Below are 41,773 nucleotides of genomic sequence, written 5' to 3'. Positions count from 1 at the left end.
CAGCCGGCTGGCTTATCCCGAGGGCTGCCGCTGCTCGCCTTGTCGAACCGGCCCGTAACACAGACTGAGGGGTCGAGGAGACAATCGAATGGCCAGGCACGCTGACTTTGGCCGACTTCAACGTCCCAGAAGGTTCTTCTCGACGGTCCTGAGATGAACCAGCATCGCTGTCTTGGCGCCATCGGGATCGCGACGGAGCAATGCATCTAGAAGCGCCTGATGTTCCTCGCAATACACTTGGCGGCGCTCTTCGGAGAATGACCGCTTTTTCATCTCGAACCAGGGCGACTGGTTTCGGATCGCACGCATGAGATTGTGGATTTCCTTCAAAAAATCATTGCGGCAGCATGCGAACAAACGGTGATGGAATTCCGCGTCCCAATGCTCGAAGGTGGGCATGTCTTGCGACTCGCAAGCGGTCTTGTGAGCTTCGCGAACAGCGTTGAGGTCTGCCGCACTTGCATTGGTTGCGGCAAAAGCCGCGGCAGTTGGTTCCAGCAATTGCCTGATTTCCATCATATCAGCCGGGCTGGTGCCCTCCATCCGCGCCACCGTCGATGCAATCGACAAGGGATTTGTCGCGGTTAGAAATGTCCCACGACCGACGTGGCGAACAACCGTTCCATCACCTTCCAGGAAACCGACGGCGCGCCGCACTGTGTTGCGCGCCACCCCAAACTCGACCGCCAGATCACGCTCAGGAGGCATCCGCCCGTCCTCAAGCCATTCGCCGGATGAAATCCGCTTCTTGAGCATCAAGGCAATATCGTTCGCAACGAGCTTCGGCATATCAAAACTTCTATCTGATCCAATCGTGGACCAATACTATCAGTCATTGGGTGTCCGGTCTAGTAGTTCGAGCCCTTAGATAGGCGTTTTCATCAGATATGCAAAGATTCTTGCACTCAGCCCATTGCCAAGCCCAACCAATCGTGGCTATCGTGTCTTCAAAGGCCACATATTGGCTCATAAAAGGTTCAGGGAGAGAGGCATGAAAATTGCGACATTCGCGATCGCCGGAGAGCGTCGCGTCGGCATCGTCGATCTCGAGAAGCAGACCGTTTCGCCTTTCGATCTACCTGTCGAACAGGCACAGACCGGTCTTCTGGCGCTGATCCGCCGCAACGGTGCCGGGATGCCGCGCACGCTTTCGCCGATCCCGCTTGCACAGGTCGAGATCGAAGCGCCAATCCCGCTGCCGGCTCGCAACATTTTCTGCGTCGGCAAGAATTATCACGAGCACGCGCACGAATTTTCCCGCAGCGGATTTGATTCAAGCGCGGCCGCAGGGACCATCCCCAAGCACCCGATTATCTTCACCAAGGTTCCAGAGTCGGTGATACCGACCAACACCAATGTGTTGATCGACTCCTCTGTATCGACTTCCATCGACTATGAGGCAGAGCTTGCCGTCATCATCGGCAAGGGTGGGCGTGGAATTTCAAAGGAACACGCTTACGATCACGTTTGGGGCTACACGATCGTCAACGACGTCACCGCCCGCGATTTGCAGGGCAAATACAGTCAGTGGCTGATAGGCAAGTCCCAGGACACTTTTTGCCCCATGGGGCCTTGGGCCATAACCAAGGATGAACTCGACCTCGATAGTGCTTCGGTCCGCTGTTTCGTCAATGACGACCTGCGCCAGAACTCGAAGATTTCGCTGCTCATTTTCGATATCCCGACGATCATCTCGACGCTCTCGCAAGGCATCACACTGAACCCGGGCGATATCATTGCGACGGGCACACCAGCGGGAGTCGGTATCGGGTTTGACCCGCCGAGATACCTGAAGGCCGGCGACGTTGTGCGCGTCGAGATCGACGGCATTGGGTCTCTGGAGAACCGCTTCGCGGAGCGTGCGCAATGACGACCGTGACGATCGGACCGATCGTTGCCGAGGTCACCGGCGAAGGGATGCCGGTGGTGATGATCCATGGCCTCGGCGGAACGTCAAATATGTTCCAGCCTCAGATGGCCGCACTTTCTGGATATCGTGTGGTCCGGCTCGATTTGCCTGGCTCGGGGCGCTCGCCAAGGCCGTTCGAGCCTCTGACGATGGAAATTATGAGCGAGGCCGTTGTCCGTGCTATGGACGGCATGGGCGTGACGCGGGCACATTTCATCGGCCATTCGATGGGCACCATCGTCTGTCAGCAGATCGCTGCCAAACATCCTGCGCTGGTCGCTTCGCTGGCATTGTTCGGCGCCTTGGCCGAACCTGCCGAAGCGACACGGCTGGGCCTCGCCAAGCGAGCCCAACTGGCCAGGTCCGGCGGCATTGCCGACATTGCCGATCAGATCGTCGCCAATGCGCTGTCGGCGCATACAAGGGAGACGTCGCTTGCGGCAATCGCCTTCGTGCGCGAGTCGATAACACGTCAGGATCCGGAGTCCTATGCGCGCACTTGCGAGGCACTGGCGAAGGCGGTGGCGGTCGACCCCAGGCGCATTGCGGCCCCTACCCTGTTGGTTACCGGCGACGCCGACACGGTCAATCCGATGAGCGTCGGTCAGGCGCTTGCCGATGGGATCAAGGGAGCCGTAATCTCGTCGCTCGATCGGTGCGGACACTGGGCTACCATTGAGTGCCCCCGCGAAAGCAGCCAGAAGCTCGCCGATTTTTTGCGACGCGTTGATAGGTGAGGACCTGAACAGCGCGTAAAACTGCGCGTTCGAAAGTTGTGGGAGGATAAGATGGCAGAAGACAGCTGGAACGGAAACAGTTCGGGCGGCACGCTCTTCACCAATGTGCGCGTGCTCGACGCGACGGGTGAGTATCCCTACACCGGGGAAGTGCTGGTGCAGGGCAACCGCATCAAGCAGATCACCAAGGGTTCGTCACGTTTTGGCTCATCATCGTCACCGTCATATGGTGGCGGTGCGACGGTCATCGACGGCATGGGCGCGACGCTGATGCCCGGCATGATCGATGCCCATTTGCACCTGTCCTGGAACAATGCGCCCGGCATCGACCCGATCCAGATGATGGAAATCGAAGAGCATATGCTGGTCACCATGGAAATGGCCAAGCTCGTGCTGGACGCGGGCTTTACAGCCGGCCGAGGTGCTGCGGCAGCCAAGCCCAGGCTGGATGTCGTGTGCAAGAAGTTCATCAATCAGGGACGGTTTCCTGGCCCGCGCTACCTTGCAGCTGGACCCGAGATCACCACGGTGGGAGGCCTCGGAGATTCGTCGCCATCCCATATCCCGCATGAAGGTCTCAACCTCGGCATCGTCGTCTCGGGGCCGGAAGAAATCCGGCGCACCGTGCGCCAGCTGATCAAATACGGCGTCGACTCGATCAAGCTCAACCTGTCCGGTGAAAGCATCACCGGCATGGGCGCCGAAGAGACACCGATGTCCGAAGAGGAGGTCGCCATGGCAGCCTCGGAGGCACGCTGCCGCAACAAGGTGTTGTCGGCACACGCGCGCTCATCCGGATCGGTCAAGCAGTGCATCAGGCACGGCATCCAGAACATCTACCATGCCTCTTTCGCCGACGAAGAGGCACTCGACATGCTTGAAGCAGCCAAGGACAAGCACTTCGTTGCGCCCGGCATTGCCTGGCTCATAAACACTGCTCGCCATGCCGAGCAATGGGGCATCAAGCCGGGCTCGCCACTTTCGCTCGAATATGAGCGCGAGCTCGAAATGTGCATCGACACCATGAAGAAGATGCACCGGCGCGGCATCCGCGTCTGCATCGGCGGCGACTATGGTTTTGCGTGGACACCCCAAGGCACCAACGCCCAGGATATTCAGACATTTGTCGAGATGCTTGGCTTCTCGCCGATGGAGGCGATCCAGGCCGGAACCAAATATGGCGGCCAGATTATGTGTATGGGCGACGAGCTCGGCATGATCAAGGAAGGCTATCTCGCCGACCTCCTGCTGATCGACGGCGATCCGATATCAGACGTCCGAATTCTCCAGGACAAGAACCGCATCCTTGCCATCATGAAGGACGGTAAATTCCACAAGGCACCGCGCATCAACGAACAGCGCCGGCGACTGACGGCATGAGCATCCTGGACCGGCCATCTTCGTCCGGGATTTCGGGCGGCGGCGTGTCGCGCCGGCAGGCGTGGGGCCTTTTCTGGCTCCTGGTCGCCGCGCTCGTCGCATGGCTGGTTTTCGCCGTCTGGCCGGATTGGCTCAACGCGATCCTGATATCGAAGAAAGCCTTCGTCAGCGCCGTGCTCAACGGCATCACCCTGGCAGGCCTCTACTTTCTGGTTGCCAGCGGTTTCACTTTGATCTTCGGCCTCATGCGCAACGTCAACCTGGCGCATGGCTCGCTCTATCTGCTCGGCGCCTACATCGGTTACGAAGTGGCGGACCGCACCGGCTACTGGTTGCTGGGGGTCGCCGCCGGCTTCATCGTGCTGGCGGTGATCGGTGTCGTCATGCAGGTCGTCGTCTTCCGTCGCCTGGAGGGTGACGATCTCAGACAAACCCTGGTCAGCATCGGCATCTCCATTGTCGCTGCCGACCTGATGCTTGCCGTCTGGGCCGGCGGCACTTACCAGATCGCTGTGCCGGAATGGCTGGACGGTGCAGTGACCTTGCCGGTCATAACGGCAGTCCGATCCAACGGCGCATCGGTCTTTCTTACTTACCCATTCTATCGGATCGCCGTGCTGGCCGCCGCCATCGTCATTGGCATCGGCCTGTGGCTGATGCTGAACAAGACCCGCATCGGCATGATGATCCGCGCCGGCGTCGACGACCGCGCGATGCTCTCGGCGTCCGGCGTCAACGTGCATGCGGTCTTTGCCATCGTCTTTGCGGTCGGCGCCGGACTTGCCGGCTTTGCCGGCGTCGTTGGCGGATCGGCGCTGTCCGTCGCGCCGGGCGAAGACATTCGTTACCTGCTGGCCTCGCTCGTGGTTGTCATCGTTGGCGGGATGGGCTCGATATCAGGCGCAGCCATAGGCGCGCTTCTCATTGGTCTGGCCGAGCAACTCGGCCTCGTCTACTTCCCGACCTATGGCGTCGTGCTGACCTTCATCATCATGGTCGTGACACTTGCGATCCGGCCGCAAGGCATCATGGGCAAATCACGATGACCATAAGCCTCCAATCCACGCCCGTCGCAACCCAGCCAAACTGGCTGGACAAAATTGGCGCGGGCCACATTCTCCTCGGCATCGCGCTGGTTCTGTATCCGTTGGTGGCGTCGGATTTCTTCCTGACGCAGATCGGCGGCTACTCCTTGATCTTTGGCATGCTTGGGCTGTCGTTGATGATGCTCGCCGGCTACGGCGGCATGGTCAGCCTGGCTCAGATCACCGTTGCCGGCATCGCTGCCTATTGCATCGCGATCTTCGGCGACAACAACAGCCATCTTCTTGGCTTTGGCTGGCCGTGGTGGATTGCAGCCCCGGTTGCGATCCTGATCGCGGCGATCGCCTCGTCCCTGATCGGATGGATATCGGTCCGCACCGAAGGCATCTACACTATCATGATCACGCTGGCGATTGCCACCGCCACCTTCTACTTCGCGCAGCAGAACTACGCGATCTTCAATGGTCATTCGGGCTATGCCGGCATACGCGCCCCAGCTTTCTGGGGCGTGAACTGGCGCGATCCGAAGGCGTTCTATTACCTGTGCCTTGGGTTCTCGGTGCTCGCCTATGCCGCGATCCTCTACGGCTCCAGGTCAACGTTCGGGCTGACCCTGCAGGCGATCCGTGACAATCCGCGCCGGATGCGCGCTCTGGGCTTCAACGTCACCGCGCACAAGGTGTTCGCCTGGTTCCTAGCCGGCATCATAGGTGGCTTGGCCGGTGTGCTCCTGGTCTGGTTCAACGGCCGCGTCTCGCCCGGCACCATAGGTGTGGACGCTGCAATCGATGTTCTGATCATCGCTGTCATTGGCGGCCTGCGGCATCCGATCGGGCCGTTCCTTGGCGCCCTCGTCGTCGTCCTGATGCAGACGTTCGCGATCGATCTCGTCGGGGCCGAGCGTTTCAACACGCTGATCGGCCTGGTCTTCCTGGTGATCGTTTTCATTTCACCAGACGGAATTCTTGGGTTGTGGGCAAAGTTCAAGCCCAACTTTTCTCAGGAGTCCTTGCGCCCCGGCCTGTGACGGCCGGGCGGAATGAACTGCATAACTCTGTCAATCAAGGGAGGAAATAATGAAGATGCACAGACGCACATTACTGGCTTTGGCATTGGCGAGCGGACTGACCGCTCCGTCCTTGGCTCTCGCTGCTGACGACACCATCAAGATTGGTCTGCTTGCGACCTTCGAAGGGCCCTTCACGGTGCTTGGCGAAGATAGCGAGCGCGGCGCAATGACTGCCGTGGAAGAGGTCGCCGGCACCGTGGCCGGCAAAAAAATCGAGATCGTCAAGGGATCGTCCGATGCGTCGCCCGACAGTGCGGTGCGCGCAGCCCGCAAGCTGGTCGAACAGGATGGCGTCAAGGTCCTGATCGGTCCGCTTTCCGGCGACGAAGGTCTGGCCGTCAAGGACTACGCCAAGACCCAACCGACGGTCACGTTCCTGAATGGCGCCTCTGCTGCCCAGGACACGACTTTCCGGGATCCCGCGCCGAACTTCTTCCGTTTTGGAACCGATGGCGCGCAATGGATGGCAGGCCTCGGCACCTACGCCTACAAGGACAAAGGCTACAAGAACGTTGCGACCGTGGCGGAGGACTACTCCTTCCCCTACACGCAGGTGTTCGGCTTCATGGCCGAGTTCTGCAAGGCAGGCGGGCACGTGCCATCGAAGTCCTGGGTGCCGATCGGCAACAAGGATTTCTCATCGGTCATCGCTGCCATCCCCGACAATGTCGACGCAATCTATGTGGCACTCGGCGGTGCAGATGCCGTCAACTTCCTCACTCAATACCAACAGTCCGGCGGTGCAGCCCCGCTAGTCGGAGGCTCGATCACGGTCGATCAGACGGTGCTCACGGCCAAGGGCAAGCTGCGGGACGTGCTCGTTGGAACGCCTTCGGCCGGTCCGACGGCCGATACAAATGACACCCCTTCCTGGACCAAGTTTGTCGAGGCTTACAAAAAGCAGCCAGGTGCATTCCCGTCGCCGTCGCTGTTTGCCCATGCCTACTACATCAACATGAAAGCCGCGCTGCTTGGCCTCGACAAGGTCGGTGGCGATGTGTCGGATGGCGGTGCGAAGCTCCGCGAAACCCTTTCGTCGCTGTCTTTCGAGACGCCGACGGGCAAGGTTTCGCTCGACAAGAACCGCAATGCGATTGCCGACATCTTCCTGACGGAGGTGACTGAAAACGAAGACGGGACGCTGTTGAACAAGCTGATCAAAGTGGTTCCGCAGGTAAACCAGACACTCGGCATCGCTGAAGCGGACTTCACGGCGCTGGGCGCGGTGAGCCGCGACAATCCGAGCTGCCCATAATCGGTCGAACGCAGGAGCGCGCGCCAGTGGCCGAGAATGACATGGCTTCCCGTCTGCAAGGAACCGGTGCTTACGCACTGGAACTGGACGGCGTCGCGCGTCACTTCGGTGCTCTGGTGGCGCTCTCCGGCATCAATATGAAGATCGCGGCCGGTGAACGGCGCGCGGTCCTCGGCTCCAACGGCGCGGGCAAGACGACGCTTTTCAACGCGGTGACCGGCGACTTCTTGCCAACCGCCGGGCGCATCCGTTTCTTCGGCGAAGACATAACCGATCTGCCCCCACATGAACGCATCAGGCGTGGCTTGCGGCGGACCTACCAGATTTCGCAGCTGTTCAAGGGGCTGTCGGTTCTGGATTCGATCTTCCTGGCGTGCCGTGGAGTGTCGCGCCGCCGGTTCTCATTGCTTCGGCCGCGGTTGAATGACGTCAACAGGGTTCAGGCCGAGTCGATCCTCCACGCCGTGCATCTGGACGGCGACCGCGACGCGTTGGTGGCGACGCTAAGCCATGGTCAGCAAAGACAGCTGGAGATCGCTCTGGCGCTCGCCGGCGCACCGCGTTTCATACTGTTCGACGAACCCGCAGCCGGTCTGTCGCCGACAGAGCGCCGTGATCTGGTTGCGATCCTGAACGGCCTTCCCAAGCACATCGGCTATGTCATCATCGAGCATGATCTCGACGTGGCGCTTCGTGTCTCCGAATATGTCTCGATGATGCACAATGGCCGACTGTTCAAGGAAGGCACGCCCCAGGAGATCGAGGCCGATCCTGAGGTCCAGGAAATCTACCTTGGAGGCAAGCATGGCTGAGCGCGCCGCTTCCTCAGGCAAGGCAGTTCTCAAGATCGAGGACCTTCAGGTCTACTATGGCCAAAGTCATGCGCTGCAGGGCGTCTCGCTGACTTTGGAAACCGGCGTGTTGTCGGTCGTCGGCCGCAATGGCATGGGCAAGACGACACTGTGCAACACCATCACTGGCCTGAAGCGCGCACAATCCGGTTCCATTCGAGTCAACGGTCGAGAGATATCATCGCTCGAACCGCACGAGATCCACCGCCTCGGCGTCGGCTACGTCCCGCAAGGCAGGCGAGTCTGGCCAAGCCTGTCCGTGGATGAGCATTTGCGGATGTCGTCGAAACGCGACGCCAACTGGACGGTCGAGCGTGTCTACGAGACCTTTCCGCGCCTGGCGGAACGCAAGAGCAATGGCGGCTCTCAACTGTCGGGTGGCGAGCAGCAGATGCTGGCCATTTCGCGTGCGCTGCTGAGCGACCCTAAACTGCTGGTCATGGATGAGCCGACCGAGGGGCTGGCGCCGGTCATTGTCGAACAGGTCGAGCGCATGCTCGTCAGCCTGGCGGAAGAAGGCGAGATGGCGATCCTCGTCATCGAACAGAATATCGGTGTTGCAACGGCGGTGTCGGACCGCGTCGCGATCATGGTCAACGGGCGCATCAACCGGGTCATGGAAGCCTCGGCTCTTGCTGCCGATCGCGACTTGCAGCAACGCCTGCTCGGCGTTGGCCGCCACTCCGATGAACCTGCTGTTTCTCCAGCCGCGATTGCCGAAGCGCAAGAGCAACTGGCGGAGGTCTACCGCATTGATCGGGCAGGCACACGCACAGAGCCGGTGGTTCAGAATGGGGTCTTTCGTCCGGTCACTGAGCTGCCAAACCGGTGGAACGTGCCGGTTGCAGCCATGCGCCAAGCGGCAGTCGAAAAACACAATCCTCGAGACGAACTGAAAAAGGTCTTCGCCATCCCCTTCGCCGAGCGGATCGGCCGCACCGTTCTTGTCGCCGGAACGTTCGACACGAAGGCGAAGGAACTGCGGTTCGTGGCCGATCGTCTGAAATCGCTGGGGATCCCCGTTCGCACAGTCGACCTCTCCACCTCGGGAAGACCGTCGAGCGCGGACGTTCCCGCTATGCAGGTCGCAGGCATGCATGCGCGAGGATCGGCGGCGGTGTTTTCGAATGACCGCGGTAGCTCGGTCGCGGCAATGGCCGAGGCCTTTGCCCGCTGGATCGAACGCGAGCCACGCCTCGGCGGTGTGATTTCAGCCGGCGGCTCAGGTGGAACGACTATGGCCACCGCCGGTATGCGCGCCCTGCCGGTAGGCATCCCCAAACTGATGGTGTCCACTGTCGCAGCCGGCGACGTCGGCAAATATGTCGGTGGCGCCGATATCATGATGTTCCACTCGGTCGCAGATGTTCAGGGCCTCAACTCGATCACCGAGGCCGTCCTGGGCAACGCTGCGCACGCTATGGCGGGTATGGTCGCACAGTTGCCTTCCGGCGAAGCCTGGGAGGCCAAACGAAAGCTGGCACGTCCGGCTGTCGGCATCACCATGTTTGGCGTCACCACGCCCGCAGTGCAAGCCGTGACCAAACGGTTGGAAGCGGATTATGACTGCCTGGTTTTCCACGCGACAGGCATTGGTGGCCGGGCCATGGAGAACCTCGCCGATTCCCGAATGCTGTCGGCCTTCATCGACCTGACCACGACGGAAATAGCCGATATGGTGGTCGGCGGCGTGTTCCCGGCAAGCGATGATCGCTTCGGTGCGGCGATACGCACGGGCTTGCCCTATGTCGGATCCACCGGCGCGCTGGACATGGTCAATTTCGGTCCGCGGGACGGTGTTCCGGAGAAATTCAAAAGCCGGAAGTTCGTCGTCCACAATCCCAACGTCACCCTGATGCGTACCACCAGGGACGAAAACAGGCAGTTCGGCGAATGGATCGGCGCGCGGCTGAATTCCATGAACGGGCCTGTGCGCTTTCTCCTGCCCGAAGGCGGCGTCTCGATGCTCGACGCACCCGGCCAGCCATTCCACGATCCGGAAGCCGACAATGCGCTGTTCGAGGCGATCCAGAAAACCGTGCGCCAGACCTCACTGCGTGTGGTTCAGCGGGTCCGATCCAACATCAACGATGCGCCATTCATCGATGCGGTGATCACTGCATTCCATGCAATCGGACCGAAACTGCAGAGGCGCGCATGACCCGATCTGCAGTTCGACAGCTTCAAGAAAATCAAGCCGGTCGGCTTCGGTCGATCGCATCCTGTTTGGGAGGGTAGAAAAATGGCCGCGCAGACTTTTGGCACGTTCCTTTTGTGGTTGATCGTCGCAGCGATCATCGTTGTGATTGCTGTCTATATCCTGCGATGGCTGTATCGCCGCTCCACCAAGGAAACTGCGTTCGTGCGAACCGGTTTCATGGGCGAGAAAGTGGTCGTCAATGGCGGCGCTTTCGTCATACCTGTCCTGCACGAAATAACGCCCGTCAACATGAACGTGCTGCGCATCGAGGTGCGTCGCGAAGACGCTCATGCGTTGATCACCAAGAACCGGATGCGGGTCGACCTGATCGCGGAATTCTTCGTGCGCGTCGGAGCAAGTCGCGAATTGGTCGCCACTGCCGCGCAGACACTTGGTCGGCGCACATTGCAGCCGGAAAGCCTGCGCGAATTGTTTGAGGGAAAATTCGCCGGCGCCATGCGCACGATCGCTGCGCAGATGAGCCTGGAGGAAATGCACGAGTTGCGCGGCGACTATGCGGCCAAGGTGCGCACGCTTGCCTCCGAATCGCTAGCCGCAAACGGCCTCGAACTTGAGAGTGTCGCTATCGTCGACCTCGACCAGACCAGCCTTGAGTATTTCGATCCGTCCAACGCTTTCGATGCCGAGGGTCTGACGCAACTGACGGAATCCATCGAAACTCGCCGCCGGATGCGCAACGAGATTGAACAGCGCACCCTCGTCGATATCCGCAACCAGAACCTCGATACGCAGCGCAAGGTGCTCGAGATCGACCGTGACACCGAATATGCGCGGCTTGAACAGGAACGGGAGGTCGAAATCCGCCGTGCCTCGCAGCGTTCTGAGTTGGCCATCGAGCGCGCGCTCCGCGACCAGGAATCCGAACAGGCGCAGCTGTCATCGCGCGAAGCCGTCGAGAAATCGCGCCTCAATCAGGAACGAAACATCACCGAGGAGCGCATCAAGAGCGAAGAGGACACGCAGCGCCGTGAAATCGCCCGCCGGCGGTCCCTCGACGAGACCGAGATGAAAATGCGCGAACTGACAGAGCGTGAACAGATCGCCCTGGAATTGGCCCTGGAAAAGGCTCGCATCGAGCGCGAAGGTGCGCAGAGCGGACTGGAGATCGAGCGCAAGAAGGTGCTCGAGATCGCGGAGCTTGAGCGCCAGATCGCGTTGGCGGAGAAGGCGCTGGAGGTCACGAAGGCAGAGGCTGAAAAGCGCCGCGCGGAGATCGTCGAAAACCAGGCGACGGAAACCGCGCGCATCGCGCAGGAGCGCGCCATTGACGAGGTGAGGATTGCCCGCGAGCGTCACCTCGAAGCACTGCAAATTGCAAAGCGCCAAGCGTTCGAGGAAGCCGAGATTTCTGCCGGCGAAGAGGTGGAACGCGCCCGCATCACCACCGAGCGCGGCATTGAGGAGGCCCGCTTGATCAAGGATCGCGACATGCGCCAGCTCGGTGTCGATCGCGACCAGAAGATCGAGATCTCCGAGATCCAGAAGGCTATCGACATCGCCAAGAAAACACAGGAGCGTTCGTCCGCGATCGCCGCATCGGAAGCCGTTCGTGCAAAGGCCATTCAGGCAGAGGAACAGGCCTTCACCGCCCGTGAGCGCGAGATTGCCGAGCGCCGCAAGCTGACCGATCTCATCGGCGCCGCCCGGGAAGCCGAGCGCGATGCCCTGCGCATCACCTCGGCCGCCGACGCCGAGATGAAGGCGGCCAAGAGCCTGGCGGAAGCGCAGAAGATCGCTGCTGTCGCTTCGGCGGAAGCGCAGAAGATTCATGCGCTGGCCGCAGCCCAGCGCTACGAGGTCGATGCCGCAGGTCACAGGCAGCTCAACGAGGCCGAGAATCTGCTTTCCGATGAAGCCCGCGCCGGGCGCCTGCGCGGCAAGTTGCTGGACCATATGGAAGGCATCATCCGCGAGAGCGTCAAGCCGATGGAGAAGATCGAAGGCATCAAGATCCTGCATGTCGAGGGCATCAACGGTGGCCAGGGCGGCAGCCGCAACGTCACCGACGAGGTCATCGATTCAGCGCTGCGTTACAGGGTGCAGGCGCCGATGATCGACAATCTGATGAAGGAGATCGGCATCGAGGGCGGATCGCTCGGCCGCATGACGGACGTTTTGCGAGACGCCAAGGACATAGCCAGCCTCAGCCGCGACAAGAAAGGCAAAGCAAAGAGCGGCAAGGAAACCGACGATGACGATCGCGACCAGTGAAGCCGTAGGGTCACCCAATGCCGAAGATCTATGTGTCGTCGACGATCAATGCGCCAGCTGTGGAAGTCTGGAAACTTGTCCGAAGCTTCAATGGCTTGCCAAGCTGGACGCCGTTCGTAGCGGAGAGCCGCATCGAACAGAACGCGCATCCGGACCAGATCGGCTGCATTCGCAATTTCACGCTGAAGGACGGCGGCCGGATTCGGGAGAAACTGCTGGCTCTGTCTGACTACGACCTCTCCTGCAGCTATGCGATGCTGGAGAGCCCGATGGAAGTCGAGAACTACATAGCCACACTCTCCCTGACCCCTGTCACCGACGGCAACATGACGTTCGCCGAGTGGCAGGCCGAGTTCGACTGTGCCCCCGACCGGGAAAGCGCATTGGTGCAGCAGATCGGCACGGGCGTATTCCAGAGCGCCTTCACAGCGCTCAAACAGCGCTTCGCGCGCTGACATCGACGAATGGTCAAGGTTTGCCAGAGTACGATCATCAACGCGCCTGTCGAGGACGTCTGGTCTGTTCTGCGCGATTTCAACGGTCATGAACGCTGGCATCCGGCAATCTCCTTCAGCGAGATCGAGGGCGGTGATGCGGCCGATGCGATCAGCGCGGTGCGTCATTTCAGGCTTATGGATGGCAGCGAGCTGCGCGAACAACTCCTGGCCTTGTCCGACAAGGACCGGCGGCTGAGCTATTGTCTGCTGGAAGCGCCGTTGCCGTTGATGGGGTATGTCGCGTCGATCCGGCTGAAGCCGGTGACTGACGGCAACGCCACCTTCTGGGAATGGTCCTCGGAGTTCCATCCGCCGGCGCATCGCCGTGATGAACTGGTCAAGCTGGTCACCGAAGACATCTACCAAGCCGGTTTTGAATCCGTTCGCCGGCTCTTGAACGGAAGGCCGGTTGCCGGACCAACCAGGACCACGTCAGAGCAACCAGTGGCGCGGTTGATCCCCGAGATGCGCCAGCTGGAGCCGCCTGGAGCCAGCGCCCAGGGCACACGGACCAAGGCAATCCTCGTCGAGCGACACGGAGGACCGGAGGTTCTGCGGCTTGCGGAGATCGGCTTGGCGCCGCCATCGCGTGGCGAGGTCCAGATCCGTCACACATTCATTGGGGTCAACTTCATCGACGTCTATTGCAGGACCGGCTATTTCGATCTCCTGCAGCCGCCAGGCGTTCCAGGCATGGAGGCCGCAGGCGTCATTGCAGCGGTCGGCCCCGAAGTTTCGGGCTTTTCAGTCGGCGACCGGATTGCTTACGCATGCCCGCCGGTCGGCTCATACTGCGAACGACGCAACATGGCACCGGACCTTTTGGTTCACTTGTCGGACGATATTGCCGATGAAACTGCCGCGGCAGGTCTGTTGAAAGGCATTACCGCGAGCTTGCTGCTCCACGACGTCTATCCCGTGAAGCCCGGGTCCTTCGTGCTCATCCATGCGGCAGCTGGCGGGGTCGGCCAGTTGCTGATGCAATGGGCACGCCATCTCGGCGCGACGGTGATCGCCACCGTCTCGAGCGACGACAAGGCCCGGATCGTGGAACGCCTCGGCGCCCATCACGTGATCGTCTACTCCAGAGAGAATTTCGCCGAGGCCGTCATGCGTTTGACCGAAGGCAAGGGCGCAGATGTCGCCTATGACGCCGTCGGCAATGACACGTTCGGTGGATCGTTGGCCGCATTGGGTATCCGTGGCCATCTCGTCAGTTTCGGTCAGGCCTCGGGACCTGTGGGAAATTGGGACATCGGTAGGTTCTCTTCGAAGTCGATCACCATTTCCCGTCCGAACTACGCCCATTACACGGACAGCCCCGAAAAGCTTGGTCCTCACATCAACCGGTTTTTCGCAGCTTTGCGCCAAGGTGTGATCAAGATCGGCGCGCCCAGGCAATATGATCTGGCACGGGCTGCCGACGCTCATCGCGACCTCGAGGCTAGGAGGACAACCGGGGCACTTGTGCTGAGGGTGTGATAGTACTGCCCCCCGGTGCCTTCTGCAGGCGCTCTCAAGGTCCGCTTCTGACGAACGTCGAGTTGGGCTTTGACGACCTTTATTAGGCGCAAGGCCGCCGTTCACCTCTCCTTCTAGTCAGCGCTCCGGCCAGCAAAAAAGCGTCGAGGCCCCAACAGAGTGAAAATCGGTATTTCACATTGACGCGCAACCAGGTGATGAAGGTATGCCGCAGCTCATCATCGGCGACCGCAACAGCACCGGCCGCAGCGCCCAGCAGGAATGCAACGAGAGTTTCCTGAGCGCTCGTGCTGGGCCGTCCCGAGCGCCCAGCCAGGTGCTTGGACTTGCGGTTCGATAGCGCGCGAAGTGTGAGAAGCCGCGCGAGAAGAGCCCGGACCGCCGCGAGAATCCGGGACGCTGGCGGAAATTTCGCCGAACCGCGCCCGAAACAGACATCCGTTGCCACATTGTCGTCGTAACTTTCCGGTGGTGAGCATGAACGCCAAAGCGCGACCTCCTCCTAGGGCAAGCCCCCTCAGCTCCCTGCCGGTGGGGCTTTTCACATATTGAGACCTATATTTGTTGGCTCAAAGCATTGGTCATTGATGTGGTGGCAGCGCGCCTGGGCAGAGGAACTTGTCTTGAAGGCGAGTGAGACGCGTGCGATTAGCGAAACCCTTACGAGATGGTCACGCCGGAGATGTCGCCCAAGCACTCTTCAAGGCTGCTCGAAAGAGCATCCCAAAACGGCCAACAAGGATATCGCCAGAGCGGCGTTCTACTCGATTATTGCCAATGCGGATCAGGAAACCGTCAAGGTCAGGAACCTGCAGGCATTCGCTCTCGCTGAGCGCCCCGGCCGGAGAATTAAACTAGGACAGTCAGCGAATTCTGTAGGCTTGATCGTCTGCGGGAATTGGAGTGGCGCAAGCATTGGTCAACGGGGTTCCCTGCCGCGATCGCACCATAACGGCACGCCCACGAATCGGCCATTTAGGATAGGCGGCGGGCCTGAGCGTCCGCTTGGCCGGCGTCGAGACCCATAACTCCCAACCCTTGGCGCCGGCCGCCCTCTATGAACACTGCCTTGCGAACGCGTTTGCATTGCGTAATGTTCAGCCGGGGCAATGGATTTCACAGGGGTTGGGCACGTGGCGAACGCCGATATTACACAGATCGACGCGGCAGGTCTGAACCGGGTCCGGGATCTGGCTCTGATCATCTGGCCAGCGCACTATGCGCCGTTGATCGGCGCCGACCTGATCCCACCAATGGTAGCGGACATGTATTCGCTTAACACGCTTGGCGCGGACATGCGCGAGCGAGGCCACCTGTACTGGATCGCCTCGGTTGACGGGAAAGATATTGGCTATGCGTCGGCCTACTTGAAAGACGGGCGGCTGTGGATCAAAAAGCTTTACCTGCTGCCGTCCGTTCGGGGCATGGGGCTGGGAAAGCAGCTTATCGCGACGATCAGAGACCATTACGGGAGGCAGCACCCGCAGGCCCTCTACGTAAGCGATCGCAATGAGACAGCCATCGCGTTCTACAAGTCGCAAGGCTTCACCGTCGAGAGCTTGGAGCCTGTGCAGATGGGCCCTTATCATTTCGAGGATTATGTGATGGTACGCCCTGGAGAGATTGCCTTGCCCCAGTCTCGTCAGGACGTGCCGACCTACTGAATGGCGCAGTAGCCAACCCCCTTTTGACCCCGTTACCAGCTATCCGAACAAAAGGGCTACAGGTGCACTTCGCGGAGCCCGTTCGTTTTGCCGCTACTCGTGTCCGTTTCGTGCGTCGTGATGACGATCAGGTAGGCGGGCCGGTCAGCGGGCGTTTGGGGCTGATCGGCAGAAAGTCGGACCGGCGCCCTGGTGGCCGCCTGGCGTCAGATTGACCGATGGGCCAAAAAATCGTTCCACGGCCGGTCGACCGGTTCTTCCACAAGCGATCCCATAATTCCGGAGTGGTAAACCCGTGAAATGGCCAGATAATTCCAGACGTACCAGTCTGCATGTTATGCTACTTTTGTTTTTAGCAGCTATTTAGTAATGTGGATCAGCGCCCTTCCGGACTTTCCAGTATAGTCTTCAGCGAAACCTTGGCCGAGCCCGGCTTCAGCGGTTTTTGCTGCGAAGCGTCGGGCGATCAACGCCTCAATCCACCTACGCGGGGCTAAGTCGCAGACGAACCGTGCAGATCGACCCGCGCCACGGCGTAGGCGTCCAGAATTAATTGCTCATCCAACTGTCGTCCGAACCCTCCCATGAAGTTCGGATCGGCGGCCGCCCGCTCGAAATGGTCGGCAGAAAGAAGACAAATGCGCGCGCCGACCGGCATACCCGAAAGCCGCACGGATTGCCTCTTGGCAGTAAGGTTAGAAAGCCAAAGCGTCGTGCTCCCGTCTTTTTCGGCGGCGATCGCCGCGATGCTGTCAATTCCGGAAGTTCCCACCGACAGCAGACTGGCGCCACCGAGCTTTGATAGGCCTGCCATGATATGGAAAGCGGGATACACCATTGGGCCATCCTGTTGGTCGAACCACGGCTGCGCGAAATTGCCTCTCCTGTAGACGAAACCAAATGGGCCGGTGAAGTCACCGAAGGCGACGGCTTCGATGCCCTCGCGAGCGCAGGCCGCGAAATAGCCGACGATCCAGGCCGCATTGAACAGCCCGCGCTGGCGAGGATCGATGCGGGTGAGGCAGACGCGACCGTTCGCTTCGTTCTGCGCCGTGGAGGCTCCGTAAGGGTTCTCGCGGCAGCCGAGTTGACTGGGGCCCACACGCAGCGGCAAGCGTTCGCCCATGAAGGCACGGGCAGAGCGGATCAGATGGGGAATGACTTCAAGCGTCTCCATCACCGACACATCGTCTGCAGCGTGCACGCTTGGACAGGTGGTGAAGGTCGCGTAGTCGAGCGCCTCTCCTGGCGGGCGCTTGCGATTGAGCTCGGTGAAGTACGCGGCCATGCCGCCGCCCAGCGTTACACCCGGGAAAGCCCGGCGCGCCGCGGAGTAGTTTTCGTGGAAGCTTGGCATCGCCGGCCATGTTGCTCCCGGCTGTACCGATTTCATGTCCTGCGCCGGAAAGACGCAGACAGCCTCTGGAGCGAGGCCGAGGCGACGGACAGCGTCCGCGACCGGCTTCAACTCGCCGAACGGATCCAGCGTTCCCCTGGTTATGATCTCCAGTACGACGCTTGCCCCGATCAACCGGGTCAGCGCTGCGTAGCGTTCAAGTTCATCGTGACCGTGGCCGAGACGGAGATCGACCTGGCAGACCATCCACTGCGGAGCCAATTGCCGAATTAGATCGGAGGTTTCAAGGGCGTGCCTGGCTTCCCCGGCGGCGACGCCGACGCCAATGCGAGGCACTCGGCCGGCCGGTCCGCCAATTGTCACGTTGATCGGTGGGTTGGGGTTTTCAGACGTCCCCCTACAAAGCGTCCCCGACACATGAAGCCGGACGGCCTGCGTGAATTTCTCACCCTTGGGCAGTCTGTATGGCCACGGGCGACGCAGGGGACGAACATAGGTCTTATAGGAGGCATCAGACCAGTTGCGTTGGTCCTCCATCTCAAAGGCATCACCATCCATGGTGCAGGTGGCCCAGATCCCAGGCGCGATCTCATGCGACAACGCGCGCACGTCAGTGAACGGACATTCAGGATCAATAACGTCTGGAAAAAGCGAAAGCCTTTCGAGACCATCCTGATGCAGCACCCTCACCGGCTTGCCGGCCAAAGCCGCGATCGGATGCAGCACGACGAAGCCGGTCCGGTTGGTCAAAAGGTCGGTCTCGGGCTCTGCTTCTGCCACAAACGACAGTGCGCCATCGCTACTGCCCGAGATCCGGGCCCGGTAAACCAGGCGGCCCGATGTTGCGGCACATGTTCCACGGTATTCAATGGCGAACGCATCCGGCCTCTCGTCGATCCGCAGATCATCGAGAACGGGGGTACATGTTCCCCAGTTTTCGTCCCGTACAAGGAACGAGATTCCGCGCAAAACCTCGATCGTCCCAATGCGGATGTAACGCAACGCCCCATTGTCGAACGCGAGCGACAGGGAGCCGGCGCGCAGTGTGCGCAGCGGTTCCTCGAGCTGTTCGGTGCCACACAAGCGGACTGCCAGAGAAGCTGTCGAGGTCAAAGTGCCCGCTCCGTCGTGGCGTCGAAGATCGATGCCCGTTTCATGTTGATGTCGATCGCCAGCTTTTCCCCAGGACGGCTGACGTCGTGCGCCTGCAACTCCGCCATCACCGGCGCACCCGCAAGTCGGAATGTCGCGTAGCTGCGCGAGCCGGTCGGCTGCAGCAGGTCGATTGTTGCCTCATAGCGAAACGTGCCCTGCGCCGGCGTGGCAGCGTGCGCACGAGTGAGGTGCTCCGGTCTCAACCCGAGCAGCACCTTCTGTCCGTCTGCGACGCCCTGCAGCCCCCTGCCGGGCGCTAAAGGCAGCAGTGCGTCCGCGAGCCGGATGGCGGCGGTGCTTCCCTCCAAGGCAAGGGTCCCTGGCAGGAAGCTCATCCGCGGCGAACCCAGGAACCCAGCGACGAAGGTCGAGGCCGGGCGCTCGAACAACTCGAGTGGCGCGCCCTGCTGCTCTATCAGCCCGTCGCGCATCAGCACGATGCGATCAGCCAACGTCATTGCTTCGATCTGGTCATGGGTGACGTAGATCATCGTTGTGGCAATGTCCTGGTGAAGGCGTTTGATCTCGCCGCGCATTTCGTCGCGAAGCTGTGCGTCGAGATTGGACAGCGGCTCGTCGAACAAAAAGATGCGGGGGTTGCGGACTATGGCGCGGCCGATGGCGACGCGCTGGCGCTGGCCACCGGACAGTTGGCGCGGAAAACGCCCCAGCAAGGGAGTGATGCCAAGCATGCGCGCCGCCTCGGCAACGCGCATCTCCACCTCTGGCTTCGGCATCTTGCGAGCCTTGAGGCCGAAGCCAATGTTCTTGGCCACGCTCATATGCGGATAGAGCGCATAATCTTGGAACACCATTGCCACGTCGCGGTCGCGCGGCCTGAAATCATTGACCACCTCGCCGCCGATCTCGATCGTGCCTTGTGAACTCTCCTCCAGTCCGGCGATGGTCCTCAACAGGGTGCTCTTGCCGCAGCCGGACGGACCAACCAGAACGGTGAACTCGCCGTCGCGGATGTGGAGGTCAATACCGCGCACCGCATGGAAGGCGCCGTAGCGCTTGTGCAAGCCGGTGATTCTGACTTCGGCCATGCCTAACTTTCCCTATCCGCGAACGGCGCCGAGCGTCAGCCCGCGCACGAGATGTCGTTGAGCAAGCACTCCAAGGGCGATCGACGGCACGAGGGAGACGATGGCAAGGGCCGCGGCTTCACCATATTGTGCGCCCTGGAAGCCGATGAAGGCGCGGAAGACCGTTGGCAGCGTGAAGGCAGTTCGGCTTGTCAAAATCAGCGCGAAGAAGAACTCGGTCCAGCAGGCAATAAAGGCGAAGACAGCCGCCGCGACGATGCCGGGCGCGGCCAGCGGCACGGCAACGCGCCAGAAAGCCTCCCATCGCGTGCAGCCATCGACGAGGGCCGCCTCCTCCATCGACCTCGGCATGCCGCGGAAATAGGCGAACATCATCCAAACGGACACCGGCAGCGTGAAGACCGTGTAGGCTATGATCAGCCCGATATGGGTGTCGTATAGCCCGACGCCGCGGTAGATCAGGAATACCGGTAGGACGATGCCGATAGGTGGCAGGAAGCGCTGCGACAGCACCCAGAAGGACAGATGCCGGCCACCCGTGTTGTAGCGCGCCAGACTATAGGCCATCAGCGTGCCGAACAGTGCCGAAAGCACCGTGGCCGAAAGCGAAATAATCAGGCTGTTGATAAGCCCGTCGAGACCGCGATAGGTGAACAGCGCGGCTTCGTAGTGGACAAGCGTCGGCTCCGCGGGGAACCAGACAGGCGGTACGGTGAGGTAGTCGTCGCTGGGCTTGATTGAGGTGTTGAACATCCAGTAGAGCGGCCACAGCACGAACACCAGGAAGAACCCCAAAAGCAGGATTCGCCCGATCGGCAACGACCGGCGTTTCCTGCGGCGGGCGGGCGCTACGGCGGCCATCAGACCGGATCGACCTTCAAGAGCCGGCGTACCAGCAACGCCACGATGAGCGCCGTAAAAATCAGGAACAGCCAACTTCCGGCCGTTGCCTGCGACAGATGAAACTGCGTGAAGCCGACGGTATAGAGATAATAGGAGGCCGTGTACGTTTGTGTTCCTGGGCCGCCGCCTGTCATGATGAATATGGTATCGAACATACGGATGGCGTCGAGCAGACGGAAAGTCAGCGCCAGCAGCATCATCGGCCCCAGATGGGGGAGCGTGATCGCCCAGAAGACCTGCCAGGCGTTGACACCGTCGAGTTCTGCCGCCTCATAGAGATTGGGAGGAATTGCGGTCAGGCCAGCGAGCAGGATGACGAACATGAATGGCGTCCACTGCCAGACATCGGCGATGATGAGCGAGACATAGAGCCATGGGCGCTCGGTCATCCAGCCGATCGTAACCTCCTGCCCCAGCAATTGCGTCAGGATATAGTTGGTCGGTCCGAAAGGCCGCTGCAAAAGCAGCGTCCAGGCCTGGCCGACGATGACTGGGCTGATGAACAGCGGCACGATCAGGATCGACATGATCACGCCGCGGCCCGGAAAGCTGCGCACCATTGTCAGCGCCACCAGGAGACCGAGCACGAATTCGATAGCGACGCTGATGCCCGACAGCCATGCCGTCAGCAACAGTGACCAACGTGCCACGGGATCGAACACGACCCGCTCGAAGTTCTTCAATCCGACAAATGCGTGGCCCGGCACCTGGAAGTCGTAGTTGATGAAGGATACGACCAGCGAGAACAGGAGCGGATAGATCGACAGCGCCAATATCAGCAGCACCGCGGGCGCGACCAGCAGCCACTTGAAATGGCGGTCGGCCCATTGGGCGAACGCAGATAGCCGGGGCGGTGCGCCGGCGGCCTTCAAGCGGTGAATCGTAGCGGTGGGCTGCATCGGTGTATCCAAAAGGCTGCTTAGCGGTTCGGCGAGGGGTTGCGAGCCAAGCGCCCGCAACACCAATTGCTCCAGGCTCTGCCTCCCCTCAGAGGGTGACCGCCATGCCAAGTTTTTCCACCGTGTTGTCGGCGGTGGCGCCAGGCAGTTTCAGGAACTCGGTGTAGAAACCTTTCTGCGAATCTACACCCAGTCGGTCGGTCGTCTCGTTCCACTCGGCCGCCGCCGTTTCCAGCGACGCCTTCGGATCCGCACCAGCCCACACCGCCGTGCACATACGGTCGATGCTCAAGAAGTAGTCCTGCGCGCCTGGCATGATCGGGTCGAGCAGACCAACATTTGCCGAGTTGTTGAGATTGGCAAGGTACTCCTTGGCACTTGGGAAGAGCGCGCCGTAGAGTTCGGACTTGAAGTGCGAGATGCGGTACGGGTCTCGTAGCGCATAGGGCAGCATGCAACGCGCCAGCGAGACCGGTGGCGAGCATATCCATTGCATGAACAGATACGCCGCCTCGGGGTTGGGCGAGTCCGCCGACAGCGCCTTGTTGTAGCCGGTGGCATGTTCCGGATTGCCCGGAACGACGGCATAGCCGACCTTGCCAGCGATCTGGGACTGGGGGATGAAGTTGATCGCCGTGGCGGACTGCGAGTAATTCGCCGCCATGCGGCCGCTGGGAGGCCAGGAATAGATCATCGCGACTTTGCCGGTCAGGAAGGCCGCCCACAGGGAGACGGCGTCGAGCTCGTTGTTGCCGGGGATCGAGGCCTTGTTCGCCGCGAGCATGTTGGTCAGCGTCTTGACGCCGGCGTCCGAAACTAGGCCCGCCTTCATGTCGTCGCCGAACAGTTTGCCGCCATTGGCGCGGTACTGCTGCAGGAAGTCGAACTGGTTGCCGGGGCTGCCCGCCTTGCGGAAGTGTCCCGCGCCATAGACCTTTGGCGCCATCTGGTCGGTGATGAACTGGGCAATCTGGGCATATTCCTCCCAGGTCTTCGGCGGTCCAAGCTTGGCGTTGAACTTTGCTTGGTAGGCCTCCATCATCTTCGGATCCTCGAAAATGTCCTTGCGGTAGTAGAGAGCGAACATGTCGCCGTCGTCGAAGAACCCCCAGATCTTGCCCTTATAGGTTGGCAGCGCCTTGTACAGAGGGTGATAGTCCTCGAGGTCTGCCGGGTTCATGTATTTGGCGATGTAGTCGTCGAGAGGTGCGATGACGCCGCCATCGGCAAGCGATGGTGTCCAGGCCGGCGAGACGTCGAGGACGTCATAGGCACCTGAGCCGGCGATGTGCTCGGCGACCGCCTTGGAGTACTGGTCCGGGTTCGACAGTTCGACGACATTCGACTTCATCCCCGTAAGCTGCTCCCACATCGGCCCACTGAAATTGCGCGGATCGAGTGCCTGCAGGCCAGCCTCGTAGGTCATGTTGAGGGTGACGCCCGAATGCGCCTTGGCGGCCTCCACCGCGCGAAAGGCGGAACCGTCCGCCGGGCCTTCCTTCGATGCTTTCAGGGCTGCAGCCTGCGCTTGGCCGAGCGGCGAGGTGGCGTCCGCCAGTTCCAGCGTCTGCTGCGCCACCGCCCAATCGGTCATCATCCCCAGCATCGGGCCAGACGCAGCCAACATGCCGGTCATCTGACCGAAGCGGGTTATGAAAGTTCGGCGGGTAGTTTCGCCGCGCATGAAGGCGTCGACCTCTGCTTCGAGACCTGCCTGAAAGTCACGTTTGTCACGATCGTTCATAGTGCTTGGTCCTCCCGTTTCCATTTGCCTCACTCGTCCGCGGGCGCGGCGGTCGAGCATTCCTCCCGTAAAGTCGCCGCAAGGGGGCCGCGGCGGCGCACCAAAAATCAGCGTCCTCCTAGGTTCCGAAGCGGGCCGCGAGCCCCGACAGCCTGGTCTTCCACAGCTCGCTCGAAAGCACCTCGCGATTGACCACGCCGCGCGGCTCGCGACCGTGCTGCACCTGAATCACCGCCTTGACGTCGGCGGCACCGTTGCCGGCAAAGCACTGGTCGGTCCAGCAAAGCGCGTGCGGCGCCAGGATGACATTGTCGAGTTTAAGGATCGCATCGCCTGCATCGGGAGGCTCCTGCTCGAGCACGTCGAGACCGGCACCGGCGATGCGGCGCTCCTGCAGCGCTTGCGTCAGCGCTTTCTGGTCGACGATCGGGCCGCGCGCCGTGTTGATCAGGTAAGCTGTCGGCTTCATCAGGGCGATCCGCTCAGCATTGACGATGTGGTGGGTCTGCGGCGACAGCGGGCAACTCACCGACAGCACGTCGGCGCGGCGAAACAGGTCCTCCAGCCCGACCAGTTCGACGCCCAGGTCGGCAGCAACCCTCTTGTCAGCGAACGGGTCATGGGCAATGAATTGCATGTCAAAGGGCCTCGCCAAGCGGAAGACCTCGGCGCCGATGTTGCCGATGCCCAGCGACCCAAGCGTACGCCCGACGAGCCCGACGCCCATATGTTCCGAGCGCTCCTGGAAGCCATGAGGTCCCTTGCGGGTGAGCGCGTCCTTTGTCAGCAATTTGCCGGTCAGTGCCAGCATGAAGGTGATGACGGATACGGCGACGGGCCGTCGCACGCCATCGGGCGTGATGACCAAGGCAATGCCGGCGGCGGTGCAGGCCTCAACATCGACAGTGTCGTAGCCGACCCCGAAGCGGGCAACGACGGCCAGGCGGCCGCTCCTAGGCACACTCGTGGAATCGAAGCGATGGGCGAGAAGGATCAGCGCATCGAAATCCTCAAGTTGGTCGGCGCGAAGCGGACTGTTCGATTCCAGGAACACCATCTCGACGCCCGCCGCATTGCGCAGCGGCTCCAGATCGAAATCTGGATAGGTCGGCGAGCCGTCCGGCTTACGGAAATCACCCGAAAGGGCCACCCTGAATTTCACGCTGTCCATCGTCTCCTCCGCTCTATTGGCACCCGGCCCGGATTTTGGAAACCGCGTCAGCCATCGCGTCGTGCAAGACCCAAACGTCGCCCGAATAACAAATGAAATCGAAGCCTTGTGCGTAGAAGTCGTGTCCCTGCGCGACGTTGGGCACCAGGCGTCCAAGCGATTTGTTGTGCTTCTTGGCGGCTGCAACGATTTTGGCCATTGCAGCGGTGAAAGTGGGGTGGGCGAAGTCGCCCGGAATGCCGAGCGAGACGGACAGATCGAAATGTCCGACCCACAGACAATCGACCCCGTCCAGTCCCGCGATGCCGTCGATGTTCTTGACGCCGTCCGCGGTCTCGATCAGGCAGATGAACGTCGAGCGCTTGTTGGCGGCCTCGAATTTGTTAGCGACCGAACCCGGACGGTAGCGGTCGTGAGCGATCTGCAGCGCCACGCCGCGGGCGCCGGCAGGATGGTATTTCATGGATTTGATGATGTGTTGCGCCTGTTCGACCGAACTCACCATCGGTGCGATCAGCCCTTCAGCACCCATGTCCATCGCGCGGGCAAGGAAATGGTAGTCCTGCGACGGCACGCGCACCATAACCGGCAGATCGGCTGCCTCGAAATAGCGGATCGCGCTCTTCAGCGTTTCCAAGCTGAATCCCGAATGCTCCATGTCGAAAAAGACGAAATCGCAACCAGCGGACTTCAGGATGTGACCAATTCCCGGCGTGGCGAATTCGGCGACAAGCGTCCCGAGCTTGACCCGCCTGTGAGAGGCTAACGCCTTGAGACTTGGCTCTGACATGCACTACCCTCCCCTTCGCCCACAAGGGGCGCATTGCCCTTACGCGTTCTTCAAGACGAAGCTTCGAGAACAAGGTCGCAGATGGTCACCAGCTTGGTGTCGACGAGCGGCGCGCTCTGCGAATTGAATTCGTCGAAATGAACCGTACGGCAGTGGTGCTCGAATGCCGCTTCGCTGTCGTAAATCTCGTAGAGCAGGACCCGGTCAGGCTCGTCGCGCGCCTGCGTCACATCAAAGCGACGGCAACCGGTTTCGCTGCGAATCGACGCGGTCGCATTGGCGTCGACAAGCTCGCGGAATCTGCCCCGGGCACCCGGCTTGAGGCGGAAATCGACCCAGACCACGAAGCCCCTCATCACTTGGCACCTGCAATTTCCAGATAGCGCCTGGACACATATTCCAGATGCCTGCGCATAGCCGCTTCGGAGGCGTCTGGATCGCGCGCTGCGACGGCGTCAAAGATTTCGCGATGAGCCTCATAGGCCTTGCGGTCTTCACCTTTGGCCAAAGTCGTGCGCCGCTGTTCGAGCAGCCATTCGGCCAACGCCGCGTGGATAGCTGTGAAGATTCGATTGCGGGTGATCACCGCCAGCACGTAGTGGAAGTCGACGTCGGTGCGCTCGAAGCGCGTCAGGTCCCCGATCGACTGCCGGTTGATTTCGAGCGCCTCCTCGAGGCTTTCGATATCCTCTGGCGTGGCATTGATGGCGGCGTTGCGGGCAAGCCCGACTTCGAAAAACAAACGCGCGCTCTGGAAGTCATGAATCCCGCCCGGCGCCGAAATCATGTGCCGCGCCGGCCCCGAGAGGGCGTCGATCACGAATTGGGGAGTTGGCCGAGTGACGCGGGCGCGCTCGCCGGATTTCACCTCGACAAGGCCCATCTTGCTCAGATGCAGCAGGGCCTCGCGGATTGAAGGGCGCCCAACCCCGAACTGCCGCATCAGTTCCCGTTCGGATGGGAGCCGGTCGGCTTCGGCCAGCTCTCCCTTGCGGATCAGCCTCTCTAGATGCGCGGCAACCTCGTCCGAGAGCTTCCGCTGTTTGATCAGAACTCCGATCATGTGGCATACCTGTTATACCAGTCAGATACGCTATGGCCCCAGAGCGCCTCTGTCAACGAGGCTTCTGCGCGGAGAACGGCACGCGTCTCGAAATCGAGTGCTACCACATCGGCAATTTCTACACTCGCCATCCGTCGAGCGGGCCTGGTCAACGCACCGTTCTTCGTACAGAGCGTGTTCGGCACACAGTGGCATCGGCACTCATCCCGAGGACGTGGCGCATATGAAGCGCACCGCCGACCCGCCGGTTCGAACAGGATTGCCATTGGTCGGGGCTGGGCGCCGGTCGCAGCCGCTGCGATCGCCACCCCAGGCGATCGCGCCGGGCGGCAATGTGCGCGTTGGGCTGGAGGACTGGCTGAGGATCGGCAAGGGCCAATTGGCGAAATCCACCGCCGAGTGGCTGATCTTGAGGCTGAAGGGCAGCGACAAGACCGCATCAGGTTTCGAGAAAGCCTATGGCACGGTCCGAGTTATTCATGGCGTGTCGGTCGACATTGGATCAGGTGAATTCGTCATCCTGGTCGCCCGGCTGCGGCGAGTCGACTTTGTACAGATGATTGCCGGACTTGAAGATATCAGCGCCGGCGAGATCGCGCTCGAAGGCAGGGGCATTAACGACGCTGCGGCGAAGTCGCGCGATCTCGCCATGCTGTTCCAGAACTATGTCGCTCTGCCCGCACATGACGCCCGAGAACGTGGGCCTTCGCGCTGAGGTTGAAGAACACTGACAAAAGCAAGATCGGCGAAGTGGTGCTTGGCCACATTTGAGTGGCTTTGACACAATGCTCATCTGGGTGGCGACGTTCTACTGATGCTTCGCTCACGGACATCCAAATTTCCGAAGTGGGGCGGAGCCCGAGCTTCCCCTGGATTTGGCAGCCCTCGCTACTTCGCACCGTCTCCGCAAAAGGTGTCTTTCATCGCGCGCAGGATGATGACGGCCGAGGCCGCTCCCGGGTCCATGTGCCCTAGGGATCGCTCCCCCAGCCGGGCCGCCCGTCCGCGCGCAGCGACCATGGATCGTGTCGAATTTGCACCGGCTTCCGCAGCCTGCAAGATGCTGTTCCACATCTCCCGGCTTCCGGCAGCGCGGGCACATGCATTGACGGCTGCTTCTGTTGCGGGAATCCAGGCATCCAGCATGGTCTTGTCGCCGCGCTGCCCTTTGCCGCGCTCTTTGATGCCGGTCGTGATGGCTTCGATGATGGCGGCCTGGCCGGCGGCTGAAAGCCGTTCATCCTGTTTCAGGGCCTGTGCCGCTCTTCGAAACGCCGTCGCATAAAGCGGCCCCGTGGAGGCGCCGACGGCATCGAGAAAGGCCGATGCGGCAGCGGAGAAGATTTCCGACGCAAGCATGTGGTCGAGGTCGAGCTTGGCCAGCTCCGCGTTGACCGCCAGGAAGCCGAGTGACATGGTGATGCCATGGTCTGCGTCGCCGATTGCGCCATCCAGATCCGAGAGGTGATCCTTCCCCGCCTCGATCGCAATGGAGATGCGATAGAACATCCTGCTCAGGCGTCGCGCCGCATTGTCCGCCATCGTGTTCCTCCCAGTTCAAGCAGGATGCGGCCCATCGTATCGGCGCATGCTTCTAAGAATCTCAGCCGACCCGCAGGACAGCCGTATCGCAAGGATGATGCAACATTTCCGTCAACTCGTTGTCGAGGTGCAAGATCGTTATCGACGCACCGACCATGTCGAGCGATGTGCAATAATGCCCGACCCAGTTCGCCTCTATGGTGATGTCCTTGGCGCTCAATCGCTGCGCGACACGCCTGAATAGGATATAAAGTTCCATCAGCGGCGTGGCACCGAATGAATTGATCAGCACGGCGACACGGTCGCCCGCTGCCGGCCTCATTTCCGAAAAGATGCGGTCCATGATCCGGTCCGTGATCGCGTCGGCGCTCATCATCCTATCGCGGATGACACCAGGCTCGCCGTGGATGCCCATGCCGATCTCGATGTCGTCGGGACCGATCTCGAAATTGTGGCGACGGGTCTGCGGCATGGAGCAAGGCTCCAGCGCGACGCCCATGGTGAATGTTCGTGCATTGGCCTTGCGCGTCACGGCCTCGCATTTATCGAGCGACAAGCCACGGTCGCAGGCGGCACCGGCGATCTTGAAGATGAAGAAGTTGCCGGCAACGCCACGGCGGCCCTCCCTGTCCTCGATCGGGGACGAGGCGATGTCGTCTGTCGTCACCACCGTGCGAACCTCGATGTTTTTTTCCGCCGCTATCTCGGCCGCCATTTCGAAATTCATCACGTCGCCGGCATAGTTGCCGTAGACGAAGAGCACGCCTTGCCCGCCCGACGCGGCACTGGCGCACTGGAAGATCGTGCCGGGAGGCGGTGACGAAAAGATGTTGCCGACGGCCACGGCATCGGCGAGCCCCTTTCCGACATAGCCGAGAAAGCAGGGCTCATGCCCCGTGCCGCCGCCGATCACCAGCCCCACCTTCCCAGGCCTCGGCCCCGCACGGGCAACGAGAGCACGATGCGAACCCTTTATCGGCTCGATGTAAGCGGCGTGGGCCTTCACCACGCCGTCAAGCATTTCCTCAACGACATCGTCGGGATCGTTGAGGAACTTCTTGACATGGGTGCGGAAGTTGCTGGGCAAAGCCACGGCGTTGTCGAGCCTTGGACGTTGCGAGAGCTTCTGGTCGAGCTCCGTCACGCCGTCGGCATTCAGAATGCCGCGGCCCGTGGCAGCGTCGGTGATGAGCACGTTGACGTAGCCGCCGCGCAGCGCGGCAAGGATCGCCGGCACCTTGTCGAAACCGCCGGCGACCGCGATGCGCAAACCAATGGCCTTCAGCCTGTCGAGCGATATACCGATCGTGCGGTCGTCGAGCGGGCCGGCCACCGGATTGCCCTGTCCGTCGATGAAGCGGCCGGCAACGACCCCCACGGCATCCTTGGCGAGGTACTGTTGAAGTGAAACCGATTCAAAGAAGCCGCTGGTGTGGATCGTCGAATTGGGGCGCAGGGAAGAGATGCCGAAAAGCGCCTTGTTGGCTTTGGCAAGCGCCTCGAACTGGCTTTCGATCAGCGTCTCGCGCAACAGCATGTCGCGGACCTCGGACGTCGAAACAACTGCTGGTGCGGTGATGTTGATCAGCTTCCCGCCCACGGCGCCGGCGATGGCGGCCGCGCAGAGTTCCGGCGTGTAGGCAAAACTCGCACGCGTGCCCCCCGTTGCCTGGACGATGGTGACGTCCTGGAGGCCGGGCACAGAGGCCTGCTCCCCGATTGTCAATACGGTCCTCCCCCAGGCAACGGCAAGCGTGTCCCCGGATTTCAAAAGCTTGGCAAGGGCCTGCGCCGCGGCCCCGCCGAGCCGATCGATCAGCGGACGGGTATTGTCGTCGCTTGGCACGACCAGACAATCGTGCAACCCGAAATGGCGCTTGAGTTCCTGGGCGATGGAGAGCGAGCTCAGCCGTGACGGCTCGAGGGAAATGTTGACGATCCCGCGGGCGCGGGCATCGGCCAGATAACTGTTCACCGTCGCCCGCGAAATGCCCATGATCTCGGCGATATCGCCCTGCGTCATACGATCTTCGTAGTAGAGCCAACAGGCCCAGACATAGGGATCGTCACCATAGCGTAGCGGGATGGGCTCAGTGCCTGCCTCGGCTCCCGCCCGCGCCGTCCCGTTCTTGCGCGCCAATGGTGCCTTGACGGTCATGCTGCCTGGTATCCCCGAATCCGAAATCGATCGCCAAGATGAGCGCAAACGGGCGAACTCTCAATATTGCTCCGATCGGCCATTGGAGCCTGTTCCATCTCGTATGAAATTTGGGATCCTGCTCTAGCTGAGCTCCCGGCTGGAAGATCAGCCGGGAGCCATTGCTCGGGAGGAGCATACCCGTAATTCAGTGGCTCGCTGCGGCAGACAGCTGCAGTTTCTGCTTGGCACCGAGCGCCAGGGCTTTCAGGATCAGCGCGCAGGATGTGGCGCCGGCATCAACGACGCCGAGCGAGCGTGCACCCAGGCGGCTGGCCCGTCCGATCCTTGCCACAAGGTCCTTCGTGCCATCGCGGCCCTTTTCGGCCGCGACAACCAGGGCATCCAGCGCTTCCGGGAATGGCTTTCCATCGGCGTTGGCGTTGTCGAAGGCGTCTATCGCCGGGACGAGCGTATCGAGAAGCGTCTTGTCGCCAACCTTGGCCGACCCGATGGCCTGGATGCCGCCGAGACCATTGGTGAGCATGGTGCTGAAAGTCTTCGCATCGATCGACGATGACTTTTCGATGGTTTCGGCGAATTGCGTGAACATGACGCCATAGAGCGGACCCATGGAACCACCGATTTCGGTCATAAGCACGGTTCCCAGCGTATCGAAGGCCGTGGACAGCGACATGTCGGTGCCCCTGATCCTCTCCGCGGCCATGCCGAAGCCCTTAGCCATGTTGACGCCGTGGTCGCCGTCACCGATCTTGCCGTCAATCTCGCTCAGATAGGCTCGGTTTTCGATGATCCGGTCGGCCAGCGAAAGAACGATATCGCCAGCGGAAGCGTTGTCAAAGTGCTGCATTCGTCCGTCTCCTAGAACCCTGCGGGACAATCGACATCCACATCCAGCAGCCTTTTCAATTCGGGGTCGAGCGCCATGACCGTGAGTGTGGCGCCGACCATCTCCAGCGAGGTGAAATAGTTGCCGATATAGGTCTGGCGGATGCTCAGCCCGCGTCCGGTGATCTCCTGTTCGATGGTGTCGTTGAGGATGTAGAGCTCGTTGACCGGCGTTGCGCCGAGGCCGGACACGAGGACCGCGACTTCCGTTCCGGCTGCGAGATCATGATCGTCGAGGACGATCTTGACCATCTCCCGCGCGATCTCGGCCGCGGGCTGCAGCGGTTCGACCCGCACACCCGGTTCACCGTGATGACCGATGCCGACCTCCATGGTGCCCGGCTCGATCGAGAAGTTGGGGTGCCCCACGGCGGGCAGCGTACAAGGGCCAAGGCCAACACCAATCGAGCGGCAGTTGTCGATCGCCCTTTGCGCCACTGCCTGCACGTCCGCGAGATCGGCACCTTCCGCGGCCTTGGCGCCGGCGCACTTCCACATGAAGATCTCGCCGGCAACGCCTCGGCGCTTGTCGCGCTCGTCCGGTCCCGCCGAACACACATCGTCGTTGGCAACGACGGTTGCGATCTCGATGCCTTCCTTGGCGGCGAGCTTAATGGCCATCTTCACATTCATGTTGTCGCCGGCATAGTTGCCATAGAGACAGACGACACCCTTGCCGCCATCCGCCTCCCGCGCGGCGTCGAAGAAGCTCTTTGCAGTCGGTGACGAAAACAGCTCGCCGACCGCGACCGCATCCAGCATGTTGCGTCCTGTGTAGCCGATGAAGGCGGGCTCGTGGCCGGAGCCGCCGCCGGTGATCACACCGACCTTGCCGCTGACTGGCGCATGACGGGCGACGATGACACGAGGATTGACGCCAAGCCTGACGATATCGGCATGTGCCTTGACGAAGCCCTTAACCGTATCCTCGACGACCTCGTCTGGATTGTTGATAAACCGCTGCATTGTTGCTCCAATCTTGCGCCGCTCAGATTATGGTGTAGCCGCCGTCGACCAGAAGGTCGGCGCCGTTGATCATGTCCGCGCCGTTCGATGCCAGGAACACCGCCGCCGCGGCGATTTCCTCCGGGAAGGCAAAGCGGCCGGTCGGAATGCGCTGCTTCAGCGCCTCGCCGCGCGGCCCGTCCCAGGCCTTTCTGCCAAGGTCTGTCAGCACCACTGTCGGCGAAATCGTATTGACCGTGATGCCGTGCTTGCCCCATTCGGCGGCAAGCGTCTTGGACAGGCCGATGACACCGAATTTGGAAGCGCAGTAGGCGACGTGCTGGTCGATCGCGACGGTGCCGGCCTGCGACGCCATGTTGATGATCTTGCCGCCTTTGCCGGCCTTGATCAGGACGCGTCCTGCGGCCTGGGACACAAGGAACGTTCCCTTGAGATTGATGGCGATGGTCTTGTCCCAGGCATCGAGGCTGAGCTCTTCGGCGGGAGCAAGCATGGCGATGCCGGCGCTGTTGACGACGATGTCTATGTGACCGAAAGCGGCTTGCGCCGCAGCAAAAACAGCCTCCACGGATTGCGGATCGGACACATCGCAGACGAAGGACTTCGCGCCGTTGCCGAGTTCGTCGGCCTTCGATCTCGCAACAGATTCATTGATATCGATCACGCCGACGGCAGCGCCCTTCACGGCAAATGCCGATGCAATGGCACTTCCGATGCCGGAGGCGCCGCCGGTGATCAGAGCGACTTTGCCACCAAGTGAAAAATTGAGATCAACCTGTATTGAATCGGTCATGGTTCTCTTCCCGGCCTGTTGGAAAGTGGGGTGTGCCAGAGGCACACCCCACGGCTGAATCACTTGCGCGTCGCAAGCAGCTTGTCGACGTTTTCGGCCGTTACCGGCGTCCACGGCACATTGTAGATCTTCTCCTTGCCGTCCTTCCACGGCATGTCCTTGTAGGTTTCCCAAATGTCGGACTGGGGCTTGTAGTCACCCTTCTTTGCATTGAAAATGGCAAGATCGAGCGCCCCTTGTGCCTGGGCACGCGCGTCCTGAAGGATCGACGTCATCTCGCCGTTCTTGACGGCGTGGAGCGCGTCGGTGATGCCGTCAATGCCGGCAATGGAGAAGCTCTTCACGTCAAGGCCGGCAGCCTTGATCGCCTCGATGGCGCCGAGAGCCATTTCGTCATTCTGGCCAATCACGCCATTGATCTGCTTGGGGTGAGCGGTGAGCCAGTTTTCCATCAGCGTCTGGGCTTCAGCGCGCGACCAGTTCGCCGTTTGATCTTCGAGGATCTTGACGTCCGGGCACTCGGCAAGCGCCTTCTTGTTGCCCTCGAGACGAGAAATCTGTGCGGACTGACCGACCGGCCCCTCGAGAATGACGACGTTGCCCTTGCAGCCGATCTTGTCGAGCACGGTCTTGGCTTCCATGTAGCCCGAGATCGTATCGTCGGAGCCGACATAGGAGGCCAAGAGATCGGAATTGACGCGGGTGTTGGAGCCGATGACCGGGATGCCTGCGTCGGCGGCCGTCTGTACGGCGGCCGCGCCCGCATCGACGTCAATCGGCGCGAAGATGATCGCATCGTATTTCTGTGTGACCATCGTCTTGAACTGGTCTTGCTGGACCAGGGCATCATATTTGCCGTCGAAGACTGTTAGTTCGACTTCACCGCTCTTGACGGCAGGGTGTTCCTGAAGCGCCGCCGCCCAGATCTGCATGAACTCCGCATTCAACCCGTAAGGTGCTGCGCCGATCTTGATCTTCTCCTGCGCTATGGCCGACGAGGCCAGCAGCGCGGTCGCGGATGCGAGCGCTATCATCAATAATTTCATTTCGTACCTCCACTTTAAGTGAGCGACCGACATGGTTCGCCTATCAACGGACACGCGGTGTGCAGGTCCGATCCCGGAAGGGCCTTCTCGTCTGAGCTTAAGACCCAAAACCGGGTCCCAATTTCGGCCCGAAACGCTAAGCCCCGTAGTTTCTCTTCTGATCGAGCATCACGGCGCCCACGATCAGGGCGCCCTTGAGAACTTGCTGGTAGTAGGATTGGATACCCATCAGATCGAGGCCGTTGTTCATGACGCCGATGATCAGCGCGCCAATCAGCGTGCCGGTCACCCGGCCCACTCCTCCTGAAAGACTGGTTCCCCCGATCACCACCGCAGCGATAGCATCCAGTTCATAGGCGATGCCGGCCTGGGGCAGCGCGGAGCCGGTGCGGGCGCTGAGCAGCATCCCGGCGAGACCGGCAAGACCGCCGGAGACGACGTAGACGACGAACTGTATGCGGGTCACGTTGATGCCCGAGGTCCTGGCGGCATGAGGGTTGCCGCCGACGGCATAGATGTAACGGCCGAAACGGGTCCGGTTGAGGATCCACCAGGAAACGGCAAATACCACAGCCAGAATGACGACCGGGGCCGGAATGCCAAGGATGCTGCCTGTGCCGATCCAGCGAAACGCCGGCGTCAGCGCGGGAACGGGTCGACCTCCGCCATAGATCAGGGTCAGTCCGCGCGCCGCTGACAGCATCCCCAGCGTCGCCACGAAGGCCGGCACCGAAAACCGCGACACGATCACACCCGAAACGGCCCCGCAGGCAACACCCACCAAAAGGCCGATGCCGAGGCCGAACACGACTGGATAGGGCGAACCGGAAATCCCGGCGGTCGCGGATGTGGTCACGAAACTCGCGCTGATGAGACCGGCAAGCGCAACGACGGAGCCGACCGAGAGGTCGATGCCGCGGGTCAGGATGACGAAAGTCATGCCGATCGCCAGCACACCATTGATCGAGGTCTGCAGCAGCACGTTCGAGATGTTGCCCGCCGTTAAAAAGAACTCGTTGGAGACCGACAGAACCGCAGCCAGGATCAGGAAGGCAAGGAAGATGCCGTATTCCTGAATCAGCAGCTGGCGCTGCTCCGAACCAAGCCAGCTTCTAGCGTTCTTGTTGTTTCCAGCCGACATCCCTGACTCCTCTGCTGCCGGACGGACACCCTGTCCCTGTTCACGTCGATAGGTGGACGAGTGATTGGGCATTCGTTTCCTCCCGGCTATAGATCCCGGCGCTCCTGCCGGCCCGCATCACCATGATCCGGTCCGACATGCCGAGAACTTCGTCGATCTCCGACGAGATCATCACGACCGTGCCGCCGGAGGCGGCGAAGTCACTGATGATCCGATAGATTTCACGCTTGGCTCCAACATCAACACCGCGAGTCGGCTCGTCCAAAAGCAGAACCTTCGGGTTGCGAAGGAACCATTTTGCCAGCACCACCTTCTGCTGGTTGCCGCCCGAAAGGCCCGAAACTGGCATCGTGTCGCGCGCAGCCTTGATCTGGAATTTTCCCCGCATGGCGCGGCTCGCTTGCGCCTCACGCGCCCGATTCATAGCGAAGGCGGGACTCATTTCCGGCAGGCTTGCCATGCAGATGTTGGCGCGCACGGAATCGGAGAGATTGAGGCCGGTCAGCTTGCGGTCCTCCGTGACCAGGGCAAGCCCATGCGCCATGGCATCCGCCGGCTTGGAAATGGTGACCTCGGTGCCGTCGAGCCTGATGCTTCCCGCCGAGGGCTTGTCGAGCCCGAAAAGGCAATTGAGGATCTCCGTCCGTCCGGCCCCCATCAGACCATAAATGCCGAAGATCTCGCCTTTTCGTACGGAGAAGGAAATATCGGCGACCTTGTTCGGGCAGGTGAGCGCGATCACCTCGAGGACGGTCTCCAAAGTGGGCGTGTTGGTCTTGATGTATTCCTCGGACAGTTCGCGGCCGACGATCATGCGGATCAGGTTGTGCCGGTCAGTGTCCGCAAGCGCCCCGCCGCCGACATAGGCGCCATCCCGAAAGACAGTGTAGGAGTCGGCGATCTGAAAGATCTCCGATAGCCGGTGAGAAACGTAGACGATGCCGCGGCCCTGTGCCTTCAGACGGCGGATCGCGGCAAAGAGGTGCTGCGCCTCGCGTTCGCCGATCGCTGATGTCGGCTCATCCATGAAGATGACCTCGGCGTCGTGACTGAGCGCCTTGGCGATCTCGACGAGCTGCATCTGCGCGACGGAGAGGTTCATCATGTATTGCGTGGCTCGGATATCGAATTCGAGATCGTCCAGCAACTTTTGCGCGGACCGGTTCATCGCGCGGAAATCGATGCCTCCGAACCGCGCGGAAGGCTCGCGGCCAAGATAGATGTTCTCCGCAACCGTCATGTGAGGGACAGGGCTGAGTTCCTGTTCGATGATGGCAATGCCCGAGGCCAATGCGTCGGACGGGCTTGCGAATTCCACGTCCTTGCCGCGGCGGCGGATTGTGCCGGCATCACGCTTGTAGATGCCCATCAGTATCTTGAGAAAGGTCGACTTGCCCGCGCCGTTGCCGCCGCAGAGTGCGTGAACTGTGCCAGCGCGAAGTTGAAAGCGGCCATCGCGCAAGGCTGCGACGCCACCAAAGGACTTCCTCAGCCCTTCCACTTCGAGCAGAAATTCCAATTTCTTTCTCCTCCCACGGATGCTCGACCCCTCCCTGGCGCGAGCCGATCGACAGAAGAATTGCTACTCCCTGTCGATTTTTACAATAGTCGATTAGCGTTCGACAAATGTCAATTTGGAGGTGAATTTATCTTAGTTGCTCGGGCGTGGACCGTGGTTCGAATTCCCAATGAATGCCTAGCCCAGAAAGCCAAGCCCCGTCTCGCACCGGCGCCATGGCGCGGAGGGACACCAAACGAGGGAGGGAGCCTATGAAAATTACTACCCGCGCCGACAGGGCGGGAAAGCCGCTTCTGGACGTGATTGCAGCGCATCTGGCCGCAAGACCGCATCACGCGGACGGATCTCATTGAGCCAGTTTTGCCGAGGTGTTGCAGAGGGCCGCGCAATGGCGTTGATAGCGATTGACTATCAGAGAGGGGCAAGGGGAAGGCTTCAGAAGGGCAAACACACTGGCGTCTATAGAGGCGTTAGCCTGCTTGGAGAACGCCAGAGCATCGAAGGCCGAACTAAGCCTAAGAATAGCCCTCGCCTGCCCCGCCTATTCTCGCAAGCCGCTCTCGCCGCATCGGCGAATACCGGTCGGAATACCAATGAACGACAGGATTGGGGCCAAGACCGGACGGTCCGCTCCCCGATCGGAACTGCGGTAAGCTGCCGAGCAATGGATTTCAAACTGACCCACTACCCGTAGCCCATTCGCCTTGCGGTTTGAGTCGAGACCTGAAAGGATCGAAGCGAGCCAGATGCGAGAGCACACCTTTGGCTGTGGGAGCACACCAGCGTGGTGACCACTCGACCGGAGCGGCGCTTGGCGGCCATTATGGCCGCCGACATCGTCGGTTACTCGCGCCTCATGGAGGCCGACGAGGCGGCGACGCTCGGAGCGATCAAGGCGCTCCGGGCGGAGGTGATCGATCCACTACTCAACGAGCATAAGGGACGCGTCGTCAAGCTCATGGGCGATGGCGCCCTGGTTGAGTTCCACTCCGTCGTCGATGCCGTTGCTTGCGCCGTGGCCATTCAGACCAGCGTCGCCGCGCATCAGATCGAGGCACCTGCCGAGCGTCGCGTAGTATTTCGTATCGGCATCAATCTCGGCGACGTGGTGGTCGAAGGCGATGATCTCTTCGGCGACGGCGTGAACGTGGCGGCGCGCCTTGAGCAGCTTTGCCCGCCGGGCGGCGTTCTCATCTCGGGCACCGCCTACGATCACATGAAGGGCAAGCTCAGCCTGCCAATCGACTTTGCCGGCGCTCAAAAGGTCAAGAATATCGCCGAGCCGGTTCGCACCTACAGCGTCAGAATGCAAGGGGCAATGCGTGGGTGGAGACTGCACACTCGCCTCATCCGGCGCTTTCTGCCAATGGCGGCTGCATCCCTTGCTTTGATTGCGTTTGCGGCTGCTGGAGCTTGGTGGTGGCTCCGGCCGGTTGATACTGCCATCGGCAAGCCGTCCATTGCGGTTCTGCCTTTCAGCAATTATGGCGGCGACGAGGCCACGGGGCGCCTCGCCGACGGACTCACCGAGGACATCATCACCGACCTCGCGCGTTTCCCCGAGTTCGAGGTCGTCGCCCGCAATTCCACCGAAGCTTACAAAGGTAAGCCGGTGGACGTCCGCCAGATAGCCGCAGCGCTATACGTCGGATATGTGCTCGAAGGCTCTATCCAGCGCCAGGGTAGCCGCGTGCGGATCAATGCGCAGCTGATCGAGGCGGCCTCAGGCAAGCATCTGTGGTCGGAGCGCTGGGACCGGCCGGATGAAGACGTGTTCGCCATCCAAACCGAGATTTCCGAGCAGGTCACCAACCGGCTCGGCGGCGGCGAAGGGCTGATCCAGGGCGCAGGGCGGGCCGCAGCCAAACGCAAGCGGCCGGAAAACCTGAACGCCTACGAATTCTATCTGCTCGGCACCGAGAAGCTTGCGCAGATTAATAAGGCCGATATCGAGGAGGCCATTCGCTTGCTCACCCGCGCCGTCGAACTGGACCCCGGCCTCGCCCGCGCCTGGGTCGAGCTTTATCATTCGCATAGTCTTTTGGCGAGCTTCGGCGTCAGCCCTGAGAGCGAGCGGAACGCAGCTGTCGAAGCGGCCGAGCGCGCCGTCAGACTTGATCCGAGCGACGCCGAGGCGCACGCCGCGCTCGGCATGAGTTTTGGCGAAAGGGGCGACCTGGCTCGCGCGAAGGTCGAGTTGGACACCGCCTTGCGTATGGCTCCGAGTTCAGCTGAAATCCTGACCTTCTATATCGGCTGGGCGCCAACCTTCGGGGAATCCCAACGCGGCGTGGAACTGGTCGACCAGGTGATCCGACTCGATCCGAACTACCCATTGTGGGCCACAAACTTCTTCTCCTATGCCTATTTCATGGCCGGCCGCTATGAAGATGCGCTGAAGATGCAGGCGCGCATGACACCGGAAACCTACAACCTCTCCAAGTGGTCGATCCGGTGCGGTTCATTGGCCGCACTTGGCCGAACGGAAGACGCGCAAGCCTGTGTCGCAGAGGCGCTCAAACGCTTCCCCGACCTGACCATCGAAGCCATGGCCAACGAGCCAGGCTTCAGCGAAGCCGAGCACCTGCGCTTCATCGAGACCATGCACAAGGCCGGCTTCCCGGCCTGTGCGAGCCCCGAGGCGTTGGCGAAATTCGCCAAGCCTCAGCGATTGCCGGAATGCAGGAAAGGGACCGCAAACTAGTTTGGGTCGCAGGGTCGGCATGCCGCAGCATAGGGTCTGTCATATGGTTGCGGATAAGCTTTTCGGCCCGGAGCCAGTGCGCTCGTCGAGCCTCGCTGCACACGGGCTGCCTGCGTCCGCCCCGCAGACTGTGGCGCGAGCGCAGCCGGGGATCGGGACGTGTGGCGCGGCGCTGCAACGTCTCGACCGGGGGCGACGTCGGCTGCAATTTCTGCTTAGGAACCCAGGCATGATTCGTTGGAATACCGCCATGTGGCGCAAAGCTGTCCGGCAGATTTGGGACGGCTAGCGGAATGGTAGCGCTCAGGCCCGCAAGAAACAGGTGGGCTTCCCTCCTGTGCTTCAGCAAGGAGGGCCGTATTTCCTGGCGGAGACTACGATCTAGCCCCCGGACGGGAACATGCCATAGGTCACGGCGAACTTACATGCCAGGCGCCCGGCGGCCCCTAACCAGCACCCCTTTCCAGCTTGCTGCCAACGCGCTATTCCCGCAAACCCGCCAGACGCCAGCCATCAACTAACGGCTGCGCATCACTCGGGCTCTTGAAGGGTGAGTTCGCCACCAAATCACCGACCTTCCAATTTGGATTGCCCGCCAGAAATAGGCGGGCTTCCTCCTGTGCCTCAGGAACGCGACCGGCGAGGGCAAGCGCGGGAATCAGGTGCTCCCTCGAACCCGTCCCGTACGTTTCCTCCCGGCTCAAGGATGCAACTGCTTCTTCGTAGTGACCGGCGGAAATCTGCGCCATGCCCATGATCCAGAAATACCAACCGGGTGGACGAGGATTTATACGGAGCGCCGCTCCACAAGCTGTCAGCGCTGCTTGCGGATCGCCTAAGTAGATTTGCAGTTCACCCATCCATGCAACCGCATCTGCATTGTTGGGATTAAGCCGAACGGCAGCATCGAATTGGGATTTTGCTTCATCCCAGTTGCGCTCATAAAGCTGAACGCAGCCTAGGATTCTGCGAGCATGGGAATCGTCGGGATCGATTTCCACAGCCCGTTTCGCGTGCACCAGAGCCTTTGCGCGGCTGGGTTCCCGTGGCTCGCCCCAGATAATCCAGCCAAATAGCAGTGAGATGGCAAGATTGCTATGCCCCTCGCAGTAGTTTGGATCGATCTGAACGGCACGTTCCAGGTCGGCACACGCCTCACGATTGTCTGATCTGGAATTGTTGCACTTGCCTCGCGACCTAACACAAAGATCATATGCTTCGAGATTTGACGGTCGGGAACGGACAACAAGTTTCTTTCCACCAAGCTTGCCAGAAATCGCTTCAACAACACGTCGCGTGACCTCGTCCTGAAGGTCGAAGATGTCGGCGATTTCGCGGTCGAAGCGCTCGGCCCAAACGTGATTGCCGCCTTCTTCCGCATTGATAAGCTGCACATTGACGCGCACCCGCCTGTTGGATCGCCGGGCGCTGCCCTCGAGAACATATTTCACCCCAAGATCGCGAGCTATCTGACGGACGTCGGCGGGCTTGCCTTTATAGGCAAAGGTGGAGTTGCGGGCGATCACGAAGAAGCCGGACACATTCGACAAATCGGTGATGATGTCCTCCGTTAGCCCATCGGTGAAAAATTCCTGTTCGGAATCGCCACTCATGTTGATGAAGGGCAGCACAGCAATTGAAGGCCTGTCGGGCGGTGCGAGCGGCTGCGACAGCTTCTCTAGAACAAGGGGCGCAGTTGGAGCCGCAGGCTTTGCCTTAGTTGGGATGCCGATCTGCAGCGAATAAACCCGGATCGGGTGGGCAATGTTCTTGAGTTGCACCTGACCGCGATCGTTGATCGCGATATCGAACCTCGACTTAACCTGCCAATAGGCTTGTTCGGAAAGACAGATATTGCCAGGTTCGCAGATTCCTTCCAGGCGGGCGGCGATATTAACCCCATCGCCCATAAGGTCGCCATCGCGTTCTTGCACGACGTCGCCCAGGTGAATGCCTATCCGGAACTCGATGCGACGATCATCCGGCACCCCCGCATTGCGCTCGACCATGGCATTCTGCACTTCGATCGCGCAGCGCACTGCTTCTACCACGCTGCTGAACTCGACGAGGCTCCCGTCGCCTGTGCGCTTGACGACGCGACCACGATGAACAGCAATGGTGGGGTCTATGAGATCGCTGCGCAGAGCCCGCAGCCGTGCCAGGATGCGATCCTCGTCCGCGCCCGCTAGCCGACTATAGCCGACTACATCCGAGACCAGGATCGCTGCTATTTTGCGGGTCTCACTCATGTCGTGCTCCCTCCGTCCAGTCTGGCACTACTGCCGAGCCAAAGGAAGATAGCTCCGAGCCATTGGTCGGATGGTCCGTGTAGGATCGACACCAGTCGTTTGAGATGGATGTCGGGCGCACAACTTGCCTGTGGCCTGCAAATAGCGATGTCCGCTTTTGATGGATGGACGGCGTCGTTGGAATGACTGGCATTGGGCGCAAAGCAGTCATGCCGCCCTCGCGTAGGAGACTCTGATAGGTGACAAGCAAAACAGCTGCCCCCTACGACTCGTCCCTCTCATCGCGCAAATTAGACACAACGCGGCGGTTCTGCGA

The 41,773-nt window shown here is 60.9% G+C and carries 33 protein-coding genes and 2 pseudogenes; 15 read left to right on the top strand and 20 right to left on the bottom strand.

What is annotated here, in order from left to right; all coding sequences use genetic code 11:
* Nucleotides 1–117: 117 nt before the first annotated feature.
* On the bottom strand, nucleotides 118–789 hold the full coding sequence (locus EOB59_RS19025; protein ID WP_127807849.1) for an FCD domain-containing protein: 672 nt from the start codon (nucleotides 787–789) through the stop codon (nucleotides 118–120).
* A gap of 202 nt (nucleotides 790–991) precedes the next feature.
* Between EOB59_RS19025 and EOB59_RS19020 the strand changes: the two genes are divergently transcribed.
* From EOB59_RS19020 to EOB59_RS18960, 12 genes are all read left to right on the top strand, one after another.
* Nucleotides 992–1,870 carry a fumarylacetoacetate hydrolase family protein gene (locus EOB59_RS19020; RefSeq protein ID WP_127811255.1) on the top strand — a complete coding sequence of 293 codons (879 nt, stop codon included), beginning with the start codon at nucleotides 992–994 and terminating at the stop codon, nucleotides 1,868–1,870.
* Complete coding sequence (locus EOB59_RS19015; protein ID WP_128288991.1) at nucleotides 1,867–2,646, top strand: alpha/beta fold hydrolase; 780 nt, start codon at nucleotides 1,867–1,869, stop codon at nucleotides 2,644–2,646. The genes EOB59_RS19020 and EOB59_RS19015 overlap by 4 nt, the downstream gene beginning before the upstream one ends.
* A gap of 51 nt (nucleotides 2,647–2,697) precedes the next feature.
* The gene (locus tag EOB59_RS19010; protein ID WP_128288990.1) at nucleotides 2,698–4,026 is read left to right on the top strand and encodes an amidohydrolase family protein; all 1,329 of its coding nucleotides are present in this window, start codon (nucleotides 2,698–2,700) and stop codon (nucleotides 4,024–4,026) included.
* Nucleotides 4,023–5,072 (top strand): branched-chain amino acid ABC transporter permease, encoded by a 1,050-nt coding sequence (locus EOB59_RS19005; RefSeq protein WP_128288989.1) that lies wholly within the window; start codon nucleotides 4,023–4,025, stop codon nucleotides 5,070–5,072. The genes EOB59_RS19010 and EOB59_RS19005 overlap by 4 nt, the downstream gene beginning before the upstream one ends.
* Nucleotides 5,069–6,097, top strand: a complete 1,029-nt coding sequence (locus EOB59_RS19000; RefSeq protein ID WP_127395525.1) for a branched-chain amino acid ABC transporter permease — start codon at nucleotides 5,069–5,071, stop codon at nucleotides 6,095–6,097. Before EOB59_RS19005 ends, EOB59_RS19000 begins: the two co-directional genes overlap by 4 nt.
* Before the next feature lie 49 nt (nucleotides 6,098–6,146).
* Nucleotides 6,147–7,394 (top strand): ABC transporter substrate-binding protein, encoded by a 1,248-nt coding sequence (locus EOB59_RS18995; protein WP_128288988.1) that lies wholly within the window; start codon nucleotides 6,147–6,149, stop codon nucleotides 7,392–7,394.
* Nucleotides 7,395–7,435: 41 nt separating this feature from the next.
* Nucleotides 7,436–8,206, top strand: a complete 771-nt coding sequence (locus EOB59_RS18990) for an ABC transporter ATP-binding protein (RefSeq protein ID WP_128288993.1) — start codon at nucleotides 7,436–7,438, stop codon at nucleotides 8,204–8,206.
* On the top strand, nucleotides 8,199–10,406 hold the full coding sequence (locus EOB59_RS18985) for an ABC transporter permease (protein ID WP_128288987.1): 2,208 nt from the start codon (nucleotides 8,199–8,201) through the stop codon (nucleotides 10,404–10,406). The genes EOB59_RS18990 and EOB59_RS18985 overlap by 8 nt, the downstream gene beginning before the upstream one ends.
* Nucleotides 10,407–10,487: 81 nt before the next feature.
* On the top strand, nucleotides 10,488–12,677 hold the full coding sequence (locus EOB59_RS18980; RefSeq protein WP_128288986.1) for a flotillin family protein: 2,190 nt from the start codon (nucleotides 10,488–10,490) through the stop codon (nucleotides 12,675–12,677).
* Between the two features lie 17 nt (nucleotides 12,678–12,694).
* On the top strand, nucleotides 12,695–13,132 hold the full coding sequence (locus EOB59_RS18975; RefSeq protein WP_128288985.1) for an SRPBCC family protein: 438 nt from the start codon (nucleotides 12,695–12,697) through the stop codon (nucleotides 13,130–13,132).
* A gap of 9 nt (nucleotides 13,133–13,141) precedes the next feature.
* Nucleotides 13,142–14,656 carry a zinc-binding dehydrogenase gene (locus EOB59_RS18970; protein ID WP_128288984.1) on the top strand — a complete coding sequence of 505 codons (1,515 nt, stop codon included), beginning with the start codon at nucleotides 13,142–13,144 and terminating at the stop codon, nucleotides 14,654–14,656.
* Between the two features lie 1,133 nt (nucleotides 14,657–15,789).
* Nucleotides 15,790–16,320 carry a GNAT family N-acetyltransferase gene (locus EOB59_RS18960; RefSeq protein WP_164895687.1) on the top strand — a complete coding sequence of 177 codons (531 nt, stop codon included), beginning with the start codon at nucleotides 15,790–15,792 and terminating at the stop codon, nucleotides 16,318–16,320.
* A 376-nt stretch (nucleotides 16,321–16,696) separates the two neighbouring features.
* On the opposite strand, the pseudogene EOB59_RS36445 reads toward EOB59_RS18960, so the two are convergent.
* The 10 genes and pseudogenes from EOB59_RS36445 to nanR form a co-directional block, all read right to left on the bottom strand.
* Nucleotides 16,697–16,786: pseudogene (locus EOB59_RS36445) on the bottom strand (SAM-dependent methyltransferase); the annotation flags it as partial.
* Between the two features lie 27 nt (nucleotides 16,787–16,813).
* Nucleotides 16,814–18,790, bottom strand: a complete 1,977-nt coding sequence (locus tag EOB59_RS18950) for a hypothetical protein (protein WP_128288982.1) — start codon at nucleotides 18,788–18,790, stop codon at nucleotides 16,814–16,816.
* The gene (ugpC, locus tag EOB59_RS18945) at nucleotides 18,787–19,881 is read right to left on the bottom strand and encodes a sn-glycerol-3-phosphate ABC transporter ATP-binding protein UgpC (protein WP_127807858.1); all 1,095 of its coding nucleotides are present in this window, start codon (nucleotides 19,879–19,881) and stop codon (nucleotides 18,787–18,789) included. The genes EOB59_RS18950 and ugpC overlap by 4 nt, the downstream gene beginning before the upstream one ends.
* Nucleotides 19,882–19,893: 12 nt before the next feature.
* On the bottom strand, nucleotides 19,894–20,700 hold the full coding sequence (locus tag EOB59_RS18940; RefSeq protein ID WP_245481795.1) for a carbohydrate ABC transporter permease: 807 nt from the start codon (nucleotides 20,698–20,700) through the stop codon (nucleotides 19,894–19,896).
* Between the two features lie 41 nt (nucleotides 20,701–20,741).
* Nucleotides 20,742–21,683 carry a sugar ABC transporter permease gene (locus EOB59_RS18935; RefSeq protein ID WP_127380542.1) on the bottom strand — a complete coding sequence of 314 codons (942 nt, stop codon included), beginning with the start codon at nucleotides 21,681–21,683 and terminating at the stop codon, nucleotides 20,742–20,744.
* Nucleotides 21,684–21,771: 88 nt separating this feature from the next.
* Nucleotides 21,772–23,427, bottom strand: coding sequence for an extracellular solute-binding protein (locus EOB59_RS18930; RefSeq protein WP_127807859.1), 1,656 nt, complete (start codon nucleotides 23,425–23,427; stop codon nucleotides 21,772–21,774).
* Nucleotides 23,428–23,545: 118 nt separating this feature from the next.
* Nucleotides 23,546–24,598 (bottom strand): NAD(P)-dependent oxidoreductase, encoded by a 1,053-nt coding sequence (locus tag EOB59_RS18925; RefSeq protein WP_128288981.1) that lies wholly within the window; start codon nucleotides 24,596–24,598, stop codon nucleotides 23,546–23,548.
* Between the two features lie 13 nt (nucleotides 24,599–24,611).
* Entirely contained in the window at nucleotides 24,612–25,388 is a 777-nt protein-coding gene (locus EOB59_RS18920) for an aldolase/citrate lyase family protein (RefSeq protein WP_127807861.1), read from the bottom strand.
* Nucleotides 25,389–25,438: 50 nt separating this feature from the next.
* On the bottom strand, nucleotides 25,439–25,732 hold the full coding sequence (locus EOB59_RS18915) for a putative quinol monooxygenase (RefSeq protein WP_245482698.1): 294 nt from the start codon (nucleotides 25,730–25,732) through the stop codon (nucleotides 25,439–25,441).
* 11 nt (nucleotides 25,733–25,743) lie between these two features.
* Nucleotides 25,744–26,451, bottom strand: a complete 708-nt coding sequence (nanR, locus tag EOB59_RS18910) for a transcriptional regulator NanR (protein WP_127807863.1) — start codon at nucleotides 26,449–26,451, stop codon at nucleotides 25,744–25,746.
* Between the two features lie 223 nt (nucleotides 26,452–26,674).
* Here nanR and EOB59_RS36440 point away from each other — a divergent pair, with 223 nt between their 5' ends.
* Nucleotides 26,675–27,166, top strand: coding sequence for a 3-keto-5-aminohexanoate cleavage protein (locus EOB59_RS36440; RefSeq protein ID WP_245486671.1), 492 nt, complete (start codon nucleotides 26,675–26,677; stop codon nucleotides 27,164–27,166).
* 173 nt (nucleotides 27,167–27,339) lie between these two features.
* Here EOB59_RS36440 and dhaL (EOB59_RS18900) read toward each other — a convergent pair whose 3' ends face one another.
* The 8 genes from dhaL (EOB59_RS18900) to EOB59_RS18865 all read right to left on the bottom strand — a co-directional run bounded on the left by dhaL (EOB59_RS18900) (nucleotide 27,340) and on the right by EOB59_RS18865 (nucleotide 36,504).
* Nucleotides 27,340–27,993 (bottom strand): dihydroxyacetone kinase subunit DhaL, encoded by a 654-nt coding sequence (gene dhaL, locus EOB59_RS18900; protein WP_128288980.1) that lies wholly within the window; start codon nucleotides 27,991–27,993, stop codon nucleotides 27,340–27,342.
* 61 nt (nucleotides 27,994–28,054) lie between these two features.
* Nucleotides 28,055–30,151 (bottom strand): bifunctional sugar-binding transcriptional regulator/dihydroxyacetone kinase subunit DhaK, encoded by a 2,097-nt coding sequence (locus EOB59_RS18895; RefSeq protein WP_128288979.1) that lies wholly within the window; start codon nucleotides 30,149–30,151, stop codon nucleotides 28,055–28,057.
* Nucleotides 30,152–30,338: 187 nt separating this feature from the next.
* On the bottom strand, nucleotides 30,339–31,001 hold the full coding sequence (gene dhaL, locus EOB59_RS18890) for a dihydroxyacetone kinase subunit DhaL (protein WP_128288978.1): 663 nt from the start codon (nucleotides 30,999–31,001) through the stop codon (nucleotides 30,339–30,341).
* A gap of 11 nt (nucleotides 31,002–31,012) precedes the next feature.
* Complete coding sequence (locus tag EOB59_RS18885) at nucleotides 31,013–32,005, bottom strand: dihydroxyacetone kinase subunit DhaK (RefSeq protein WP_128288977.1); 993 nt, start codon at nucleotides 32,003–32,005, stop codon at nucleotides 31,013–31,015.
* 22 nt (nucleotides 32,006–32,027) lie between these two features.
* Nucleotides 32,028–32,798 (bottom strand): SDR family oxidoreductase, encoded by a 771-nt coding sequence (locus EOB59_RS18880; RefSeq protein WP_128288976.1) that lies wholly within the window; start codon nucleotides 32,796–32,798, stop codon nucleotides 32,028–32,030.
* A gap of 59 nt (nucleotides 32,799–32,857) precedes the next feature.
* On the bottom strand, nucleotides 32,858–33,844 hold the full coding sequence (locus EOB59_RS18875; protein WP_128288975.1) for a substrate-binding domain-containing protein: 987 nt from the start codon (nucleotides 33,842–33,844) through the stop codon (nucleotides 32,858–32,860).
* A gap of 136 nt (nucleotides 33,845–33,980) precedes the next feature.
* Nucleotides 33,981–34,985 carry an ABC transporter permease gene (locus EOB59_RS18870; RefSeq protein WP_128288974.1) on the bottom strand — a complete coding sequence of 335 codons (1,005 nt, stop codon included), beginning with the start codon at nucleotides 34,983–34,985 and terminating at the stop codon, nucleotides 33,981–33,983.
* Nucleotides 34,986–35,025: 40 nt separating this feature from the next.
* The gene (locus tag EOB59_RS18865; protein WP_128288973.1) at nucleotides 35,026–36,504 is read right to left on the bottom strand and encodes a sugar ABC transporter ATP-binding protein; all 1,479 of its coding nucleotides are present in this window, start codon (nucleotides 36,502–36,504) and stop codon (nucleotides 35,026–35,028) included.
* A 251-nt stretch (nucleotides 36,505–36,755) separates the two neighbouring features.
* On the opposite strand from EOB59_RS18865, the pseudogene EOB59_RS37320 reads away from it, so the two are divergent.
* Both EOB59_RS37320 and EOB59_RS18855 read left to right on the top strand, forming a co-directional pair.
* Nucleotides 36,756–36,830, top strand: a pseudogene (locus EOB59_RS37320) (ribose-5-phosphate isomerase); the annotation flags it as partial.
* A gap of 497 nt (nucleotides 36,831–37,327) precedes the next feature.
* Nucleotides 37,328–39,208, top strand: coding sequence for an adenylate/guanylate cyclase domain-containing protein (locus EOB59_RS18855; RefSeq protein ID WP_128288992.1), 1,881 nt, complete (start codon nucleotides 37,328–37,330; stop codon nucleotides 39,206–39,208).
* Between the two features lie 482 nt (nucleotides 39,209–39,690).
* Here the strand turns inward: EOB59_RS18855 and EOB59_RS18850 are convergent, their stop codons facing one another.
* Entirely contained in the window at nucleotides 39,691–41,457 is a 1,767-nt protein-coding gene (locus EOB59_RS18850; protein WP_128288972.1) for an adenylate/guanylate cyclase domain-containing protein, read from the bottom strand.
* Between the last annotated feature and the right edge of the window lie 316 nt (nucleotides 41,458–41,773).

The organism is Mesorhizobium sp. M7A.F.Ca.MR.176.00.0.0, from assembly GCF_004023165.1.
GTDB lineage: Bacteria > Pseudomonadota > Alphaproteobacteria > Rhizobiales > Rhizobiaceae > Mesorhizobium.
The sequence above is the reverse complement of the archived record's forward strand: the minus strand, read 5'-3'. Positions and strand labels throughout refer to the sequence as shown.

Coding starts and splice junctions, on each gene's coding strand:
- EOB59_RS18970 (WP_128288984.1), top strand. CDS start 13,142: ATGGTCAAGGTTTGCCAGAGTACGATCATCAACGCGCCTGTCGAGGAC.
- EOB59_RS18925 (WP_128288981.1), bottom strand. CDS start 24,598: ATGGACAGCGTGAAATTCAGGGTGGCCCTTTCGGGTGATTTCCGTAAG.
- EOB59_RS18895 (WP_128288979.1), bottom strand. CDS start 30,151: ATGACCGTCAAGGCACCATTGGCGCGCAAGAACGGGACGGCGCGGGCG.
- dhaL (WP_128288978.1), bottom strand. CDS start 31,001: ATGCAGCACTTTGACAACGCTTCCGCTGGCGATATCGTTCTTTCGCTG.
- EOB59_RS18875 (WP_128288975.1), bottom strand. CDS start 33,844: ATGAAATTATTGATGATAGCGCTCGCATCCGCGACCGCGCTGCTGGCC.
- EOB59_RS18885 (WP_128288977.1), bottom strand. CDS start 32,005: ATGCAGCGGTTTATCAACAATCCAGACGAGGTCGTCGAGGATACGGTT.
- nanR (WP_127807863.1), bottom strand. CDS start 26,451: ATGATCGGAGTTCTGATCAAACAGCGGAAGCTCTCGGACGAGGTTGCC.
- EOB59_RS18935 (WP_127380542.1), bottom strand. CDS start 21,683: ATGCAGCCCACCGCTACGATTCACCGCTTGAAGGCCGCCGGCGCACCG.
- EOB59_RS18995 (WP_128288988.1), top strand. CDS start 6,147: ATGAAGATGCACAGACGCACATTACTGGCTTTGGCATTGGCGAGCGGA.
- EOB59_RS18850 (WP_128288972.1), bottom strand. CDS start 41,457: ATGAGTGAGACCCGCAAAATAGCAGCGATCCTGGTCTCGGATGTAGTC.
- EOB59_RS19015 (WP_128288991.1), top strand. CDS start 1,867: ATGACGACCGTGACGATCGGACCGATCGTTGCCGAGGTCACCGGCGAA.
- EOB59_RS18880 (WP_128288976.1), bottom strand. CDS start 32,798: ATGACCGATTCAATACAGGTTGATCTCAATTTTTCACTTGGTGGCAAA.
- EOB59_RS18930 (WP_127807859.1), bottom strand. CDS start 23,427: ATGAACGATCGTGACAAACGTGACTTTCAGGCAGGTCTCGAAGCAGAG.
- EOB59_RS18990 (WP_128288993.1), top strand. CDS start 7,436: ATGGCTTCCCGTCTGCAAGGAACCGGTGCTTACGCACTGGAACTGGAC.
- EOB59_RS18855 (WP_128288992.1), top strand. CDS start 37,328: ATGGCCGCCGACATCGTCGGTTACTCGCGCCTCATGGAGGCCGACGAG.
- dhaL (WP_128288980.1), bottom strand. CDS start 27,993: ATGGCGGACAATGCGGCGCGACGCCTGAGCAGGATGTTCTATCGCATC.
- EOB59_RS18975 (WP_128288985.1), top strand. CDS start 12,695: ATGCCGAAGATCTATGTGTCGTCGACGATCAATGCGCCAGCTGTGGAA.
- EOB59_RS18870 (WP_128288974.1), bottom strand. CDS start 34,985: ATGTCGGCTGGAAACAACAAGAACGCTAGAAGCTGGCTTGGTTCGGAG.
- EOB59_RS18985 (WP_128288987.1), top strand. CDS start 8,199: ATGGCTGAGCGCGCCGCTTCCTCAGGCAAGGCAGTTCTCAAGATCGAG.
- EOB59_RS19020 (WP_127811255.1), top strand. CDS start 992: ATGAAAATTGCGACATTCGCGATCGCCGGAGAGCGTCGCGTCGGCATC.
- EOB59_RS19010 (WP_128288990.1), top strand. CDS start 2,698: ATGGCAGAAGACAGCTGGAACGGAAACAGTTCGGGCGGCACGCTCTTC.
- EOB59_RS19005 (WP_128288989.1), top strand. CDS start 4,023: ATGAGCATCCTGGACCGGCCATCTTCGTCCGGGATTTCGGGCGGCGGC.
- EOB59_RS18920 (WP_127807861.1), bottom strand. CDS start 25,388: ATGTCAGAGCCAAGTCTCAAGGCGTTAGCCTCTCACAGGCGGGTCAAG.
- EOB59_RS19000 (WP_127395525.1), top strand. CDS start 5,069: ATGACCATAAGCCTCCAATCCACGCCCGTCGCAACCCAGCCAAACTGG.
- EOB59_RS36440 (WP_245486671.1), top strand. CDS start 26,675: ATGAAGCGCACCGCCGACCCGCCGGTTCGAACAGGATTGCCATTGGTC.
- ugpC (WP_127807858.1), bottom strand. CDS start 19,881: ATGGCCGAAGTCAGAATCACCGGCTTGCACAAGCGCTACGGCGCCTTC.
- EOB59_RS18980 (WP_128288986.1), top strand. CDS start 10,488: ATGGCCGCGCAGACTTTTGGCACGTTCCTTTTGTGGTTGATCGTCGCA.
- EOB59_RS19025 (WP_127807849.1), bottom strand. CDS start 789: ATGCCGAAGCTCGTTGCGAACGATATTGCCTTGATGCTCAAGAAGCGG.